Origin of the sequence: Companilactobacillus tucceti DSM 20183, from assembly GCF_001434665.1 — a bacterium.
GTDB classification, from domain to species: Bacteria; Bacillota; Bacilli; order Lactobacillales; family Lactobacillaceae; genus Companilactobacillus; species Companilactobacillus tucceti.
Map to the genome: position 1 here is coordinate 1 of NZ_AZDG01000019.1, position 50,057 is coordinate 50,057.

Sequence of the window (50,057 nt, forward strand, 5' to 3'; positions counted from 1 at the left end):
AAAAGGAAGGACAAATGTCCTTCCTTTTTTTGTCCTTTTTTTGAACTTTACCTATAATTACTTGATAATTATTATATAATGATTAAAAAAGACTATACATATTGAACATAAGGCGTAAAATAATCTTATTAGATATGTTATATTTAATATTCTTTTAATAGAATTAAATGTGTGTGCGTAGGATACTGTTTTATTACCCATATTACATAAAAAAAGATTAAAACTCACATGAGTATTAATTTTTCTTTTATGTAATATGAGACAATATTTATAAAAATATATTTTAGTTTCTACTATAAATAGAGTAACAATAGCGGGGGTGAACATTTTGGATAGTTTTACTGATTTATTTTTATCAAAATCCGAAATTGAAAAAATTCAATTATTTAACAAAATTAGACTTATTAGAACTAGTCAATTAGCAAGTGCAGATTTAATTGGAACATATAGAAATAGACATATAGTGGTAAAAGATATTAATCTTCGAAAAGCCGCTTATCAAATGAATAAGAGTTATGGAAGTGTTTATAACACATTTCTAGGTATACAAGAGGATTTTAAAGAAATCCTTGATAAGGACGATTATTCTGTTGAAGAAATGTTTTCTGTTAGTCGTGACGCATACCATGCTTATTTGACGACTAATTCTGATGGTTATAAGTTTATTGATTCAATTGTTAAAGGAACGGAAGATTCATTTAAGCATTTCTATACTAGTATGAATAGTAGTAAGGCTACAGTTCTGAGACATTTGAAACCTGTTAGAGGTTATCTAAAGCGTTTTGGAGTTAGAATTGCGTATGAACCAATGAGATTTGTTGGTGATGAAGAAGCAATTCGTTTAGCTATTGCTGCGCTATATTGGAATGCAACGCGTGGCTATGTATGGCCTTTTGAAGACTTTGCTCAAGAAACTGCTTTTAAGGTTGTTGATATTGCCCTAGATAAATATCGCATGAAGACTATCAATCATATTACTAAATTATTCTATGCATATGTTGTAATGGCACACTTGTATAGAATAATTGATGGAAACCATATGCAAAATATGGATGCCTTAAATGTTATAAATTATCCTTTCCCTAATATCTTTGAGGGTGCTAGTGCCTTGCTCGAGGGTGATACTGGTAACGATAAAGTTCGTGAATTGAAGAGAGCTATTAAAGAGGATGTTAGTTATGAGGAGCAAATGTTCCAATCAGCTGATTTCTACATTCTGTTAATGTGTGTGCCAACAACATTTGAAGTTTCAAGTGAATATTTACAAACAGTTTCTAAGCAGTTGGTAAGATATAATCCATTATTTGCTAATTTTATTGATGACTTTTTGGATCTTATTCCAATTGATGTTGAGCAAACTGTTTCAGAATTGGCATTGTCACATAAAGAGTTTTTGCGTTACAAGTATAATTTAACGACATGTATTATTGGTGTTTTGGCTCTTGACCATAAGTATATTGAAATGTTGAACTTATTCTCAGGATTTGGCGATGCTATAAGTAAAATTAAAGATGAAAATCTAGAAAGCAAGATAGAATCTACTGTGCAACACTTAATGTTGCGTGATAAATACAGTTCATTAAAGGGGAAGTCTAAGCTTATTTCTGAATCATTGTATTCAATTGCCTATAGATTCTTCTCACTATACAATAAGAACTTGAAGGTTAAAATTTATCTTGAATTAGAATCATTCTTCTTAGTTTATTCTGATCTTTCAGTAACTTTACAATCATTGCCATATGCAAAAATTGTTAGTGATTCAAAAGATGCTGATATTATTGTTACAGCTAATAGTTCAGAAATACCTGAAGATAAAATCAAGAAAGATGCATGTATTTATCGTTGGATGTATAACGGTGTTGACGGTCAAATGGGTGGATTACTCAACTTGATTTATAAAATTTGGAGTGAAGAAAAGGTAGAACAAAACTTCGATCTTTAAGGTGCTGGAGTTGCAACTTGTTAAACAATATATTATGATGGTGAATGTGCGATGAGTCGAGAGCCGCCGTATTTGGACGGCACTTGAGGTAGGATATCATGCACCACTCACCGTATTGTGAGCGATATCTTCAGTAGTTGTGTGAACCAACGTACTGATTGCTCTTATAGAGTACTACCGTTAGCCATGGTGAAAACCATGGCTTTTTTTATGAAAAATTTTAAAAGGGGTGAGAGATATGAGATCACAAAGAAGATGGTTATTGATTTTAAATATGACTTTTAATATGGTGATGGGATTTATATTGCCAGTTAATACGATTTTTATTCATAAGAATCTTCATGAGCCACTTACTACTGCTGGTTTTGCATTAATGATCTATTCTATTTTGATGATGATCGGTAATGCACTAGGTGGGGTTATGTTCGATAGATTTTCAAAAAGATGGACTTTGTATATAGGATACTTTATTTCCGTATTCTCGTTGATCGTCATGTCCTTTCACCATGTATGGCCTTCATATGTTGTATATTTGATCCTTTTGGGATTTGGTATGGGAATTTCGTATACTGCAATCAATGCTTATACAGCACTAGCAGCGGAACAAATGGTTGGTGATAGTCGAATTATCTTTAATAATATGTATCTAGCGGCTAATCTGGGTATTGCTATTGGTTCTACTGCTGTTGGATTTATCTTTAATGCAAGTATCTTTTTGACTTTCTTTATTCCGGTATTAATTTTTATTTTATGTATAATAATTTTGGCATTTAAAGCTAATATTTTTGAAGAAAGAAATACGAAAAAATCAGCATCAGGTAAGTATGTTAGTGATGATGTAGAGGATCCACGTATTAAAATTGGTCTAAGAAGATTCAGATTAAACATTGTTATTTTATGTATTGCTATTTTAATTGTTTGGATCGGATATTCTCAATGGGATAGTAATATGTCTGTTTATATGCTGGACAAGGGATTTACTACACGTGAGTATGGATTAACATTTACAATAAACGCTGGGTCATTATTGATTATTCAGCCAGTTATGAACCGTGTTGTCTCTAAAATATTTAAATTATTGAAAACACAACTATTGTTAGGAATTTCAATTATGGGACTATCATTTTTGATTTTGCCAACAGCCAAAACTTATCTTGCTTTTGTTATTAGTATGTTGGTTGTTACGGTTGGTGAATCAATGGTATTTCCAACTATTCCTGCTCTATTAAGTAAATTCTCAACTAATAAAAATCGTGGAACTTTCCAAAGCTTCTATAGTATGTTTGGTTCACTAGGAAGAGCATTGGGTCCATATGTTGGTAGTTTAGTGGTAACTTGGATGTCATTTGGCCACATGTTTTATGGAATCACTTTGATGTTGCTAGTGGTTGCTGCCACAATGATTGGTATTAAAGAGTTGGAATAATATGATAGTAATTATTTTGATATTGTTATTACTGGTTATTGTAGGTACCATCTTGAATATCTTCTTTTTATACATCCAAAAAAGAGGTTCAAGTACTTTAGGCTCAAATCCTCCTAATGTAAAACGAGATCCGGGTTTAGATCAAAAGACAGCTGAATTTTTAAAAATAAAGAAAACAGAATTAAAAATTGAGTCTAAATTCAATCACAATCAACTTTATGGTTGGTTTACTGAAGCAAAATATCCAACAGAATCAACGGTAATTTTAGTTCATGGTTTTGCAGTGGATCATAATTCTTTAAATATTCATGCTCAATTATTTTATAATTTAGGTTATAATGTCTTGCAGATTGATAATCAGGCTGCTGGAAAAAGTTCCGGCAAGTATATGGGATATGGATTCATTGAAAGTCTAGATCTCATTGATTGGGTCGATAAGATTAAAAGTAAGTATCCTAATGGGAAAATAGTACTCTTTGGAGCTTCAATGGGTGCGGCAACTGTTATGTTGGCAAGTCCAAAGTTGAACGGAAAAGTGTCAGCAATTATTGAAGATTCTGGATACACTAGTACTAAAGATATTCTGTCGTACCATGCGCAAAATATGTATCACATTAAAGGCCGCTTACTTATTAATGGAATATCTTTATTTTCAAGAATCAGAGCAGGATTTTTTTATGGTCAGGCAGACTGTTTAAAGGCTTTGAGTAAGAATAAAATTCCAGTACTGTTTATGCATGGTCAAAATGATTTTACTGTTCCATTTGAAATGGAAGAAAAGTTATACACCTGTGGAAACTTTTTTAGGGAAAAATATGTTAGTCAAGGTGTGCATATTCGTAGCTACTATATCGATTCGATCAATTATCAAAAATCTGTGGAAAAGTTTTTAAAGCATATTCAATAGGAGAATATTATGAAAATAAATATTAAAGAGTTCATGGACAAGATTGAAAATAATGAATTTAAGCAAGATCATTTTGAAATAAGTAAGGATGATCTTTTACAATCTGATTCTTGGGTCTTAGAACAAGCAAAAGCTATTTTAGATAAGGATGAAGAATTGTCTCAGGTAATGATTCATGTTGCTGATGAGGAATTCGATATTGATTTCTATTTGGAAACTGGTGTGATCAATCTACCATTCGATGATGCTAAAAAGGTAACTCACTTTTTTGAAGATGAAGAAATTGTTGATACGAAGATTTATCTTTCAACTAGATGTGATTATTTAAATGCATCAAAATTTCATATCGACTTAATTTCAGAAAATAAGTTGGAAAATGATGAAATGAAGAAAACTTTAGATATAATGAAAGAGAACTATCAAACTAGTCTAGAGAACTTCAATAAGAAGGATGAATCAGAAACCGAGGAAAAGTAATGAATTCAATGTTACTGATATTATTAATGGGACTTTTTGCTGGATGCCTAGGAGCGATTCTTGGTATTGGTGGAGGGATGATCATTACACCAATTTTAACCATTATGATGGGGCTTGATATTAAATATGCCATTGGTGCAAGTATCATTTCTGTTATCGCTACAAGTTCGGGTTCAACAATTGCTTATTTAAAAGATGATATGTTGAACCTTCGTGTGGCAATGTTTTTGGAAATTGCAACGACCGTCGGAGCAATTATGGGGGCTTTGTTAGTGGGGTTATTCTCTAGTTCGTTCCTGTATGTTTTGTTTGGATTTTTCTTGCTGTATTCGACATATAATATGGTTCGTAAGTTGATGGATAAAAAAGGTGAGAATGTTTATGTTGGACATGATCTAATTGTAGATAAATTGAAGTTGTCTAATACTTACTACGATAAATCGGAGCAAAAACAAGTTGATTACTCAATGAAGAATGTTCCTGGTGGATTTATTATGATGTGGGCTGCTGGTCTTGCTAGTGGTTTACTTGGTATTGGTAGTGGTGCTTTTAAAGTTATTGCTATGGATACAATTATGAAGATGCCATTAAAACCATCTAGTGCTACTAGTAATTTAATGATGGGTGTAACTGCTGCAGCTAGTGCAACGGTATACTTTTTCAATGGTTCTATTAGACCAGATATTGCTGGTCCTTTAGCTATTGGTGTCTTAGTTGGTGCCACAATTGGTGCTAGAATTATGCAAGTACTCAAACCAAAAATTATTCGAATGATTTTTATCCCAATTATTTTGTATATGGGTGTTCAAATGGTTCTTAAAGGATTTGGGGTGAACCTATAATGCATGAAGAAATGAGAAAAGTTGAATTAATTATTGGTAAGATCTTACGTATCGGTGTTGTTACTTCAGAAATTGTAATTTTAATTGGAATTGCACTTTATTTCTTAAATGGTAGTGGTTATACAGGTAGTTTTCCGACTAGATTCGGAACTATCATAAGTGGTATTGCTGCTGGAAAATCCTATGCGATTATTATGCTAGGAATATTTCTATTGATTTTGACACCGGTATTACGGGTTGTTGTTTCAATTTATGCTTTTTATAAAGAAAAAGATACGATGTACGTAATTATTACAACAGCTGTATTGATCATTTTGATCATTGCAATGTTATTAGGATATAGAAGTTAAAATGAGTCTATCAAATGTTATTTTTGATAGGCTTTTTTAGTACAATTAGGTGAGTTGGGAGATGATAATATGTTAGCGATTATGATTGGATTGATCATTGGAATTGGATTGCCGATTCAAACTAGTATTAATTCGCGTTTGAAGGTAGCTTTAGGATCACCATTTTTAGCCTCATTAACGTCATTTACTATTGGAACTATTTTACTAGCAGTTATGACGTTATTAATTGAACATAGTTTGTTTTTCCCCATAAAATTATTTACTGAACAACCTGCTTGGTTATGGGTCGGTGGAGTTTTTGGAGTAATCTACCTAACGGCTAATATATTATTATTTCCAAAGCTTGGTAGTGTACAGACGGTTATCATGCCTGTTTTAGGGCAAATAATTATGGGATTATTGATAGATAATTTTGGATTATTTTATTCTTTGAAAAGTCCATTAACTTTTACGAGATTGATTGGAGCATTATTAGTTCTGTTAGGAGTAACGGGTGCTGTTTCAATTAATGATCTTATAAATAGACGTCATCATAAGATGGATAAAGAGGAGTCAGGTCTATTTATTTGGAGATTATTTGGAATTGTTGCAGGGATGTTAAGTGCTTCTCAGGCGGCAATTAATGGTCATTTAGGAGGAGTACTACATTCTACGGTTAAAGCCGCCTTTTTTTCTTTCTTGATAGGAACTATATGCTTATTATTGATAGTTATAATAATTCGTCCAGAATTAAAAATAAGTAAAACTAAAAAGAAAAATCCTTGGTGGATGTGGCTTGGAGGGATTATTGGAGGTCTGTATATATTAGGAAATGTATATTTAGTTCCAATAGTTGGAACAGGTCTATCTGTAGTTATCATCTTGCTAGGATTAATGATCGGTAGTTTAATAATTGATCAGTTTGGAATTTTAGAATCAAAAAGAAATCCAGTCACAGTTGCACAAATACTAAGTCTGTTAGTAATGATCAGTGGTGTAGTTATAATTAGATTATTTTAGGGTATAAAAAAGATCGACATCTATGAAAATAGTGTCGATCTTTTTAAATTATTTATTTTTTAGTTTATTAACTAAAGAATTTCCATCTTTTAGTCCGATATCATAATCAGAATCTTTCATAGCTTCAACTTTACCCATTAAGTAACCATTACCTACTTGTGAGAAGAAATCATGATTACTTGTACCAGTTGAGATACCATTCATAACGATAGGATTGACATCTTCAGCATTACCATCTGGAAATAGTGGACTTTGACCAAGGTTCATTAAGGCTTTATTTGCGTTATATCTTAGGAATACCATAACTTCATCAACCCAACCGACTTTATCATAAAGGGTCTTAGTGTATTGTTCTTCATTATCATAAAGTTGATATAAGAAGTCGTACATCCAATCACGCATTTTATCTTGTTCATCAGAACTTAACTCATTAAAGCCTAATTGGAATTTATATCCAATATAAGTACCGTGAACTGATTCATCACGAATGATCAGCTTGATAATTTCAGCTACGTTAGCTAATTTGTTATTTCCTAAGTAATAAAGTGGTGTATAAAATCCGGAATAGAATAAGAAACTTTCTAGGAAAACACTGGCAACCTTTTTCTCTAGAGCTGTTCCGTTTTGATAGACATCGTTAATGAATTTAGCCTTCTTTTGAAGGTGTTCGTTGTGATCTGTCCATTCGAAAATTTCTTCAATTTCCTCAGCACTATTTAATGTACTAAAAATTGAGGAATAACTTTTAGCATGAACTGATTCCATAAATTGAATATTATTAAAAACAGCAGTTTCAGCTTGAGTATGAACATTTTTAAGCATTGCTTGAATACCATCTTGAGATTGTAGTGTATCAAGTAATGTTAATCCTCCAAAAACATGTCCAACAACGGTCTGTTCTTCTTTACTTAAAGTACGCCAATCATCTAAGTCGTTTGATAAAGGTATACGTGTATCTAACCAGAACTGAGAAGTCAACTTTTCCCAAGTAGCCTTATCAACGACATCTTCAATTTTGTTCCAGTTCATGGCCTTATAGTACGTATCAACCATTTAAAAATTCCTCCTAAATTGAGCAGCTTTCACATTCGTTACTGCCGATTTCATCATTATTCTCTGTAAATGTTCTGACGTAATAGAGTGACTTAATGCCCTTATAATATGCATAATTACGTAAAATACTTAAATCACGCGTTGTTTGTTTAGAATCAGTTTTCCATTCGTAAATACCATCAGGAATCTCTGAACGCATGAATAGTGTCAAACTCATACCTTGATCTACGTGCTCTTGAGCTGATGCGTAAATATCAATAACTTTACGCATATCAGTATCATAGGCAGATTTGTAGAATTTGATCGTATCATTATCTAGTAGTGGAGCTGGGAAATAGAGTTTACCATTCTTCTTCTCTTGTCTTTCCTCAACTAGACGAGTTATAGGTTGTAAGCTGGCACTTGTATTATTTATATAAGAAATTGATCCATTAGGGGCAACTGCTAAACGATAAGCATTATATAATCCATGTTTCATTACGCTATCCTTTAGTTTAGACCATTCTGCTTGCGTAGGAATATCAATTCCTGCAAATAGTTTTTTCACAAGTTCGGATTTTGGCGCAAAACTGGTATTTAGATACTTGTCAAAGTAAGATCCGTTTGCATAATTTGAATTTTCAAAATTATAAAATGTTTCATTACGATCGATAGCAATGTTGTTGCTTTCAACTAAAGTCCAATAGTTTAACAGCATGAAGTAAGTTCCGATAAACTCGATTGATTCAGGTGATCCATATTCAATATGTTGGCTTGCTAAATAAGTGTGCAGTCCCATAGCACCTAAACCAATTGAATGGTTTAATTTATTACCATTTGCAACTGAAGGTACAGCTTGAATATTTGAGACGTCACTGACATAAGTTAAGGCACGAGTCATAGCACGAATTGATTTACCAAAATCTGGAGTTTTCATCATGTTATAGATGTTTGTTGAACCAAGATTACAACTAACATCAGTACCCATTTTTACGTATTCTTGTGCATCATTGATCTCTGAAGGAGTTTGTACTTGTTGAATCTCTGTACAAAGATTACTCATAATAACCTTACCGTCAATTGGATTATCGCGATTAGCAGTATCGATATTCAAAACATATGGATATCCAGATTCTTGTTGTAACTTACTAATTTCGTCTTCAAGTTCACGAGCATTTATCTTGTATTTCTTAATACGAGGATCAGCCACCATGTTGTCATATTCTTTTGTGATATCAATATATGAGAATGGTTTTCCATAAACTCGCTCAACAGAATAAGGACTGAAAAGATACATATCGGCATCTTCTCTAATTAGTTCGTAATATTTATCCGGAACGATAACACCTAAAGAAAGAGTTTTAACACGGATTTTTTCATCAGCATTTTCTTTTTTTGCAGAAAGAAAATCAATGATATCAGGGTGAAATACATTAAGATAAACAGCACCGGCACCTTGTCTTTGGCCCAGTTGATTACTATAACTAAAACTGTCTTCTAACAACTTCATAACTGGTAAAACGCCAGATGAAGAGTTGGCAACACCCTTGATCGGTGAACCTGATTCACGCAAATTAGACAGAGTAATACCAACACCTCCACCAATTCTTGAAAGTTGTAAGGCACTATTTATTGTACGACCGATACTATTCATATCATCAGTTACTTGAAGAAGGAAACAAGATACATATTCGCCACGTCTTTTTCTACCTGCATTTAAAAATGAAGGAGTTGCAGGTTGATAGCGTTGTTCGATCATTTCAATTGCTAGGGTATGAGCTAATTCTTGATCTCCATCAGCATAAAGCAAGGCATTAAAAAGAATTCTCATTTCATAGTTTTCTAAATATAGATCGCCATCATCTGTTTTTAGAATGTATTGATTGTAAAGTTTATAAGCAGCCATGAATGACTTAAATTGGAAATGCTTATCAAGTAATTCTTGGTATAACTTTTCAATGAAATCAAATGAATACTTATTAATAACATCTTCTTCAATAAAGTTATTATCAATTAAATAATCGATATGCTCTTTAAGAGAAGCAAATTTTTTAGTATTTGGTTCAACGTTTTCAGCAAAAAAAGCTTTAATAGCTTCACGATCCTTGTTTAAAGGAATTTTGCCATCTACGGGGATGTTTATTTCATTATTTAATTTAAAGTAAGTTACTTTAGTTACGTCCAGATTGTTTAGTCCCAAGGTTATTCACTACTTTCTTAAAATTTTCTACGTCTTTATTAGTTCCATTAAATTCAAACTCGAAAACAACTGGGACATTTAGTCCAGTAGCTATATCTCTTGCCGTGTGATTATACAAGGTATTAAAGTTTCTATTGCCGCCGCCAGCAACACCGATACAATTGTCATGGTTTGTCTTATATTGAAGAAAATCAATGACAGAATCCATCATATCATCGTCGTAAGCAGGTACTATAAGAATAAATTGCCGACCCATTTCGTGGAACGGATCGGCATCGTTTATTTCATATCCTGTAAAGCCGGTCTTGTCCATAAATCGTCTTGTTTGACCGGTAATTGAATAAAAGGCTATATCTATCATATTATTAGCCTACTAATTCCTTTAGACTGTCTGGACGGAATCCAACAATAGGGTCAGTATTATCTTGCATAACGATCGGCACACTCTTAAAACCTTGTTGTTTTAAAAAGTCTAAATATTTAGGATCTTGGTTGATGTTTCTTTCTTCAAAGTTAACGTTGTGTTCTTTGAGAAATCTCTTTGTCATCTTGCATTGCATGCAGTTATTTTTGCTATATACGATTACATTGTTCATAGTCTGATACCTCTTTTTGATGTTAATGTCATGTTCTAGTATAAAACATTTGTTCTGACTAACACAACATATAGTTCTCGTAAATCTACATAAATACCATATGATGTATGGTGAAACCTAGTACTGTAATATCTTTTAGATAAGCACTCGATTTATTATAATTTACTTGAGTCGTGGTAAAATTACCGTAATGACTATTATAGATTTATTAGTTAAAATTGAAAGTACTAAAAGACAATTAATTTTAGTTGGGAGAAAATTATGAGTTCTTGGAATTTAATTGGAATTATTGCATGGGTTGTTGTCATTGCTTTGTTAGTTTGGGTCGTTTTCAATATTAGAAATCGTCACTTAAAACTTTTAGTAGTAAAAAAAGAAAAAATAACTTGGAAAACAGTGTTGACCGACTTGATTGAAATTATTGTCGTTATTGCAGCTGTGGTAGGGATGTTATATGCATGCCTATTTTCAAATGCTGATTTGAGTAGTAAGAAAGATATCTCAATGTCTTACAAATATGAGCCAATGATCATTCAAACTACTGAAGACGGACAAGGATACTATGTCAAAATAAGTAAAGGTAATTCTCATGGTAATAATGATGTTTACCAATACTGGGTAAATAATTCTACTTACAATGTATCTAGTCGTGATGCGACTATTTCAGATGCGACGTTGCCTTTCAATTTTTCGGGAGTACGTATCAGTTGGCCAGTAGATAAATTTAAGCAGATGGATGATAAGTATCAATCAGCTTATGTTATTACTGCTCAAGCAAAATACAAAAAGAACTTTATCAATGGATTGGGATTGAAAGCTGGACGTCTAGCAACGGAATATCGTGTGTTAAGAGTGCCTGCTCGTTCATTTATTGATGTAAGTCACAGTAAGTAAGAGAGTGCGATAAAAGGCGGTTTGCCACCGGAGCATAGCCTAGAACCACAAATGATTGGAACTATCAATCGTTTGTGGTTCGTAGCTATGTGGAGGTTGCAGCCTTTGGTTGCACGTTTAGTCTATAAAAATTTGGAAAAGAAAAAAGGGGTTGTGACTAATGTCACTGCCCCTTTATTACCTATTACTTGTTATTTGATCTTTTTGATTTTCTTGATGCTAACAACTATTTTATTGTTTAATTCCATCTTATTGGAATTATCTTTGGGATCATTTTCAACAATTTCCATCAAAGCTGAATGTTCGTAAATCTTTTCGACTTTTCCTTTAAATGGATGATCCATATCTTCATCTACTTTACACTCGTAAGTGTCGCCGACTTTTAAATCTTCTATTTTCATGAACAAGATCTCCTAAAATTTTACTTAACAGCATAGTATATTAATATAGTAGAATAGAAATTTCAAATCAAAAGCTAGGATAATGCAATGAATAAGAAAATTATTGTCATAACAGGTGCAAGTGGTACAGGGAAAACCACTATTAGTCATTACTTGAAAGAGAATTATCAAATTCCTAACGTAATTACGCATACTACTAGAATGCCACGTGATGGTGAGAAAAATGGCGTCGATTATTATTTTGAAACTGATAAAAGTTTTTCAGAAAATCATTACTTGGAAAAGGTAGAATATAGTGGTCATAAATATGGATCTTCAGAAGAAGGTCTGGAATCTATGTGGAATAAAGTTGATGTAGCAAGTATTGTTGTCGATACCGCGGGTGCAATAGCATATAAGAAGAAATATGGTAAACAAGCTATTGTTATATTTTTAGAATTAGATCTTCCTAGTTTATCGGAAAGATTGAAAAAAAGAGGAGATAATCCAGATAGAATTATCCAAAGAATAAATAGTGAGGAATTCCATCGAGATCTTAAAATTCCACAAGAATTACAAGGAAAAGCCTACGAAATAGTCAATAAAGACATGAATATTACTAAAATCAAGGTAGATAAGCTAATGAAAGCTCTAAATCTTGAATAAATGACATAAAAGCAAAAAGCCTCAAAACACTGTAGTACCAGTGTTTTGAGGCTTTTTGTATTATTTAAGTAATAAAGTGTAACATTCTTATACAATTGCTGTAACAATTCTGAAATATTCGGAGAGTATTATAGTCATCGTTGAGTGATAAGGAAACATTAATTAAGAAAATTTAAACATTTAAAAAAAACAAAAAAAAACAAACCATTCGGGGGATTTCAATTTTGAATACTAAAATTAAAAAGAGTTTAATTTCATTTACAGCAGCTGCATCATTGGCAGTTACAGGATTAGGTATGACAGGTTTAACAACACATGCCGCAACACAAATCATTACAGAAAACGTTCCATCAGTAGTTACTGCTAACAAGACAGCTATGCTATACAAGACACCTTCTAAAGATGGTGATACAACAGGACGTGCTATTGCTGCTAATACTCCATGGGCTGTAGGTAAAGAAGCTATGGATGACCAAGGTAACATTTGGTACTTCATCGGTACTGACGCATGGGTACAAGCATCAGACGTTACAACAAACACAGAATCACAAGCAACTGACGACTCAGCTACACAAGCTGCTACAACAGAATCAACTTCTGACACAGTTATCAGTACTGCTAAAAAGTATATTGGTACACCATATGTATGGGGTGGTAAGACACCAAGTGGTTTTGACTGCTCAGGTTTCACATCATACATATACAACGAAGCACTAGGTAAGAACATTGGTTCATACACAGTTGCTCAAGAAGGTGCTGGACAACAAGAATCAGTATCAGAAGCTCAAGCCGGAGACCTATTGTTCTGGGGTAGCAAAGGTTCAACATACCACGTAGCTATCTACTTAGGTAACAACCAATACATCGCTGCTCCAAAGCCTGGTGACACAGTTAGTGTTGCTACAATCTCAGGTTACTTCATGCCTTCATTTGCTGTTCACGTAAACTAGGATAAGTAATTTAACGATAAATTCAAAATTAAAGCCCAAGACTGCCATATGGCGGTCTTTTTTTATTGCATTATAATAGGACAAGTTAGGATGTGTAAAGATGAAAGCAGCTTATATAGAACAGACAGGATCATATGAAAAAATTAAAGTTGGAGATTTACCAATTCCTGAAGTTAAATCTTCAGAAGTACTGTTGAAAGTAGATTATGTATCAGTAAACCACATTGATACTTTTGTTCGAGCAGGTGGATTTAAGACAAATATGCAGTATCCATTTGTTATTGGAAGAGATGCAGTTGGAACGATTCAAAAAATCGGCGATGAAGTGACAGAATTTAGGGTCGGAGATCGAGTTTGGACTAATAGCATGGGCTATGATGGAAGATCTGGGATTACCAGTGAATTTGTGGCAGTCCCAACTAATCGTCTATTCAAAGCTCCAGATGTTGATGAAAGACAATTGATAGCATCAGTACATTCATCAGCTACTGCACAAATACTTTTATCAGATATCTTAAAAGTGAAATCTAATAAGAATATTTTGATAGAAGGAGCTGCTGGACATGTTGGCACAAAGTTATTGCAGATAAGCAAATTATTGGGATTAAACGTTACAACTACCAGTAATCAACGAGACTTTGATCGTTTAAAAAAACTTGGCAGTAATGAACTTATTGATTATCATCAAGAAATATCTGGTATAGATGAATTGTTTGATTATATTGTTGATACATCTGGAAAAGTAGATTTAAATGATAATTTAAATTTGTTGAACTTGTATGGTCAAATAGGGATGATAACTGCTCCTAAATCTAATCAGTTTAAGTTTGATGTGCGTGAATTTTATACGAGTAGTAAATCTATAAAGGGTTTTGTTATAAGTCATGCTAGTTTAGAGCAATTACGAGGTGCTGGTAGAGCATTGAATTACGGCTTTGAGAATAATCAATTATTAGATGATTCAATATTAGAATTACCTTTGGAGAAAGCCTCTGAAGCACATAGGATGCTTGAAGAGGGACTTGATCATGGTAAGAGAATTGTTTTGAAGGTAAATTAAAAAGTAAGAGAGCAGGATAATATGTTTTGGGAGTAGTACTATGCCACCTCCAGGAACAAGAAAATTAATCCGCTATGGGACTGACCCGAGCCTCGGTCTTGGGTCTCGATTTTGAGCTTCGCAAAGTGCGCAAAATTCAAAAGTCGTCCTGTGCTGTAAGGCCGGAAATCCACCGACCTAACACCACCTTCACAGTGGCCCAATTTTCTTGTTCCTTCCGGCTAGGTTATTCTTTGTTTTTGTTAAATAATGTAATGACTTGAGTATTAAAGTTTATTTTGGAGATTTCAATCCTTAATTAGAATATAAGTAATGCAAGGCGAGAGTGAATAAATCCTAATGAAATCAGGATTTATTCACTCTCGTTTGCTATCTCATGAAAAAAAATCTTTTGTGATATTGTCATATCTTTTTTAAAAGTTAACTAAGCAATAGTTGGATACATAAGTATAAAAAAATAGATATGTTATTGAAAACGCATACAATAAGAGTTAGTATACTGATATACTAGTATATTACATAAAAGGGGGTTTTTATTTTGAGTGCTGACGTACTATCTCTACTTTGGGTTCTTGTGGGTATTCTTCTACTCGTATTCATGATTGTTAAACTGAAGTTTCATAATATTGTTGCATTGCTAATTTCTGGTCTTTTTATTGCATTTATGGAAGGTATGAAAATAACTAAAGTAGTACCAACTATTCAAAAAGGTTTAGGTGGTATTTTAGGAACTTTAGCCTTAATTGTTATTTTTGGTGCCATAATCGGTAAATTAATGACGGATTCAGGTGCTTCTCAACAGATTGCCGATACTATAGTTTCCAAAATGGGAGTTAAATTATTACCGTTTGCTTTATTAATAATTGGAACGATTTTTGGTATGGCCATGTTTTATGAAGTTGCATTTTTAATAACTGCACCATTAGTTATTAATATTGCAAAGGAAGCTAAAATCCCATATATGCGACTAATAATACCAACAATAGCTGGTGCAACTATGGGGCATAGTATTTTTCCACCACAGCCTGGTCCAATGGCCTTAGTTTCAGCGTTTCATGCAGATATAGCCCAAGTTTATATTTGGGGATTTGTTGTTATAATACCAACAATAATTTGTTCAGGTGTGCTTATACGTAAATTCATTCCTGGACTTGATAATATGCCCCTTGGCAATGTCATGAAGCCCGTTGATAGAAAGCCAAAAGAAGAATTACCATCTTTTGCAATCAGCATTTTAGTACCATTATTACCAGCAATTTTAATGATTATTTCTTCTATCGTTAAACTATTTATCAATCCTGGTTCTACAGTATATAAAATTACTGAATTCATAGGTAGTGCTGAGATAAGTATGCTAATTACTGTTTTGGTAGCCATGGTTGTATTTGGATATAAACAGCATAAATCTGGTACTGAGATTACTCAGCAATTAACTAACGCCATTGAAGGTGTTTCTAATGTATTGCTTGTTATAGCTGCAGGTGGAGTAATGAAAGAGGTAATTATAGATACTGGTGTAGGTAATACTATTGTCGGAATGCTTGGTCACTTACCTGTTTCACCTCTTATTCTTGCATGGATCATTACTGTCGTGATTAGAATTTTAACAGGACAAGGTGCTGTTGCTGCTATAACTGCTGCAGGAATTGTAGCTCCTATGATTGCCGCATTTAATGTAAATCCAGTATTAATGGTTTTAGCATGTGCCTGTGGTAGTAATACTATGACCTTAATGTACGATGGGGGATTCCTATTGTTCCAACAATCATTTGGAATTTCTATGAAAGATACATTTAAGACATGGGGATCACTTGAATTTGTTAATTCATTTGTTGGTCTTTTGATGGTATTGGGATTAAGTCTTGTTATCTAGTCGATCTTATTTATTTTTTTGATTGATATAGTATCTGATATATCAGATACTATTTTTATAAAGTATATTTTTCCTTAAAATCAAAAACTTATATATGTTAAAGCAGTGTAAAATCAAGATTCGTTTTTTAGATTTAAATAATATAAATTTTAGTGGAGATAATTAAATGGTTAAATTAAATGATGATTACTTAACTAATAAAGATGCTTTTTCAAGTGTAGGAATTACTACTCCTGAATTTGATCAAGTTAAGGTAAAACAGGATACAGAAAAGAATCCTCGTTGGGTTCATTTCGGTGGCGGAAATCTATTTAGATGTTTTCATGCTACAATTGCTCAGGATTTATTGAACAAAGGTGAATTAGATAGTGGTGTTGTAGTTGCAGAAACTTATGATGATGAAGTCATTAATAAAATTTATCATCCATATAATGACAGATTTTTGAGTGTCACAATGAAGAGCGATGGTTCACTTGATAAAGAGCTTGTTGCCAGTGTTGGGGAGAGTATTTACTTAAATAGAGATAATTCTGATGATTTTAATAAATTAACTGATATTTTTGAGAATAGATCCTTACAGATGACAACATTTTCTATTACCGAAAAAGGATATAACTTAGTTAATATTAATGGCGACTTAATCGCAGCAGCGGTTAAAGATATTGAAAAAGGGCCTGACTTTGCACAGACAAATATGGGTATTGTTACATACTTATTGTATAAACGTTTCCAAAATGGTGCTTTTCCAATTGCAATGGTAAGTACAGATAACTTTTCACAAAATGGTCAGAAGTTGGAAGACGCTGTTTTGTTGATTGCCAAAGGCTGGGTTAAAAATAAATTAGTTGATTCAAAATTCGTGGATTACTTAACGAATACGAATAAAGTAAGTTTTCCATGGTCAATGATAGATAGAATCACTCCAAATCCTTCAGAATCAGTTAGTTCAAGATTAAATGATGAAGGCTTTGAAGACACTGATATTGTTCATACGACAAAACATACAAATATTGCACCATTTGGTAATACTGAAGAGACACATTATTTAGTAATTGAAGATAGCTTTCCAAATGGACGCCCAGCTCTTGAAAAAGCTGGAGTATTGATGGCAGATAGAAATACTGTTAATGATGCTGATCAAATGAAAGTTACTGCATGCTTAAATCCTCTTCATACTTCATTAGCTATTTTTGGTTGCCTCCTAGATTATAAGAAGATTTCAGATGAAGTTAGTGATGAGGACTTACTTGGATTGATTAAGAATTTAGGTTACGGAGAAGATTTACCAGTTGTTATTGACCCTAAAATTATTAACCCTAAAGAATTTATAGATCAATTAATTAATAAAAGATTACCTAACAAAAATATACCTGATACACCTCAAAGAATTGCTACTGATACATCACAAAAAATTCCAATTAGATACGGTGTCACAATTAAGCATTACGTTGATGCAACTGATAAAGATGTTAAAGATTTGGAATTTATTCCTTTGGTACTTGCTGGATGGTGTAGATATCTAATGGGAATCGATGACAATGGAAATAAATTTGAATTAAGCAACGATCCTTTGTTAGACGACTTACAACCATACGTTAAAGATATTAAATTAGATGACAAAGTTAATGTTTCTGAAGTTTTGAAACCAATTTTGAGCAATCAAAGTATTTTTGCAAATGATTTATATGCTATTGGTTTAGCTGATAAGGTAGAAAATTACTTTAGTAAAATGATTCAAGGCAAAGGTGCTATTAGAAAAACAATTTCAGATACAGTATCAAATAAAGGTAAGAAATTTTAAAAAGAGAAGAGAGTTTAAGTAATTATGGAAATGGGATTCCGTTGGTACGGTGAAAAAGATGATCCAATTAAGTTACAAGATATCCGTCAGATTCCTGGCACAAAGCAAGTTGTGGGTGCCTTATATGACATTCCAGTTGGTGAAGTTTGGCCTAAGAGTGAGATAAAGAGTTTAAAGGATCAAGTAGAATCAGCAGGATTAAAAATTAAAATTATTGAATCAGTTAATATTCATGATGATATTAAAATTGGTTTACCATCTAGAGATAAATATATTGAGAATTATAAAGAGACAATCAAAAATTTAGCAGCATATGGAATTAAAGTTATTTGCTATAACTTTATGCCAATTTTTGATTGGGTTAGAACAGATTTGCATTATAAGTTAGCTGATGGGTCAACTGATTTAGCATTTCAACATAAAATCGTTGAAGGTTCTCCAGATGATATTATTAAATCAGTTCAAAAGAATTCAAATGGATTTATTTTGCCAGGTTGGGAACCAGAAAGATTGGCAGAAGTTAAGAAGTTATTTAAAGCATATGAAAATGTTGATGAGAATAAACTAGCAGAAAATATGGAGTACTTTTTGAAAGCTATTATGCCAACATGTGAGAAGTATGATGTCAAAATGGCAATGCATCCTGATGATCCGCCTCGTCCATTATTTGGACTACCAAGAATTTATAAAAACGTTGAAGATATGCGTAAAATTGAAAATATGTATGATTCTCCATATAATGGTTTCACTATTTGTACGGGTAGTTTAGGAGAAAATCCTAAAAATGATGTTCCGGCAATCATTAGAGAATTCGTTAAAAAGAATAAGGCACCATTTATTCATGTCAGAAATATCAAATTTATGGGTAATGAAGGTGACTTCCACGAATCAGCTCATCTGTCATCAGAAGGCTCATTAGATATGTATGAAATTATGAAAGCATTACATGATACAAACTTTAATGGTGTCGTAAGACCTGACCACGGACGTGATATTTGGGGTGAAGAAGGTCGCCCTGGATATGGATTATATGATAGAGCGTTAGGTATTGCTTACTTAAACGGATTGTGGGAAGCTTTAAATAAAGCTTAGTCATAAAAATTAGATAGCATAGGAAGAGTGATAGATATAATGGATGTAAATAATATGCAAGATAAGGCATACAGAGAAATAAATCATCGTATATTACGCTCTACCTATGCTCCAGGTGATAAGATTTCTGAAAGTTTGCTTGAACAAGATTTAAATCTTGGACGAACACCAGTTAGAGAAGCGTTGATTCGATTGAGGAGGGACGGTTTGATCAATATTGTCCCTCAAAGTGGAACTTATGTTTCCAAGATTAATTTAAGTGAAGCCACAAATGCACGTTTTGTTAGAGAAAGTGTTGAAAGAAAAGTTATGGTCGAAGCTGCTGCAGTAGCTAGTGAATCTGATATTTCATATTTAAATGATATTTTGGATAAACAATTGGCGGCATCAAAGAATAGTGATCATGAGATGTTCTTTGAATTAGATGAAAAATTTCATCAATACTTTTATAAAATGACAAATAAAATGATTGTTTGGAACTGGCTACAAGTAACTAATGATCAATTACTGCGTTTTAGATGGCTAAGATTAAAAGTTGTTCAATTGAATTGGGATAATTTGATTAAGGAACATCAAAAAATTTGCCAAGCGGTTGGTAAGCATGATCCAGAAGAAGCGGAAAGATTGTCTATCAACCATCTTCACTTGATGATTGATGAAGAAAGTGATGTTTTGGAAATTTTCCCTAATTACTTTATTTAAATAAAAGCCTCTGTATTTTTTTAAAAAATACGGAGGCTTTTTTGTAATATAAACTTATCCAGTAATTTCCTTAATCTTAGATTGTATCTTACTTTCGTTATAAGCTAATAAAATCAAAAACATCACAACATACAATCCTAAAGGTATTAAAGCAAAGTTCAAATTAATTGCAGAAATAGTAGAAGCAGACTGTGTTTTATTTGAAACATAGCCGGTTAGTTGCAATGATTCAGCGGTAACTAGTCCACCTAATCCAAGTCCTAAATTAACTCCAAAATCGTCAGTAGATGCTAATACACCTTCTGCTTGAATTCCCATAGCTGTACCATAGCGAATTGTATCAGCAATCATAATTGAAACTAGTCCGATTATGAAACCATTACCAATAGAATTGACAAAAATTCCGAAGAATAAAACCGGCATATTCTCGCTATAAGCTGCGTAAGTAATAATTAGTTGTCCAATAAAAGCAGTACCAATACCTGTTAACATAGTATTCTTTTTACCTAAATGGGCTGAAACAAAGTAGATTGAAACAACTCCGATCAAGGCTGTTAACGTAAAACTGTTAGCGAGTGAAACTAAGCTTTCATTATGAATTACATATTTAAAATAGTAGATGATAGTTTGATTTTTAATTGCTGTTGTCATCCAATATAGGAAAATTACGATTGAAATAACCATCCAAGGTTTATTTTGTTTCAACATTTTCCAAACGGCACTTAGTGGCTGATGATTTATCTCTTCATTAGAAAAGCGTTCACGAACGTGGAAGAAGGTGTTCAAGATCAAAGCTAGAGAGATTGCTCCGAATAAAACAATCGTTAGCAAGAATCCCTTTTGTTGATCACCTTTACCAAATAAGGCTACTAAAGGAATGGTAAAAGTAGCGACAATAATTTGTACAGAACTACCAAAGAATTGTCTAATAACACCTAATAAAGTAGTCTCTTTTTCATTTTCGGTCATTGTTGGCAAAATTGATGTAATTGGCAAGTTAACGGCCGTATAGAAGAATCCTAATCCAAGATAGGTCACATATGCCCAAATCAATTTACCAGTATGAGGTAAGAAATTTGGGGTAACAAAGGTTAAAACTGCAAAGATAACATATGGGAATGAGAACCAAAGAAAGAATGGTCTACTTTTTCCCCACTTAGAATGCGTGTTATCAATCATGACACCGATAATTAAACTTTCAAATACGTCAGCTGCACGTGCTACGACGAATAATACTGCAGCTTCGTTAGGAGTGAGTCCAAAAACATCGGTATAAAAAAACAGCAGATACATGGTCATCATTTGAAATACTAAGTTATCTGCTGCATCACTCAACCCATAGCTGAGTCGTTCAGTAATAGACGTTTGCCATTTATTCATCGGTATCGCCTACTTCTTTGACGTTAGACGACGATATAATTCTTGTCCAACGACATCATTAGTCCACATCCAAGCGATATGTCCTAATGCCTCTGAAATATGTTCTTCTGTTGGCTGATCTTTAGCATCAGGAACAGTCTTCATCATAGGCATGATGCCAAGATGGAAGGCGGCCCAAATTGCCAATCCAAAGATACTACCAGAGCCTTTTCTGATGAAAGGTTTATATTCAGCTAAGACTTCATAAATAATAGCGAAAGAAGTTGAAAATCCGAAGTGAACTAAATAACTTACCCAAGGTAATTTGTGTCCAGAATATGTATAAGTAGCGTGAGTCCATTTGCTAGGAATGCCAAATTGTTGAAGTAGTGTTTGAGGTGGATTAGTTTCATCTCGTTCTTCTGTTCTAGGTGGCAAGACATTTTCCCAACCTAATTTGACGAAACCAGATATTACGCCAGCAAAAGTTCCCGCAATGATTGCTGACTTTAAATTACTCTTTTGTTCCTTTGATAGTTTCATGATTTTCCCCCTTTGAATGATGTTTTCCTTATTATTATAGAACAGACATAATAATATCGCTGTGATTTAGTATTGTATTGTTACAAGAACCTCACAATTTCTTCACAAATTATTATTTGTTTATTCGTAATTTGGAAATTAATTATTCATAATTGAAAGCTATTATTTAAGCATAGTCAAAAGCAAAGAAGAGGTGACCGGATGAAATATTAAACTCTATATCAAGTTTTAATCCCCCTTAAAACAAGATAATGTTTTCTTAAAAACTCACTTATATAAACACAACAAAAATGATTAATCCCCTATAAATTTAATCCCTAAAAAATCCTTATTTATTATTTAATCCCCCAATTAAATAATCCTAATAGGTTATATAAACGAAAATATATCCCCCCTGATATATATTTTCAAAAAAAGCAGGACCTACCCTCTACGGTAGATCCTGCTTTTACTTATAAATTTAATCCCTAATTAAATAATCCCCTGATATAAGAAGATTTACAATTTTAAAATATATCCTCCCTGATGTATAAAAAATTGATTACAAGAATAAAATATAGAAACTTGAGGTGAGTGATAGAGATATGAACAATCTCTAAATAAATTTCTTCATAAATTAAAAGATCCCTTATTTAATCCCCTAATTAAATAATCCCTTATATACAAATAAAATATATTTCCTCCCCAGATATATATTTAAAAAATGAGACTGTGGTGTATTCCACAGTCTCATTTTGCATTTATAGCCTAAACGTGTAACAAAGGGCTGCAACCTCCACATAGCTACGAACCACAAATGATTGATGGTGCCAATCATTCGTGGTCCTAGGCTATGTTCCGGTGGCAGATTGCCCTTTGTCACACTCTTGTCTATTTAAATGTAGCAGCTTTTTTGTCATCACAATACAAGAAATGACCTGGTAATACTTCTTGTAGCTTTTGTCCTTCATGGAAAGAGCTCTTATAATCAAAATCGATTCTTTGACGAGTTTTTTCAACTTCTGGATCAGGAACGGGAATAGCTGACAAGAGACTCTTTGTATATGGATGTAGCGGATGATCGTATATTTCATCGGCATCAGCCAATTCGACGATTTTACCATGGTACATAACGGCGATTCTATCACTGATATATTTAACCATTGAAAGGTCATGGGCAATAAACATATAAGTTAATCCTTGTTCTTTTTGAATATCTTGCATCAAGTTAACAACTTGAGCTTGGATAGATACATCAAGTGCTGAAATAGGTTCATCAGCAATGATAAATTGAGGATCAACGGCTAGAGCTCTAGCAATACCAATACGTTGTCTTTGACCACCAGAGAATTCATAAGGGTAACGTGTCATATGTTCGGGGTTCAAATGAACCATATCTAGCAATTCACGAACACGTTTGTCACGCTCTTCATTACTACTTGTTAATCCATGGACATCAAGTCCTTCAGCAATAATATCCTTAACTTTCATTCTAGGATTTAGTGAAGCATATGGGTCTTGAAAGATCATTTGCATTTCACGACGGAATTTTTTCATTTGTGGGCCATGACTTTTGATTTTACTAATATCTTGACCATTAAATAAAATTTGACCAGCTGTTGGATCATAAAGTCTGATGATACTACGACCAGTAGTACTCTTACCAGAACCAGATTCACCAACTAATCCAAATGTTTCTCCTTTATATATATCAAAGGAAACGTCATCGACAGCTTTTACTTCGTTAGGTTTACCAATATTAAAATATTGTTTTAAATGTTTGACTTGGACAATTGCTTGTTTATCTTCTGCCATTATATATTGTCTCCTAACTTTTTAAATTTGGTGAAACGTTTCTGAATTCCCTTAGGAGGAGTAACTTTTGGTGCATCTGGGTGCAATAGCCACGTTGCAGCATAATGAGTCTTGGAAACTTTAAAGAAAGGAGGTTGCTCTTCCAAATCTATTTGCATGGCGTATTCGTTACGTGGTGCAAAAGCGTCACCTTTAGGAGGATTTAACAAGTTAGGAGGTGTACCTGGGATTGAATTAAGGTGGTCCTCTTCACTTGTATCTAAAGTAGGCATGGAATCTAATAATCCCCAAGTATAGGGATGTTGAGGATCATAGAAGATTTCATCTACTGAACCGTATTCAACAAATTTACCGGCATACATAACGGCTACACGATCAGCAATACCAGCCACGACACCAAGATCATGGGTGATAAAGATGATAGAAGTACCGATTTTTTGTTGTAACTCTTTTAATAAATCGATAATTTGAGCTTGAACAGTAACGTCCAAAGCAGTTGTTGGTTCATCGGCAATAAGAATTTCAGGATAGTCTACGATAGCAATCGCGATAACGATACGTTGTCTTTGACCACCAGAGAATTGATGAGGATAGTCATTCATTCTCTCTTTAGGATTAGGTATACCGACTAAACGTAAAACTTCTTCGGCACGACCAAGTGCTTCTTTTTTGGAAACTTTATTGTGGATCAAAAGTGGTTCAGCAACTTGTTTTCCAATTGTCATTGTTGGATCAAGGGATGTCATAGGATCTTGGAAAATCATTGAAATTTTATTTCCACGGATAGCATCCATTTCTTTTTTGCTTTTTTTAAGTAGATCTTCTCCATGATAGAGGATAGTACCTTTATTTATATCAGCGTTTTTTGCAAGTAACTGCAAGATTGAACGAACAGTGATCGACTTACCAGAACCAGATTCCCCAACGATAGCTAAGGTTTCACCGGCGGAAAGATCGAAATTCACTCCTCGAATAGCTTGGACAGTACCATTGTAGGTAGCAAAGTTAACGTGTAGATCTTTTACTTCTAGAATTTTATCCATTGCTTATTCTTTCTCCTTAGTTATTAGTCTGATGATTGTGGGTCAAAGGCGTCACGTAGACCATCACCTAGTAAGTTAGTAGCAATCATAATAATACTTAAGATAATTGCAGGTGCCCACATTTGATATGGTAAGAATCTAAAGGCTTTTTGTCCATCAGATAATAGTGTACCTAATGATGCATTTGGTGCAGGGATACCAATACCAATGAAACTTAAGAAGGCTTCAAAGAAAATAGCATTTGGAATTGTAAACATTGTTTGAATGATAATTGTTGAAGATAGGTTAGGAATCAAGTGTTTTGTAGCAATTTTAGTTGAAGATTCTCCTAAAGTACGTGCTGCCAAAACATATTCTTGCTCTTTTAATTGGAAGGTTTGAGCACGAATCAGACGAGCCATTGTGACCCAATCAGTAATAGCGATGGCTAAAACAATTGAGATCAATCCTGGCTTTAAAATAATCATCATTAAGATAACAACGATTAGGTTAGGAACTGAAGAAACGATTTCAACGATACGTTGCATAACGTTATCTGTCATTCCGCCTTTCCAACCTGAGACGATACCGTAAGGGATACCGATCAATAAATCTACCAAAGTAGCCAAAACAGCAACTATTAGAGAAAGACGAGTACCATAGATAATTCTTGATAATAAATCACGTCCAAGATAATCAGTACCTAAGATGTAGTAAGTACCTTTTGGAGCATGAACTTGTTGATAAGCATCAACCATCTTGCCACCCATATTTTGGTAACCGTTGAATCCAGGGATATTTAGATTACCTAATTTTGGAGGAAGGTTAGATAGGGTAGCATGTTGAGCATTTGGATTATATGGTGCAATTATTGGGGCAAAGACAGAGATAAGAACAATTAGTGAAAGTAGTGTTAAACAAACAACAGCAACTTTATTTTGAAAAAGACGACGACGGACATCTTGCATGTAAGTTAAAGAAGGTGTGCCGATTTTTTCTTGTTCCTTATTACCCTCATTATTTAAAAATTTAAATTTATCCTTGGGTATTTGAGGAATTTCCATTATTCATTACCTCCGTTTCCTAATCTAATTCTTGGATCAATAAGTACGTATAAAATATCAACAACTAAGAAGACTAAAATCAATAAGAATGAATAGAAGATAGTTAGTCCCATGATAGTTGGGTAGTCATTAGTAGTAATTGATTTAACAAATTGTTCACCGATACCAGGAATCGAGAAAATGTTCTCAACAACCATTGAACCAGTCATAGTTGATACGGCCATAGGTCCAATAATAGTAACAATAGGAATCAATGAATTACGTAAAGCGTGTTTAACAACTACTTGCCATTCTGAATTACCTTTTGATTTAGCGAGTTCAATGTAGTCACTACTTAACACGTCGACCATTTCAGTTCTCATAAATCTGGCGACATTACCCAAAGGTAACGCAGCTAAAGCGATAGTAGGTAGGACGCTTGATTGGAAGTTGTCCCAAAGAGCAACTGGATAGATGTGCCATTTGTAGGCCAAGTAAAATTGTAATAAAACAGCCAAAACAAATGATGGGATTGAAATACCTAGAATTGATACGAATGTTGCCAAAGTATCGACCCAAGTATTTTTTCTAATGGCAGCGATGGCACCAAGTAAGATACCTAAAATAGTACCAAGTATCATTGCTTGAGCACCAATTTGCATTGATGGTGCTAAACGTTGGCCGATTAGTTGTGTAACAGGTTCATTGTTAAATTGGAATGAAGTTCCAAGATTTCCTTGGAAAAGTCCACCTATATAACGAATATATTGAATTAATATTGGTTGATCCAATCCATATTGTGCTTTAACGATTGCTAATTGTTCTGGTGATAGACGATTCTGATTAGAGAATGGAGTACCAGGAAGCATCTTCATTAGAAAGAAAGTGATCGTAGCAATTATGAAGAGGGTCAAAAATAGGTAAAGAATTCTTTTAAGAATATATTTTGCCATATTTAATCTCCCTAACTTTAATTATTTTTTATAAGCAGTAACGAGGTTATAACCGCCATTTGGTGAAATACGATAGTTTCTGACATTAGATTTAGTCAAGTTAGCTTGATTCAATTGATAAAGAACAACAGCACCTTGATCTTCAGTTAAGATCTTAGTTGCTTCAAGCATATCTTGCCATCTAGCATCTTCATCATTAGCATCAGTAGTCTTACTCTTTTTAACTAAAGCATCATAGGCTTTATTAGAGTACTTACCATCATTGATCGAACTGTCAGTTGTGAAGCAATCTAAGAAACTGATTGGATCTGGGAAGTCGGCTGTCCAAGCTGAAACAACCATATCGAAGTCACCGCTGATAGATTTATCCAAACGTGATTTAAATGGGACATTTTGTAAGGAAATCTTTAATCCAGGTAATGTCTTCATCATTTGACCTTGAATAAATTCATTTTGTTTCTTAGCGGCGTCAGTATCATCACCTAAAATAGTAAAGCTGAGATCTTTTTGACCAGTTTCTTTTAGTCCTTCTTTCCAAAGTTTCTTGGCAAGTTTAGGATTGTATTCTGAGTACTTGTTTACTGAATCTAAGGTCTTTTCTTTAGTAAAGTCTGTACCAGTCTTAGGATTATAAGACATCTTTGTAGGAACTAATGTATCTTCAATACCACCAGTTTTACCTAGGATATTGTCAGTTAGTTGTTCACGATCGATCGACATTGAAATTGCTTGTCTGATCTTTTTATTTCTAAAGAATTTATATTTCTTTTGATTTAGTTCCAAGTAGTAGTTACTTGCTGTTTCTGAGATACTGAATGATTTGTAACCTGAAACTTGGCGAGCAGTATCACCACTGATTTGTTGAAGACGGTTAATTCTGTTTGTATCGTAAAGATTCAATCCAGTATTAGCATCTTTAACAACGTAATATTCGACTTTGTTTAATCTAACTTTTTTAGCATTCCAGTATTTATTATTTTTAACTTCAGTCCAGTTATTATCAGAAACATTCCAATTAGTTAATTTAAATGGACCATTGAACACCATACCAGCACTCTTTAAACCATATTGTTTACCGGCTTTTTCTACAGCTGGTTTATATAATGGTAGAAATGGTGAATTTACAACTAAAGCGTTGAAGTATGGAATTGGTGTATCTAAGTCAATTTGAAGTTTGTATTTATTAAGAGCTTTGATCCCCAATGTATTAACTGGTTTTTTACCAGCGCTGATTTTATCAGCATTTTTTATTCCACTATAAATGTAGGCATATTCAGAAGCTGTCTTTGGATCGACAGTTCTACGCCATGCGTAAACGAAATCCTGAGCCGTTACGGGTTTACCGTTGGACCATTTAGTATGTCGTAGTTCAATCGTATAGGTTTTACCGTTATTTGTAGGTTTGACGATTTTTTTAGCAACAGCTGGTTGCAATTTTTTACCATCAAATCGGTATAAACCTTCCATTGTATTGGAAAGATTTTGCGAACCGATAACATCGGTATTCATTGATGAGTCCATAGTTGCGATTACATCACTAGAACTGATAGAAAGAGTTTTTTTATCATCTTTTTCAGTATTAGAACCGCAGCCAGACAAAATCAGCGCTATCGCAAAAATCGGAAATAGTGCTAACAAATACTTTTTAAATTTCATTACTTAACCTCCCTAAAAGCATCACAATAATTAGAGTACACCATAAAACATTAAATACAAGAACTTTTTATTAAAAAACCTCTAATATTTTGTTAAAGGGTAATAAAATATTGCATAAAATGCCTAAAACGTATATTTCTTAGATTTCTAGGTGTTTTACTTCCATAAAAAAGACATGATCCGATTAGATTCGGAATCATGTCTTTTCTTATTCTTTAATGAACTCACTGTATTCGTTGAGTTCATCTGGACTTAGATTTGCTGTAATAGATGATCCTTCATTGAGAAATTCTTTTTTGATGATTTGAGAATTTCTGAGGACTTTTTCAGCAACTTTTTGTTTATCATATGGAATCAGAAGATTTGTCATTTTGAAGTTAGCGTAGAGTTTCTTTTTAATTAAATCTACTAAAGTATCAATTGACTTTTTATCCAAAGCTGAATAGTAGATATTGTCTCCTTCAATTGAAGGGAAGACTTGATCAGGTTTTAAGTCAGCTTTGTTAAATGCATAAATCATAGGCTTATCTTTAACGCCGACTTCTTTGAGAGTTTTCTCAGTTACTTCAAGCATATTTCTCCAATGTTCATCACTAACATCGATAACTTGAACTAATAAGTCAGCATCTTTAGCTTCTTTTAAAGTAGTTTTGAAAGACTCAATCAAATTGTGAGGGAGCTTGCTGACAAAACCAACGGTATCAGATAGTAGGAAACTAGTATTATCCTCTAAATCAATTTTTCTAACGCTAGTATCAAGTGTTGCAAAGAGCATATCTTTTTCAAAAACTTTACGATCATCCGAATCTTCTTTATTAAAGTTTAAAAGACCATTCATAGTTGTAGATTTTCCAGCGTTTGTATAACCAACTAATGAAACTAGTGGCATAGTTGTGTTGGTACGCTTTCTGCTTTGAACATTGATTGTTTTATCAACTGTTTTTAATTGGTCCTTTAAATAGGTAATTCTTTTACGAATTACACGACGATCTAATTCTAGTTTTGTTTCACCAGCACCACGGTTAGCAAGTCCACCAGAAGCTGATTGTTGGTCCAGTGGATTACCTGATGGATGGATTCGTGGTAATTGATATTGTAACTTTGCGATTTCTACTTGTAGTTTAGCTTGTTTGGTATGAGCACGATTAGAGAAGACTTGTAAAATCAACTCTGTTCTATCCATAAAGCTTAATTTTGTTTCTTTTTCTAGATTACGTATTTGAGATGGTGTTAGTTCATCATTTAGAACGATTGTTTTAACATCATCGGCATTGGCTATTTCTTTGATCTCGGTAACTTTACCAGAACCAAAGTAAGTTTTGGCACTGACACTATCAGCTTTTTGTTTGATAGTATCAGCGACTTCCATATTATTAGCTTCGACTAATGAAGCTAATTCTTCCATTGTATATTCAAAGTCAGGCTGTAGATGGCTGACTCCGGCAACAATAACGCGTTCTTTTGTATTATTTAATTCTTTCATAGATCCTCCTGGTGGCACCAAAACCCCAGGGTATTAATGCCGTTTAATTATTTGTTTGAAATATGGGCGTCTCTTAATCTTATTTCTAACCACATGTGCAGTGTCCATCCTTTCGATAGTCTGCTTAAATAATAACATGGATTGATAAAACTCACCATAATAGGAAGAAAGACGACCAGTCTTTTGTTTACAGTCACTTTTCTGTATGATTTTAGACACGGGAAGGGAGAGTTAAATTTGAAAAATTATCGTACTAGAAGAGAATTAAAAAGGGAAGTGAAAGCATTATTGAAAAAGGATTTAGGAAAAGCAATAATGCTGTATTTGATATTGATTTTATCGAGTATAATAAATATTTTTTACTCAAGAACTGAGACTGTACGTACGGCAACCTATGATCCGTCCACTTTATATATGCATTCATTTAAATTGATATCTACCGGTGGAATTATATATTTAATTGTTTTAGTGTTGGTATTATCAGTGTTTTTTAGAAGTTTAGATTGGTTAAGAAATCCAGATTTAGATTTTTCACCATTAAAGAGTAATTTTATGTATTACCGTAATCCTGATTGGTGGCAATTGATAGTTATCTATTTGATCAAAGGATTTTTCACGATTTTATGGCTATTATTGTTAGTTATTCCTGGCTATATTAAGATTTGTTCTTATTCCCAAACATATTTTATTTATAAAGACGTTCAAGCACGAGGTGACGGCGATAAATATACTTTCACCGATTATATTACTAAGAGTCGTCAGTTGATGGATGGCAATAAATGGCGTTATTTTGTTCTACAACTTAGTTATATTGGTTGGTACTTCTTAGGATACATTACCTTTGGAATAGCCTTGATTTGGGTTATACCTTATGTATGTATGACTAATGCTAATTTTTATAAGGATTTAGTTGAGCAAAATCCTGATGTTATTTAGTTGGCCATTTGCCAAATAAAGTTTTAATGTTTTTAGAGGAAACGTGTATGTTAAATAAAGGTAAAGAAGCAATGCACAGTTTATACAATAGTCTGTCTAAATCAAATGATCCTAAGTTGGATAATATTAAAGAAGTACTTCTAAGATCGTATAGTAAATCTAATGATGATAAAGAAGATCCAGCTTTAATGCGAAGAGTTGCACGTTTAGTCTATAAAAATTAAAAAACGGAAAAGAGAGTTGTGACTTATGTCACGGCCCTCTTTTTTTTCGCTAAATTGTCTTCTTACAAATTTGTAAGGAATTGTAAGAAGAATCAAACGACTTTAAACGTCAATTTTCTTAAGATAGATATATCAAATGGAGGAGAGATCAAATGCAAAAAATCGTAGAAGTAAAAAATATCGAAAAAATATATGGTAAAGCTGGAGAAAAACAATATAAAGCTTTATCAGATGTTAATTTTGAAGTTGAACCTGGTGAGTTCGTCGGTATTATGGGGGCATCTGGTTCAGGTAAAACGACTTTATTAAACATTTTATCTACTTTAGATACTCCAACAAGTGGTCAAGTTCATATTGGTGGACAAGACATAACAAAATTAAATACTAATGAAATGGCTGATTTTCGTGCCAATAAAATTGGATTCATTTTCCAAGATTTTAACTTATTAGAGAATTTAACAGCTTATGAAAATATTGCTTTACCTTTAGCTTTACAAAATACTAACGCTAAAAAAATCGATCCAGCAGTTAATAGCATTGCTGAAAAGTTAGGATTAACAGATATCTTAAACCACTATCCAACTGAATTATCAGGTGGTCAAAAACAAAGAGTAGCAGCGGCTCGTGCCTTAGTTCATGATCCTTCAATTATTTTTGGTGATGAACCTACTGGAGCGCTTGACTCTAAGAGTGCTCGTGCTTTGTTAGATACAATGAGCAAAATTAATCATGAAGATAATGTTTCAATTCTTTTAGTTACACATGATCCATTTTCAGCAAGTTACTGTGACCGTATTATCTTTATTAAAGATGGTGAGATCGGACAAGAATTAAAGAAAGCCGATCATTCTCGTGGTGAATTTTATCAAGAAATCTTGGATTCATTAGGAACATTTGCGGAATAAGAAGAAAGGAGGAATAAAAATTGTTAAATAAACTAGCTTTAAGTGGTATCAAACACCGCTTGAGAGACTATAGTGTATTGTTTTCAGGACTTATCATAGCTTCAGCCATTTTTTACATGTTTATGTCACTAGCCACTAATAGTGCCTTTTTAAAATCAAATTCACCTGCGCAAGCTACTAGCTTCATCTACGGATTTGGAGTTGTACTATTAGCAATCATAACGATAGTTTATATAAGTTATGCTAATGGATTTTTACTCAGTATGAGGCAAAAAGAGTACGGAATGTTTATGATGCTTGGGGCCAAGAGTAGTAAAATTTCCAAAATGATTTTTGTTGAAACATTTACAATTGGTGCCATTGCAACTGTATTGGGTAGCGTTATAGGAATCATAGCGACTGGATTTGTTAGTCGATTAGTAATAGATGCACTAGATATGCAAGTTAAACATTTTAATAGTTTCTATTTACCCGCATTACTTAGTACTTTTGCATTTTTTATAGTGATATTTATTATCTCAGCTCTAAAGAATTCGATTTCAATCAGAAGAACTAAAGTTTTGACTTTATTACATAAAGATAGTCAACCTGCTCGTATTAAAAAGAATCCTATTTTAAAAGCATTTCAAGTTATTCTGGGAATTATCTTTTTAGCAATTGGTTATGCAACAATGATACTTATGGGAAGTAATGCAGCTTTGATCTATTTAGGTGTACCAGTTGCTTTGTTTACAATTGTTATTGGTACTTACTTTATGATCAATGCAGTTATCACAGCCGTTATATCAGCTTTAAAGAAGAATAAGAAATTTTCTCAAAAAGGTCTAAATAATTTTACCTTGTCACAATTGAGCTTTAGAATTTCAGATTACACAAAGATTCTTTCAATGGTCGCAATGATGTTTGCCTTAGCATTAGGTGCAATCACTGTTGGATTAGGATTCCAGAATCAAATTTCAACAGTAGTTGAAGGTCAAAACTATTACGACGTTACAGTAAATAATATCAATGATGCTCAACAAAAAAGAATCGATAAACTAGATACTAAAAAAGTGACAACTTATTCATATAAAGCTTCTAAGGGTACTATTTACTACCAAGCAAGTGAGTTTAAGAAGACACCATTTAAGTATCAAAAGTTTAATATGAAATCAATGATCAGTAAGACAACATCAACAACTGATCCTTCCAATGCCGATGTATCATTTGAACTATTGAATGCTAATTTACCAAGGTATAGAACTTCAAGAGTAGCTGTAGTTGATGATGCTAAATTTAATAGCATTGATTCTAAAAAGAGTAGTTTAACTTTAGTTAGAACAAAGTCATTCAACAAAAACTTAGCAGCAATCAAGAAAATAAACCAAGCTGAACAAAAGCGTTATCCGGAACTTAAAGACGCTGGTTTAAGTAAATATGATAGCTACGTTATGGTAAATGGAATTTTCTCAGGTTTAGAGTTCATGGGTCTATTCTTAGGAATCGCCTTTCTAGCAATGTTAGCAAGTTGTCTAATGTTCAAGATCCTATCAGGAGCTAGCAGTGATGTTAAACGCTACAACATGCTTTATAAGATTGGTACAAGAGCAAAGGTTTTACGTTCGACTATCAATAAAGAAATTGCCGTATTATTCGCAGTACCAGCTGGATTAGGTATTGTTCATGTATTAATTGGTCTTCAAATGTTTTCAAAAATCTTATATAAACCATATATGAATATTGAAATACCATTTGGAATATTTATTGTTTTGTATTTAGGTTATTACTTTATTACCCGTTACTTATACAAGAAAATTGTTTTAAAATAGTTCCCTTTGGGGAACTGGGGTCTGCAGGAACTATCCTTCCCACAGACCCCAGCTCCTCAAATGAGGAGCTTCCAATCCCCCGTTTATTAATGTGTGAAATCCTCAACAAATTTCCCGTAAATAAAAGGCCTCTGTTATTTCTAGACTTAGGAATAACAGGGGTTTTTGTGTGCTCTATTTGAGCGTTTTCATATTATTTTCTGTAATGAGTTAGATTTAATAAAATCACTAAATATATTATTAAGTTTATGTTCGGAAATTGCCATATTCTTAAAAATAAATAAAAAGTTTTAAAAAATAAAAAAATCTAAATCTGAGGTTTAATTATTAAACAAATGGTGGTATTACAGTGATTAGGTGATTTATTTGGGCGCTTAATAAACCGAACAAAGTGGGTCACTTAAATGATTTTTGTTGCTAAATGTTTTTTAAAACATTAAAATTTCTTTAATACATTTTTTTCAGTAAGAATTATATAGGGAAAAAGAAGGGAGAAAAGTTTATGTCATCAATGATCGAATTTCGTGACGTGCAAAAATATTACGGAAAGTTTCATGCACTAAAAGACATTAACTTAAAAATTGATAAAGGGGAAACTGTCGTTTTGATAGGCCCCTCAGGTTCTGGTAAGAGTACTTTAGCTAGAACAGTTAATGGTTTGGAGACTATTCAAAAAGGACAGCTTATTGTTAACGGACGTGATATTGCCGATAAAACAACTGATATTAATAGAATCAGAACTGATGTTGGTATGGTGTTCCAGCATTTTAATTTGTATGCAAACAAAGATGTTTTAGAGAATGTTATGTTGGCACCTAGAATTGTTTTGAAGTTAAGTGAAGAAGAAAATAAAAAGACAGCTATGAACTTGTTAGATCAAGTTGGATTGGCTGACAAAGCTCATAATATGCCTTCACAAATATCTGGTGGACAAGCTCAGCGTGTGGCAATTGCTAGATCACTTGCTATGAAACCTCGTTGTATGCTATTTGACGAACCTACAAGTGCCCTTGACCCTGAAATGATCGATGATGTTTTGGGCGTTATTAAGTACGTTACAAGTCAAAGTGATATGACATCACTCATTGTTACTCATGAAATGGGATTCGCAGAAGAAGTTGCCAACCGTGTTATTTTTATGGCCGATGGACAAATTCTTGAAGATGACAAAACTGAAACATTCTTCAAGAACCCTACAAATGAACGTGCTAGTCAGTTCTTAGGTAAGATTATTAAGCATTAAAGAGGGGGAGTAGCAGATATGAAAAAGTTTAAATATGTAACACTTTTGATTACGTCTTTACTCCTTGTTTTGACGTTGGCGGGTTGTGGATCTCAACCTTTGTCATCTCAAAATATTTTAGAAAATGATAAGAAATCTAACACTATTACTTGGGGAGTTAAGGCTGATCAAAAATTGATCGGTTTAATTGATGTTAAAGACGGCCAAGAAAAAGGTTTTGAAATTGACTTGGCTAAGGCTATTACTAAAAAGGTTCTAGGTAAAGATGGTAAGGCAAAGTTTGTAACCGTTACATCACAATCTAGAATTCCTTTATTAAAGAATGGAAATATTGATGCGATTATTGCAACAATGTCTATTTTGCCTGATCGTAAAAAAGTGATCGATTTCTCAGATTCATATTTTGATGCTGGACAATCGATCTTAGTTAAAAAAGGTTCATCAATTAAGAGCGTTAAAGACTTAAACGGTAAGACCGTTACAAGTGCCGTGGGATCTAATTCTGTTGATAATATTCAAAAGATTGCTCCAAAAGCACGAGTACTTCAATTACCAGACTTTGCTCAAGCACTGACAGCTTTGAAGTCTGGACAAGGTGAAGCGATGACGACTGATAATGTCATCTTAGCTGGTCTTGCGGTTGAAAACCCTGGTTATAAATTAGTTGGTGGTACTTTCACTACTGAACCTTATGGTATTGGTATCAATAAGGGACAAGGTGACTTTAAAAAAGCAATTAATAAGGGCCTAAAAGAAGTTATTGAAGATGGTACATATAACAAGCTGATTATGAAGTGGTTTGGAAATGTTCCTGGATTTGACTATAAGGAGGTGCTCAGAAAATGATAAAACTACTTGTAGATAATTGGTCATCATTTATTTCTGGATTTGGATGGACTGTTTTATCCAGTATTGTGGCCTTGTTTTTCAGTTTGATCATTGGTTCCCTCTTTGCAATTTTAGAAGTTATGCCTAGTAAAGTTGCTCGTGTGATCGGGAACGTTTATGTTGAGATTTTTCGTAATATTCCACTACTAGTTATTACTATGTTCTTCTACTTGGTAATTCCTTTATATGTAGTTAAGATCAACGGATTTACAGCAGGTACGATTGGATTAACGATTTATACATCAGCCTTTATCGCTGAAACAGTTCGTTCAGGAATCAATTCAGTTGATATTGGTCAAATGGAAGCTTCACGTGCTCAAGGTATGACTTTCTGGCAAGCTATGCGTTATATCGTTTTACCACAAGCCTTCAAGTTAGTAATTCCTCCACTAGGAAATCAATTTATTAATTTGGTTAAAAATTCGTCAGTTCTAGCCTTTGTTGCTGGATTTGATTTGATGTATCAAGGAAATGCTATTGCTTCAACAACCTTTGAAACAGTAAATACATATATCGTGGTTGGCTTGTTCTACTTGGTTATAACATTACCGATCAGTTATTATATGCAACATCTAGAAAGAAAATTAGCTTAGAGGGGGACGTATTATGCAAAATTGGATAGATGCTTATTCATGGATAAATATACGATTCCTTCTCCAAGGGTTGGGAATCACTATTTTAATTTCCGTTATTTCAGTTGTATTGAGTTTTATCTTTGGATCAATCTTAGGGATTATTAGATATGCTAAAATTCCGTACTTTTCAAGAATTATAGGGTTTATTATCGATGTTGTTCGTAATTTACCTTTACTATTGATTATCTTCTTTACATATTTCGGATTGCCTGCGTTTGGGTTCAAACCAGATACGATTCCAGCCGCGATACTTGCGATGACGTTCTTTGAATCGATGATGATTGCAGAGATCATTCGTTCAGGTATTTTGGCTGTTGATATCGGTCAAATGGAAGCAGCTCGTGCTCAAGGTATGAAATTAGGACAAGCAATGTGGCATGTTATTTTGCCTCAGGCTTATAAAAAGATGATACCAGCATTGGTTAGTCAATTTATCTCATTGATCAAGGATACATCACTTGCAACAATCATCGTTGTGCCAGAATTGATGCAACATGGACAAGTAGTATATGGACAAAATCCTAACTACATTATTCCTGTCTTTGTAATTATGGCTGTAATGTATTTTGTCGTTTGTTATGCTTTGTCACTACTTTCAAAATATATCGATAGTCGAATGGCGTAATTTAAAATTAGAAAATTATTAAAACAATAACTTGACTTGTAATTTAAACACTGTTAGTATTCATATCAATCACATAAACAAATTAAGTGTTTGAACTAAGTAATGCTGTATCTGTGTGTAAGAAAGCCGGTGGTTGATGCGAATCGGTCAGGATATAGTACAGAAATACCAAACATGACTTGGTTATCCAAGCGGTAAAAAAGAGAGCCGTTATCTCTCAAGAGTGGAGCAATAGTTTTTAGACTATTCTCAAATTGGGTGGTACCACGGTAAAAGTCGTCCCTGTTATTTAGATATAACAGGAACGGCTTTTTTTATATTCAGGGGGTATTTAAATGGAAACTTCAGGCGGTAATCCTCGATATTGATTCGACGATTTAAAGCAAAAAATTCGAGGAGATTATAATTATGGAAAATAAAGTAAGTTTTAGAGAATCAATTACGATTCTAATAGTAATGTTAATAGTTTTAGGTACTAGTGTTATCAAGTTTGGTCTTTCACCACAAACTCCAGTCTTGGTAGTTATTGGCTTACTCATTCTTTGGGCAAAAATAAGAAAGAGTAGCTGGGATGATATTCATAACGGAATTATGGATGGTGTTAAAAACGGAATTGTGCCAATTTTTATTTTTATTTTAATTGGTGCTTTGATCGGAACATGGATCGCTGCTGGAATTATTCCTTCAATGATGGTAGCTGGATTCCATATGATTTCGGCTCAATGGTTTGTTCCTTCAGTTTTCTTAGTTTGTGCTTTGATCGGAACTTCTATCGGTAGTGCATTTACAATTATTTCAACTATCGGTATTGCACTATTTGGAATGGGAACAACACTAGGCGTTAATCCAGCATTAGTAGCTGGCGCAATTATTTCAGGTGCTATCTTTGGTGATAAAACTTCACCACTTTCAGATTCAACTAATTTGGCTTCAGCCATTGCTGGATCAGACTTATTCAGCCATATTAAAAACTTGATGTGGACAACAATTCCTGCATTTTTGATTTCATTGATTTTATACGCTGTTATTGGAAAAAGTGGATCAGGTGCTAGTTTAGGAAAAATAAATACTACCTTAAATGTTTTAAACTCTAACTTTACAATTACATGGTGGGCAATCTTACCAATCGTCTTACTATTCATTTGTGCTTTCTTAAAAGTTCCTGCAATTGCTACATTGATCTTAAATATTACCGTTACCATTGGTATGATCTTTATCGAAAATCCTTCAACACCAATCAAGTCAGTTGCTGGATTTATTGAATCAGGATTTGTTTCAAAGACTGGTAATGCTAGTGTTGATGCTTTACTTACTCGTGGTGGTATAAGTTCTATGATGGGAACTGTTTCATTGATTTTCCTTACATTATCATTAGGTGGTTTATTGATGAAATTTGATATTATTCAAACAGCCATGCAACCACTTGCTAAACGTCTAAAGACATCAGGTCCATTAGTTACAGCTACAATTCTGTCAGGTATCGGTGTTAATATTTTCGTTGGTGAACAATACTTATCAGTTATTCTTCCTGGTAAAGCTTTCAAGGAAACATTTAATAAGCGTGGTCTTGATAATTTGGCTCTCAGTCGTGTACTTGAAGATGGTGGTACAGTTATTAATTACTTGATTCCTTGGGGTGTTGCAGGTGCCTTCGCTGCCAATACGCTTGGAGTATCAACCTTAGAATTTCTACCATTCTGTTTCTTCAGTTTACTCTCACCAGTTCTTTCTATTATTAGTGGATTTACTGGAATTGGATTGAAACGTTTATCTAGTTCAAAAAAGTCAGTTAAAAACTCTAAAGCAGTGACTGCATAAAATTTGGCAAAACGTCAATTAAATAGATATAAAATGATTTAAAATTCAATATATTTAATTTTATTAACTATAAAAAGCGTAATAACGACTATATTAATCAAATAGTTGTTATTACGCTTTTTGGGTTATTTTGAAATTAAAAGATGAACTGTTATCCTTAAAATTATCTATATATAGGGAGAATTATTGAATGAAAAAAGTTAAGGTCGCCATCTGGGGAATTAATGTCATTTTAGTTGGTATAGTTTTGTTTTTAGCGTTAGGTAAAGGAAATACAGACGAACCTAAATATACTACCTATACAGTAAAAGCTCAGAGTACAAACTATTTTACAGGTGTTGTGCAAGCTGATGAAAAAAATGCAGTAAGTGCTGATCCAAAGTCTTCTGATGAAGTTTTGGCTTCAACACAAGTCAACAATGGACAAAAGGTTATTAAGGGTCAGACACTTTTTACTTTTTATGAGGATATGACTAGTGAAATAAATAGTGTGAATTTAGAAATCAGTCAAATTAATTTAGCTATTCAAGAAGTAAATAAGAATACAACTAAAACTACTGATGACAAAATGGAATTAGCCAAAGATCAACAAAGTCTAGCTGAAGCTCAAGATAAGTTAAACAAATTGAATAAACAACAAAATCGCGTTGTTACAGCTCCAATTTCAGGGACTTACTATAAGGATAGCGAAGGTCATAGTTATATTTATGGTAATCCGATTATTCTTGGTAATGTTAATGAATTTAGTTTGGATAAAATCAAGATCGGTAAAAGTGTGACTGTTGTAAAAAATAATGGTAAAGAAATTGCTGGTACATATTCACAAAAAGATGCTATTCCATATAATAATGCAGCTGTCTCTTATTATCATTTCCAAGTAAGTACAGATGAAAAATTGCCATATGGTATGCATGTCCAAATAAAAAATAAATCGTTAGGATACAAAATCCCTGCAAGTGCGGTTAAAGATGAAGACACAGTATATCTATTAAAGAATAATAAGAAACATAAAGTGATTTTGAACTTAACTAAGCATGGAAATGCTTACTACACTAAAGAAGATATCAAGGCCGGCGACAAGCTAGTCTTGTTTTAGGTGGTGATCATATGCTTAAAGTAACCAATATTGGTAAAAGATATGGTAAATTCATTGCCTTAGAAAATATAAATCTCGAAGTTGCAGACGGAGAATTTTTGGCAATTATGGGTCCGTCTGGTTCTGGAAAATCGACTTTAATTAATATCTTAGGTTTATTAGACCAAAAATATACTGGGGAGTATTTATTAAAAGATAAGTCTTATAAAGAAACTAATGATAATTATTTATCAAAAATTCGTGGCGATCAATTGGGCTTTGTTTTTCAAAATTTTAAATTATTAACTACTTATAGTGTTTATGAAAATATAGAAGTTCCTTTAATTTATAGCAAACAAAAACAAACTAATAAACATGCATTAGTAGAAGATGTGATAAAAAAAGTTGGTTTAGAAGGAAAAGAAAAGAATCTCCCATCAGAACTATCAGGTGGTCAACAACAACGAGTAGCCATCGCTAGAGCTATTGTTAATCGCCCTAACTTAATTATTGCTGATGAGCCAACAGGTGCCCTAGACTCAAAAACAAGTACCGAAATCATGAATATATTTACCGAACTTAATAAAACTGGAACCACGATCATAATGGTTACTCATGATAGTGAGGTTGCGGACTATGCGATGAGAACAGTTTATATACATGATGGACATCTATATGATGACGAAAAGAGTGTGAAAAAATAATGATAGATAAAATTATGATGGCACTCAAATCAATTGATAAAAATAAGAACCGTAATTTCTTAACAATGTTAGGCATCATTATTGGAATTGCTAGTGTTATATGTATTTTGGCCATTGGGGATGGATTTACTCATGTCGCTACTAAGGGGATGCAAAATCATAACACTAAAAATAAAGTTACTCTGGAATTTACCGCTTCGTCTGATGAGGATACTAAAAGTGGATTCACTAGAAATGATTTAGCAGTTTTAGAAGGAATAAAAGGTGTCGATCACGTTAAGTTAACAAGTAGTAATCCGGAAGCTAGCGTTACAGTTCAACACAAGACTAAAAAAACGTCTGCGACTTTAAACAAATCACCAAAAAAATTGAAACTTTATAAGGGATTTGGGACAAAAGTAGATGCTGGCGATACAGGAAATATTTTTATATCTAAAGATTTAGCCGATCGAGCTTTTAAAGGTAAGGCGTTAAATAAGAGTCTAGTTATTAATGACAATGTTTTTGTTGTCAGAGGAATTTATAAAATCGGTGACTTTGAATATCGTCCAGATATATACGTTTCTAAAACTATATTCAAGCAATTATTTGCAAGTCAGATATCACAAGATGAGGCCAAAATATCTGTAAATCCATCAGCCAGTAAAAAAGCTGTGGGTAAGAGTGCGGTCAATGAAATGAAGAAGTTCGGTGAAGATGCCAAACTTGGTAAATATTCAATTTCTCATCCTGATCAAATTAGTAAGAGTTTTACTAAGACTTTAAATAATATTACTTATTTTGTTGCATTTGTGGCAGGAATATCATTATTGATCGCTGGTATCGGCGTTATGAACGTTATGTATATTACTGTTTCAGAACGTAGAAAAGAGATTGGTATCAGGCGTGCCTTTGGTGCAACTGCTGGTGATATAAGAAATCAATTTCTTATTGAAAGTATTGTTCTTTGTTTAATAGGTGGATTGATAGGAATACTTTTGGGTTATGGAGTAGTATCGATCATCAACAGCTTTTTGCCATTTAAAGCGATGGTAACAACATATGCAATTATTATGTCACTGTCAGTTTCTACAGGAGTTGGATTAGTCTTTGGATTTATTCCTGCCAATAAAGCTGCTAAATCTCCACTTGTAGGACTGCTTAAAGAAGAATAGGGGACTTTATGAAAAAAATATATGATTTAGATAAAGTAAGTTTAGTTGGAATTTTCTTAATGTATTTCTTTTTAGAAATCATCATGTTGTTTCTTGGTGATAAAAATATGGTAGGTGCGCCAGCAGCTGCCATGAAATTCAAATTTTTTATTTTTGCCATTAAAGCAATATTATCCTTTGCCGTTTTTTATGGTATTTTCTATCTTTTATTGAAAAATACTAAGGCTGATATGAGAGTTGTTTTTGTAAACATCATTGTTGGACTTGTTGTAACTTCAATTTTGAGTTCGTTAGTGTTTGCCTTTATAAGTAAAGACGCCAATATTTTGTATAGAATAATTACAGGAGCAATAGGATTTGGTTTGATGATGTGGTTGAATTGGAAAAACTTAAAAATCGATCAAACAAATAAAATTAAAATTACAGTTTGGAACGTCATCTGGTTTGTATTAAGTATCGTGTAGATAATAAAATTTCATACTGACAAATAATGGCAGGGCTATCTTAGTCCTGCTATTATTTTGGTATGAAGAGAATATTTTGGATAGTGTTGCCGATGTTAATGCTGGTCGGTTGTCATCATAATAAACAACAATCTGTAATATCAAAAAATAAACAGCGATGGAATCAAGAGACCAAAAAAGCTGAGGTCAAAAAAAGCCCCAGCTTTGGAATGATGGATTATAGCAATGAACCATTGACTTGGCATAAATTTAAAAAACAAAATGATTCGATCATCTTAGGAACTGTTATTGATTATAAGAAGAATAAAAATCAGACAATGTTTCCTACTACTTCGGTACAAGTAAAAGTAGATAAAGTATTGGCTGGTAAAAAATTTAGTAAATATATAACAACTGTTTTTCCTTCAGGTTTTGGGTATGAGGATAAAATTGAAACAAATATTGAAGGAAATAATGCGGATGGGATATCACATAAGGAATATTTATATCAGAAAAAATCTTTCCCACTGCCTAAAATTGGTAGTAAATTTGTTACAGGGATAGTAAAAGATCAAGGAAAGTATCAAGTGAGTGCGCCTTTATTTAATTTTTGGACTTTTAATAAAGGTCAATTGAAATTGAATAATTTAGATATTAGGAATATTGAAAATGATGAAAAAGTTGATCAATTACGTGATTTAACTGAGTTTTTGAATTGCAAACTAAACAGTAGCCATAATAAATAAATCATGCTATTCTTTTCGCAAAAAGGGGATAGGGTCATGATGTACAGTTCAACCATTGTAGTAGTTCTTCTTTTGGCATTAGTTTGGTATGTATTTTCCAAGAATGATGGTAAATCATTTAAATTTAATAAGAATAGAGCACCTATTATTATTGGTATTGTTGTAGCTGTGCTATTTATATTTACAGTCATACCAGCACTTCACATGTTCCCGTTCACTCAAGGTTATTGTTTTAGATAATTTGAAAATTAGCTTTGAAAGTGGTTACCTTACTGGCACAAGCGACTACCTTGACGTTTCAGAAAATAAAAATAAAATAGGTGTATTTGCTAAACATTCTAACTTAAGTGACCTACAATAGAAGTTGTAAATAAAGAAAGGAAGCTTTAAGAATGGCTGTATCAGTAGATAAAACAAGTTTATTAGATATGAGAATGAATGAAGTTTTTGATTGGAGTGACTCAACACTACCAGTTAGAGATGCTATCTGGGATCACTTTATGGAAGCATCAAATCATAACACTGATAAGACAGCGGTGGAAGCTAAGAAGTATGAAGATATGAGCGAAGCCGACTTGAAACCAGCAGTTGAAAAGCTACTTAAGTAAAATAGGATTTAGGATAATAAAAAAAGCAGATCAGGCGACCTGCTTTTTTGTTGTCTAATTATTCATTAATTGATTTAATAACTCTTTTGCTGATTCTTGTAAACTATCTTTTGACTTATCATAGCCAAGATGAGTATAGATCTCACCAACATAAACGTTGTCTTTGTAAAGTTTGTTGAAAACTTTATCGATAACTGGGCGAGTTTTTTCTTCTTCTTGCACTGGTCCAAATGGATTAGCAAAGAATGTAGTACTCATTCCGACTTCATCAGTTGTTCCAAGAGCTTTTCTCTTACCAGCGATGAAAGTTGCTTTAGCTTCATCTTCATTAGGGAATTGATGCAATCCTATTTCAGAATCGTAGTTATTAGCATATACCCACATGTCAATATGATGATGTTCCACCACGCGTTTGTATGTATTAGCTGGTAGAATAACACGAGCATTTTTTAGCTCAGGGTTTAAGTAGATACCACGGTCCATGTTGTTGAAGGCTACAGAGCTGCTTAAGTCATCTAGACGAACGAAAGCACCAGTTTCAGTACCTTGTGCGTAAACATTACCTTCATCATCAAATGCAAAACTACCCATATCATCAAAGATAGTTTCAATATTTAGAATTTTATCATCAGCAATTTCTTGTAAGGCTTCGATTGATTCAGATTTTCCGGCACCAGAGTCACCGAAGAAAACAACTGACTTAGTCTTACCATTTGAGAAGCTGATTCTAACCATTGAACCATGAATTGGAAGGCGATTTTCATAAATCATATGAAGATTATGAAGTGTTAAGCACATCTTTTTCATGTAACCAAAGTAAGTAGTTTTGTCATTATAAGGAACTTCACCGACCCAAAGGTCATTTTCTTCATCATGATAATAGTGACAAACGTCGCCTTCAGTTTTATCTAAACCAAAGAGTAAGATCTCATCAGGCTTTTTACCCTCAATGCTTGCTGTGTCAGCAACTTCAAACAAGTTGGCTAGAGCAATACCACTAACAAAATAGTCACGATGGAAGTAAATATAGGCTAAACTTTCTCCGATTTTAGCAGGGAAACAGAACCAATCTTTTTGATCACCGTCAAATTTAGCAATTGGATTGTCTTTAACAGCATCGAAGACACCTTCACGTTTATTACTCTTAGTGTGCATCATCATTGGAGGACGTAACATAAGAGTATCTAGGAATCTGATATTTTGAAGTGCTTCATATCCCTTAGGTGTAGGCCAAGAAATAGATTGTGTTAGCACACAAGCATTAGTACCAGCATTTACTTGACGATATGCTCGGTTAGAAAATCCTTGTAATTTCTCTTCAATTGCACGATATAGTTGGAGGACGATTTCGTTAAATCGGTTATCAATATCCATAAAATCGTTAGTTACGATTTCACTATTATGTTTATTGATCAGAGAAACTCTAAAGTATGAACGATAGAACGAGTACAAATCTTCAATACTTTTTAGTATCAAACTTCGGTCGTATTTTTCGTATCCAGATTTATTATCTACTAAGATAGCTTTCAAAGTATTTGTGTATGTCTTGGCATCTAATTTCTCAAAGTCATTAGTTGATGTTTTTTTGCTTTCTTTGAGATAAAGCTCTACTAATTTGGCAAAGCTTTCTGAGTTGATCAGTTGAAAAATATCGCGAACGTATTCTTCGTTATAGTTGATTACAGCTACTGAACGATCAGGATTAATATAAAATCCTTCGGTTTCAACAGCGCTTGATGGTTTCAACATATATAAAATTTCCCCTTTCAATTTAAAGACTTAAACTACATTCTAAAACATTTTACTGAAAACTTATACACTAAGTTAAATGAAAATGAGATTTTTTTAATAAATAATTTAAATGAAAACGTTTTTTCTAATAATTGTGGTAAGCGGATAACATTAGCTACCACTGGTGTATCACTTCATTTTAACAAGTGCAGCATTATTTCTAATGTTAAGTATAAAAAAACAAAAAAATCTTTTTTGATTAAAATAATTACAATACAATTATAATAATTCCGACAAATTAAACATAGTTAATTGCCTAGCACTTATTGTAAAATTAATTAAGGAGGGCAATTTAATATGGTAGAGATAAGCATTACTAACGTTATTTGGAGCTTTAATAGTAAAACAAAAGAATTGTTAGTTCTTTTATTGAAAAGAGCAGAAGATAAAATGTGGGGCCTGCCCACAACTTATTTACGTGAAGATGAAAATGCTGAAGAAGCTTCATTGCGCTTAGTACGAGAGAAAATTGGGGTTGATCTTCCATTGGTCAATACTGAGCAGTTAGCTACATTTACAGATATTCATCGTAGTAAAAAGAGAGAACTTGCTTTGACTTATATGATTTATTTACCAGATATGCCTAAATTGACTCCTGGATATGGCGCAGATGATGCGCAGTGGTTTAGTGTAGCGTCTGGTCATGATAATTACTTATTGAAGTATAAAAAATTGCAGTTTGAAACTTTAAGAGAAAATGTTGATAGGAATAAATTTTACGCTCATTCTGAGAAATACCGTAAGAACAGTGGATTGTTTTCTGATCACAGTTTGATTTTACGAACGGCTTTCAGTAGATTGAAGAACCGTCTTGACTATTCGCCAACAATATTACGAATTTTAGGACCAACATTTACACTAAAACAAGCTAGAATGGTCTATTCTATACTGTTACGTATTTCAATTTCAGAAATCGATAACTCAAATTTCCGTAAGACGCATCGCCGGCTGTTTCAAGAGGTAGGAACAGAAAACATAAAAGGGGCCGGCAGGCCAGGGAAAGTTTATCAATTAAAATAGTGAACTTGACATGACTTTTATTGTCATGTTATTCTTTTGAAGTTTTAAAAGTAAAATGTACCTAAATTACTTTTTTTATAAAAAATATAAACACGGAGATGTAATATGCAAAATGTTTTAACTAAAAGTAACAAATTATTATTTGTTATTGGTACTGCATGGCTCTTTGATGCCATGGATGTGGCACTATTATCATTTATTATGCCAATTGTTCAAAGTGAGTGGAAACTTGCTCCAGCACAAATTGGATACCTTAGTGCTGTAACATCCTTAGGTATGATCTTTGGGTCATTAGGATGTGGCTATTTAGCCGACAAGTTTGGTCGTAAGCACGTTATGATCGGGACTTTGATATTATTTTCAACAGGAAATCTTTTACTAGCTTTTACCCAAGATGTAAATACATTTATGTTAGTTAGATTTCTTACTGGAGTTGGACTAGGTGGAGAATTGCCAGTTGCTGCTACAATGTTGGCTGATTCATTTACAGGTAAAACTCAAGCTAGAATGTTAGTTTTAGCAGATAGCTTCTGGGCTATTGGTTGGATTCTTGCATCACTATTATCATTTTTAATAATGCCATTTTTCGGTTGGAGAATTACCGTTATAGCTACATTTTTTGTTTCTTTGTATGCTTTTGTTATGAGAAGACATTTACCAGATGAATATGAAAAAACAGAGCGAGAGAAAATCAATATTTTTAATTCGCTAAAGGAAATTTGGTCAGGACAATATCTACGTGCCACTAGTGTTTTAACAGTTTTATGGTTTGTAGTTATGTTCTCATACTATGGAATGTTTCTATGGTTACCAAGTGTTTTGGTATTAAAAGGATTTACAATATTTCACGGATTCGCTTATACATTACTAATGAGTTTGGCACAGTTACCGGGATATTACTTGGCAGCATGGCTAATGGGGAAAATTAGTCGTAAGAGAATCTTGATTATTTATCTTTTAGGTACAATTATCAGTGCATTTATTTTTGGAACTGCTAATAGTGAAATTGCTATATTTATTGGTGGTGCATTATTATCATTCTTTAACTTAGGTGCTTGGGGAACACTGATCGCATTCACACCAAGTCATTATGAAGCACAAATTCGTGGTGTCGGGGTTGGATTTACTCAATCAATCGGAAGAATTGGAGCAACTCTTGGTCCTTTCTTGATCGGTGCATTACTAGGTATGGGATTGAGCATTTCAATGGTATTCATGATGTTTGTCGCTGTTTTAGCAGTTGGTATTTTAGTTCTATTATTTGGAATAAGCGATGTTACTGCTGAATAAAGAGTGTTACAAAAGGCGGTCTGCCACCGGAACATGTTTAGAGTTATAAAGATTCAGAAATGCAAAAAGACGGAAACTTATATGGTTTCCGTCTTTTTTGTGCTTTATTTTAAACGAGTTCCAAGAGGCAAACCTCTTTGCACTCTCTTTAGATAATCATTTGGTTATAACTTGTAACTAAATTTTTACCATTATCGCGTTCAAGCATTGTTAAACTTGAGTTTCTTGGACTGTCTGTTACATCAAATTGTCCATCGCTATAACGGTCAGTGATTGATCTAATTGTTGTTCCGTGTGAAACAAGTAGTATCTTATCTCCATCTTTAGCTACTTTATCAATTGCATCAAATCCACGATTGATTCTTGACCAATATTCTTCAGCGTTTTCGGCGTCGTGGAATGGATCTGCTTCTTTCATGAAGTCTTTTGTAGCATTAAGATCGTATTTTTCAATAATATCGCTGAAACCTTTGGCACCATGTGGTTGTCCTACCATAAACCAAGCTTCAGGTGAATTCATTCCCTCAAAGTAACCATAAAATTGTTCTCTGAATTCCATCAACTTTGTTGGCTTTAATTTGTCTTTATTCATATTTTCATCAACGATTAATTTACATGTATCAATTGCACGTCTAGCATCTGATGAAAAAGCGGCACTGAAATCAACATCTTTTAAAGCAACGGCAGCTTTTTTGGCAATTTCTACTCCATTCGGTGCTAAGGGTGTATCTGACCAGCCTTGCATTTTGTTATAACGGTTGAACCAAGTACGACCGTGACGAATTAAATAAATTTGGTATTTTGCCATTTTGTTCCTCCTAAAGGTTTATCATCTTAATGATACTACATGTCTATCAATTACCGTCAAATTAAAAAGATTTGTTCTAATGAGCCTAATTTTTGGGAATTATTTGTCTACTTGTGTAAAGTAAAAAGTAGTGGGAGGTATTTGATATGAAAGTAGTTGTTATTGGAGCGAATGGTAAGCAAGGTTCGATGATTGTTGAGGAAGCATTTAGACGTGGCTTAGATGTTACATCGATCGTTCGAAGTGAGAAAAAATCCCCAACTGAAAAATTTTTGATCAGGGATGTTTATGATTTGACGCATGATGATGTTAAGGATTTTGATGTTTTAGTAGATGCCTTAGGATTCTTTGGTGATAAGGTAAAAGAATTTGTCCCTTCTACGAAACATTTGATTGATATACTGGAGAATACTAATACCAGATTGATGGTTGTAGGTGGTGCAGGGTCATTGTATGTGAATAAAGAACATACAAAGAGAAGATTTGAGCAAGATGATTTTCCTGATTTTGTAAAGCCACTTAGTGAGGAAATGGGAAAGGCATTGGATATCTTACGTAAAAGTGATATCGATTGGACTTATATTAGTCCAGCTGATGATTTTGATTTTGAATCGGCCAAAACGGGTAGTTATGTTCTAGCTGGAGAAGAAATGACATTTGATGAAAATGGCAAGAGTAAAATAAGTTACGCTGATTACGCTATAGCTATGGTTGATGAGATTGTGAATGCTAAGCATAAAAGAGAGCGTATCAGTGTTAGATGGTAGGTGTTTAAATGAGTAAAATATTTTTAGGTTATACAAGTCTTTCGGGACGTAATGAGATAGTTGCTAAACATTTGGCAAGTTATTTAGAGGAAAAGGGCGTTGAGGTAGTATTAGACCAATTGGTCGATGCAGATGCCTTTGATCTACCTGAGTATGACGCCGTTATAATAGAAACATATACATATAATGATGGCGAGATACCTGAAGAAGCGCAGGATTTCTTTGAAGATTTACAAGATGTAGATCTAGCTAAAACAAAATTTGCTGTACTAGGTGTCAGTTCTAAATCGCATATTCATTTTGGTAGAGCAGTAGATTACTTTACTATGGAAATGAATTCTAGCAATGGTGATCAAGTCGCTGATTCAGTTAAGATCAATGAATATCCAGATGATGATGACTATGCTCGTGTACATCAATTGGCAGACTATGTTTTGAAGAGTTTGAACTAAAAAAGTAGACAATCCCGTTCGGATGGTACTGCAACTATTTTTTGAGACAATAAAATAAAAGCACTTCTATTATTG

General features: G+C 33.3%; 50 protein-coding genes. 35 read left to right on the forward strand and 15 right to left on the reverse strand.

Annotation, left to right across the window (positions count from 1 at the left end):
• The first annotated feature begins 319 nt into the window (after positions 1-319).
• The 7 genes from FC72_RS08280 (at position 320) to FC72_RS08310 (ending at position 6,943) form a co-directional block, all read left to right on the forward strand.
• The gene (locus tag FC72_RS08280; RefSeq protein WP_235805167.1) at positions 320-1,942 is read left to right on the forward strand and encodes a helix-turn-helix domain-containing protein; all 1,623 of its coding nucleotides are present in this window, start codon (positions 320-322) and stop codon (positions 1,940-1,942) included.
• A gap of 238 nt (positions 1,943-2,180) precedes the next feature.
• Positions 2,181-3,368: an MFS transporter gene (locus FC72_RS08285; RefSeq protein WP_057766676.1), complete on the forward strand. Its 1,188-nt coding sequence runs from the start codon at positions 2,181-2,183 to the stop codon at positions 3,366-3,368.
• Position 3,369: 1 nt separating this feature from the next.
• Positions 3,370-4,275, forward strand: a complete 906-nt coding sequence (locus FC72_RS08290) for an alpha/beta hydrolase (protein ID WP_057766678.1) — start codon at positions 3,370-3,372, stop codon at positions 4,273-4,275.
• Between the two features lie 9 nt (positions 4,276-4,284).
• A complete protein-coding gene (locus tag FC72_RS08295; protein ID WP_057766681.1) occupies positions 4,285-4,752 on the forward strand; it encodes a hypothetical protein in 468 nt (155 codons plus the stop codon).
• Positions 4,752-5,594 (forward strand): sulfite exporter TauE/SafE family protein, encoded by an 843-nt coding sequence (locus FC72_RS08300; protein WP_057766683.1) that lies wholly within the window; start codon positions 4,752-4,754, stop codon positions 5,592-5,594. Before FC72_RS08295 ends, FC72_RS08300 begins: the two co-directional genes overlap by 1 nt.
• On the forward strand, positions 5,594-5,944 hold the full coding sequence (locus FC72_RS08305) for a DUF1634 domain-containing protein (RefSeq protein ID WP_057766685.1): 351 nt from the start codon (positions 5,594-5,596) through the stop codon (positions 5,942-5,944). The genes FC72_RS08300 and FC72_RS08305 overlap by 1 nt, the downstream gene beginning before the upstream one ends.
• 69 nt (positions 5,945-6,013) lie before the next feature.
• Positions 6,014-6,943, forward strand: coding sequence for a DMT family transporter (locus FC72_RS08310; RefSeq protein ID WP_057766688.1), 930 nt, complete (start codon positions 6,014-6,016; stop codon positions 6,941-6,943).
• A 48-nt stretch (positions 6,944-6,991) separates the two neighbouring features.
• Here FC72_RS08310 and nrdF read toward each other — a convergent pair whose 3' ends face one another.
• Genes nrdF through nrdH form a run of 4 tightly spaced genes read right to left on the reverse strand, consistent with a single transcriptional unit; the run spans position 6,992 to position 10,771 of the window.
• Positions 6,992-7,996 (reverse strand): class 1b ribonucleoside-diphosphate reductase subunit beta, encoded by a 1,005-nt coding sequence (gene nrdF, locus FC72_RS08315; protein ID WP_057766690.1) that lies wholly within the window; start codon positions 7,994-7,996, stop codon positions 6,992-6,994.
• A 13-nt stretch (positions 7,997-8,009) separates the two neighbouring features.
• Positions 8,010-10,175: a class 1b ribonucleoside-diphosphate reductase subunit alpha gene (gene nrdE, locus FC72_RS08320; protein WP_057766692.1), complete on the reverse strand. Its 2,166-nt coding sequence runs from the start codon at positions 10,173-10,175 to the stop codon at positions 8,010-8,012.
• Complete coding sequence (gene nrdI / locus FC72_RS08325) at positions 10,147-10,536, reverse strand: class Ib ribonucleoside-diphosphate reductase assembly flavoprotein NrdI (protein ID WP_201781806.1); 390 nt, start codon at positions 10,534-10,536, stop codon at positions 10,147-10,149. The genes nrdE and nrdI overlap by 29 nt, the downstream gene beginning before the upstream one ends.
• Positions 10,537-10,540: 4 nt before the next feature.
• Positions 10,541-10,771 carry a glutaredoxin-like protein NrdH gene (gene nrdH / locus FC72_RS08330; RefSeq protein ID WP_057766694.1) on the reverse strand — a complete coding sequence of 77 codons (231 nt, stop codon included), beginning with the start codon at positions 10,769-10,771 and terminating at the stop codon, positions 10,541-10,543.
• A gap of 261 nt (positions 10,772-11,032) precedes the next feature.
• On the opposite strand from nrdH, the gene FC72_RS08335 reads away from it, so the two are divergent.
• Positions 11,033-11,665: an LVIS_2131 family protein gene (locus FC72_RS08335; RefSeq protein ID WP_057766696.1), complete on the forward strand. Its 633-nt coding sequence runs from the start codon at positions 11,033-11,035 to the stop codon at positions 11,663-11,665.
• 191 nt (positions 11,666-11,856) lie between these two features.
• On the opposite strand, the gene FC72_RS08340 is transcribed toward FC72_RS08335, so the two are convergent.
• Positions 11,857-12,066, reverse strand: coding sequence for a hypothetical protein (locus FC72_RS08340; RefSeq protein WP_057766698.1), 210 nt, complete (start codon positions 12,064-12,066; stop codon positions 11,857-11,859).
• A gap of 87 nt (positions 12,067-12,153) precedes the next feature.
• On the opposite strand from FC72_RS08340, the gene FC72_RS08345 reads away from it, so the two are divergent.
• The 7 genes from FC72_RS08345 (at position 12,154) to FC72_RS08375 (ending at position 20,189) form a co-directional block, all read left to right on the forward strand.
• Positions 12,154-12,711 (forward strand): guanylate kinase, encoded by a 558-nt coding sequence (locus FC72_RS08345; protein ID WP_057766701.1) that lies wholly within the window; start codon positions 12,154-12,156, stop codon positions 12,709-12,711.
• A gap of 224 nt (positions 12,712-12,935) precedes the next feature.
• Positions 12,936-13,661 carry a C40 family peptidase gene (locus FC72_RS08350; RefSeq protein ID WP_057766703.1) on the forward strand — a complete coding sequence of 242 codons (726 nt, stop codon included), beginning with the start codon at positions 12,936-12,938 and terminating at the stop codon, positions 13,659-13,661.
• Positions 13,662-13,761: 100 nt separating this feature from the next.
• On the forward strand, positions 13,762-14,721 hold the full coding sequence (locus FC72_RS08355) for a quinone oxidoreductase family protein (protein WP_057766705.1): 960 nt from the start codon (positions 13,762-13,764) through the stop codon (positions 14,719-14,721).
• Positions 14,722-15,259: 538 nt separating this feature from the next.
• A complete protein-coding gene (locus FC72_RS08360; protein ID WP_083480789.1) occupies positions 15,260-16,594 on the forward strand; it encodes a gluconate:H+ symporter in 1,335 nt (444 codons plus the stop codon).
• 166 nt (positions 16,595-16,760) lie between these two features.
• Positions 16,761-18,395 carry a mannitol dehydrogenase family protein gene (locus tag FC72_RS08365; RefSeq protein WP_057766708.1) on the forward strand — a complete coding sequence of 545 codons (1,635 nt, stop codon included), beginning with the start codon at positions 16,761-16,763 and terminating at the stop codon, positions 18,393-18,395.
• A gap of 24 nt (positions 18,396-18,419) precedes the next feature.
• Positions 18,420-19,487: a mannonate dehydratase gene (gene uxuA, locus FC72_RS08370; RefSeq protein WP_057766710.1), complete on the forward strand. Its 1,068-nt coding sequence runs from the start codon at positions 18,420-18,422 to the stop codon at positions 19,485-19,487.
• Positions 19,488-19,541: 54 nt separating this feature from the next.
• Positions 19,542-20,189: a GntR family transcriptional regulator gene (locus FC72_RS08375; RefSeq protein ID WP_235805168.1), complete on the forward strand. Its 648-nt coding sequence runs from the start codon at positions 19,542-19,544 to the stop codon at positions 20,187-20,189.
• A 54-nt stretch (positions 20,190-20,243) separates the two neighbouring features.
• Here the strand turns inward: FC72_RS08375 and FC72_RS08380 are convergent, their stop codons facing one another.
• The 8 genes from FC72_RS08380 to hflX form a co-directional block, all read right to left on the reverse strand.
• On the reverse strand, positions 20,244-21,569 hold the full coding sequence (locus FC72_RS08380) for an MFS transporter (protein ID WP_057766712.1): 1,326 nt from the start codon (positions 21,567-21,569) through the stop codon (positions 20,244-20,246).
• 9 nt (positions 21,570-21,578) lie between these two features.
• On the reverse strand, positions 21,579-22,091 hold the full coding sequence (locus FC72_RS08385) for a DUF1440 domain-containing protein (RefSeq protein ID WP_057766713.1): 513 nt from the start codon (positions 22,089-22,091) through the stop codon (positions 21,579-21,581).
• 870 nt (positions 22,092-22,961) lie between these two features.
• The gene (locus FC72_RS08390) at positions 22,962-23,885 is read right to left on the reverse strand and encodes an ABC transporter ATP-binding protein (RefSeq protein WP_057766715.1); all 924 of its coding nucleotides are present in this window, start codon (positions 23,883-23,885) and stop codon (positions 22,962-22,964) included.
• Positions 23,885-24,928 carry an ABC transporter ATP-binding protein gene (locus tag FC72_RS08395; RefSeq protein ID WP_057766717.1) on the reverse strand — a complete coding sequence of 348 codons (1,044 nt, stop codon included), beginning with the start codon at positions 24,926-24,928 and terminating at the stop codon, positions 23,885-23,887. The genes FC72_RS08390 and FC72_RS08395 overlap by 1 nt, the downstream gene beginning before the upstream one ends.
• 23 nt (positions 24,929-24,951) lie before the next feature.
• A complete protein-coding gene (locus FC72_RS08400) occupies positions 24,952-25,971 on the reverse strand; it encodes an ABC transporter permease (RefSeq protein WP_057766719.1) in 1,020 nt (339 codons plus the stop codon).
• Positions 25,971-26,903 carry an oligopeptide ABC transporter permease gene (gene opp3b, locus FC72_RS08405; protein WP_057766721.1) on the reverse strand — a complete coding sequence of 311 codons (933 nt, stop codon included), beginning with the start codon at positions 26,901-26,903 and terminating at the stop codon, positions 25,971-25,973. Before opp3b ends, FC72_RS08400 begins: the two co-directional genes overlap by 1 nt.
• A 21-nt stretch (positions 26,904-26,924) precedes the next feature.
• Positions 26,925-28,559 (reverse strand): peptide ABC transporter substrate-binding protein, encoded by a 1,635-nt coding sequence (locus FC72_RS08410; protein ID WP_057766723.1) that lies wholly within the window; start codon positions 28,557-28,559, stop codon positions 26,925-26,927.
• Between the two features lie 208 nt (positions 28,560-28,767).
• Positions 28,768-30,042, reverse strand: coding sequence for a GTPase HflX (gene hflX / locus FC72_RS08415; protein ID WP_057766725.1), 1,275 nt, complete (start codon positions 30,040-30,042; stop codon positions 28,768-28,770).
• A gap of 237 nt (positions 30,043-30,279) precedes the next feature.
• Here hflX and FC72_RS08420 point away from each other — a divergent pair, with 237 nt between their 5' ends.
• The 16 genes from FC72_RS08420 (at position 30,280) to FC72_RS08490 (ending at position 43,854) form a co-directional block, all read left to right on the forward strand.
• The gene (locus tag FC72_RS08420; RefSeq protein WP_057766727.1) at positions 30,280-30,978 is read left to right on the forward strand and encodes a DUF975 family protein; all 699 of its coding nucleotides are present in this window, start codon (positions 30,280-30,282) and stop codon (positions 30,976-30,978) included.
• Between the two features lie 47 nt (positions 30,979-31,025).
• Positions 31,026-31,202: a hypothetical protein gene (locus FC72_RS10825; protein ID WP_157051142.1), complete on the forward strand. Its 177-nt coding sequence runs from the start codon at positions 31,026-31,028 to the stop codon at positions 31,200-31,202.
• A 152-nt stretch (positions 31,203-31,354) separates the two neighbouring features.
• The gene (locus tag FC72_RS08425) at positions 31,355-32,107 is read left to right on the forward strand and encodes an ABC transporter ATP-binding protein (RefSeq protein WP_057766729.1); all 753 of its coding nucleotides are present in this window, start codon (positions 31,355-31,357) and stop codon (positions 32,105-32,107) included.
• A gap of 20 nt (positions 32,108-32,127) precedes the next feature.
• Entirely contained in the window at positions 32,128-33,915 is a 1,788-nt protein-coding gene (locus tag FC72_RS08430; protein ID WP_057766731.1) for an FtsX-like permease family protein, read from the forward strand.
• A 511-nt stretch (positions 33,916-34,426) separates the two neighbouring features.
• Positions 34,427-35,158, forward strand: a complete 732-nt coding sequence (locus FC72_RS08435) for an amino acid ABC transporter ATP-binding protein (protein WP_164477901.1) — start codon at positions 34,427-34,429, stop codon at positions 35,156-35,158.
• An 18-nt stretch (positions 35,159-35,176) separates the two neighbouring features.
• Positions 35,177-36,004: a glutamate ABC transporter substrate-binding protein gene (locus FC72_RS08440; protein ID WP_057766735.1), complete on the forward strand. Its 828-nt coding sequence runs from the start codon at positions 35,177-35,179 to the stop codon at positions 36,002-36,004.
• A complete protein-coding gene (locus FC72_RS08445) occupies positions 36,001-36,639 on the forward strand; it encodes an amino acid ABC transporter permease (protein ID WP_057766738.1) in 639 nt (212 codons plus the stop codon). The genes FC72_RS08440 and FC72_RS08445 overlap by 4 nt, the downstream gene beginning before the upstream one ends.
• A 13-nt stretch (positions 36,640-36,652) precedes the next feature.
• Entirely contained in the window at positions 36,653-37,306 is a 654-nt protein-coding gene (locus tag FC72_RS08450; RefSeq protein WP_057766740.1) for an amino acid ABC transporter permease, read from the forward strand.
• A gap of 408 nt (positions 37,307-37,714) precedes the next feature.
• Positions 37,715-39,124: a Na+/H+ antiporter NhaC gene (gene nhaC / locus FC72_RS08455; protein ID WP_057766741.1), complete on the forward strand. Its 1,410-nt coding sequence runs from the start codon at positions 37,715-37,717 to the stop codon at positions 39,122-39,124.
• Between the two features lie 190 nt (positions 39,125-39,314).
• Positions 39,315-40,220, forward strand: coding sequence for an efflux RND transporter periplasmic adaptor subunit (locus FC72_RS08460; protein WP_057766743.1), 906 nt, complete (start codon positions 39,315-39,317; stop codon positions 40,218-40,220).
• Between the two features lie 11 nt (positions 40,221-40,231).
• Positions 40,232-40,903: an ABC transporter ATP-binding protein gene (locus FC72_RS08465; RefSeq protein ID WP_057766745.1), complete on the forward strand. Its 672-nt coding sequence runs from the start codon at positions 40,232-40,234 to the stop codon at positions 40,901-40,903.
• Complete coding sequence (locus FC72_RS08470; RefSeq protein WP_057766746.1) at positions 40,903-42,057, forward strand: ABC transporter permease; 1,155 nt, start codon at positions 40,903-40,905, stop codon at positions 42,055-42,057. The genes FC72_RS08465 and FC72_RS08470 overlap by 1 nt, the downstream gene beginning before the upstream one ends.
• Positions 42,058-42,065: 8 nt before the next feature.
• Positions 42,066-42,521, forward strand: coding sequence for a hypothetical protein (locus tag FC72_RS08475; protein WP_057766748.1), 456 nt, complete (start codon positions 42,066-42,068; stop codon positions 42,519-42,521).
• 92 nt (positions 42,522-42,613) lie between these two features.
• Positions 42,614-43,246 carry a hypothetical protein gene (locus FC72_RS08480; RefSeq protein WP_162253528.1) on the forward strand — a complete coding sequence of 211 codons (633 nt, stop codon included), beginning with the start codon at positions 42,614-42,616 and terminating at the stop codon, positions 43,244-43,246.
• A 36-nt stretch (positions 43,247-43,282) separates the two neighbouring features.
• A complete protein-coding gene (locus FC72_RS08485) occupies positions 43,283-43,486 on the forward strand; it encodes a hypothetical protein (RefSeq protein WP_057766752.1) in 204 nt (67 codons plus the stop codon).
• Positions 43,487-43,638: 152 nt separating this feature from the next.
• Entirely contained in the window at positions 43,639-43,854 is a 216-nt protein-coding gene (locus FC72_RS08490) for a P8 family protein (RefSeq protein ID WP_057766754.1), read from the forward strand.
• 54 nt (positions 43,855-43,908) lie between these two features.
• On the opposite strand, the gene FC72_RS08495 is transcribed toward FC72_RS08490, so the two are convergent.
• Entirely contained in the window at positions 43,909-45,603 is a 1,695-nt protein-coding gene (locus tag FC72_RS08495; RefSeq protein ID WP_057766756.1) for a hypothetical protein, read from the reverse strand.
• Positions 45,604-45,942: 339 nt separating this feature from the next.
• Here FC72_RS08495 and FC72_RS08500 point away from each other — a divergent pair, with 339 nt between their 5' ends.
• Together FC72_RS08500 and FC72_RS08505 are read left to right on the forward strand one after the other, a co-directional pair.
• Complete coding sequence (locus FC72_RS08500) at positions 45,943-46,665, forward strand: NrtR DNA-binding winged helix domain-containing protein (RefSeq protein WP_057766758.1); 723 nt, start codon at positions 45,943-45,945, stop codon at positions 46,663-46,665.
• 105 nt (positions 46,666-46,770) lie between these two features.
• The gene (locus FC72_RS08505) at positions 46,771-47,955 is read left to right on the forward strand and encodes an MFS transporter (RefSeq protein WP_057766759.1); all 1,185 of its coding nucleotides are present in this window, start codon (positions 46,771-46,773) and stop codon (positions 47,953-47,955) included.
• A gap of 148 nt (positions 47,956-48,103) precedes the next feature.
• Here FC72_RS08505 and FC72_RS08510 read toward each other — a convergent pair whose 3' ends face one another.
• The gene (locus FC72_RS08510; RefSeq protein WP_057766761.1) at positions 48,104-48,763 is read right to left on the reverse strand and encodes a histidine phosphatase family protein; all 660 of its coding nucleotides are present in this window, start codon (positions 48,761-48,763) and stop codon (positions 48,104-48,106) included.
• 146 nt (positions 48,764-48,909) lie between these two features.
• Here FC72_RS08510 and FC72_RS08515 point away from each other — a divergent pair, with 146 nt between their 5' ends.
• Both FC72_RS08515 and FC72_RS08520 read left to right on the forward strand, forming a co-directional pair.
• A complete protein-coding gene (locus FC72_RS08515; RefSeq protein WP_057766763.1) occupies positions 48,910-49,530 on the forward strand; it encodes an NAD(P)-dependent oxidoreductase in 621 nt (206 codons plus the stop codon).
• 8 nt (positions 49,531-49,538) lie between these two features.
• Positions 49,539-49,982, forward strand: coding sequence for a flavodoxin domain-containing protein (locus tag FC72_RS08520; protein WP_057766765.1), 444 nt, complete (start codon positions 49,539-49,541; stop codon positions 49,980-49,982).
• The last annotated feature ends 75 nt before the right edge of the window (positions 49,983-50,057 follow it).

Bases quoted from the DNA above. Each gene is read 5' to 3' on its own strand.
- FC72_RS08520 (WP_057766765.1), top strand. From the start codon at position 49,539: ATGAGTAAAATATTTTTAGGTTATACAAGTCTTTCGGGACGTAATGAG.
- FC72_RS08480 (WP_162253528.1), top strand. From the start codon at position 42,614: ATGTTAATGCTGGTCGGTTGTCATCATAATAAACAACAATCTGTAATA.
- FC72_RS08365 (WP_057766708.1), top strand. From the start codon at position 16,761: ATGGTTAAATTAAATGATGATTACTTAACTAATAAAGATGCTTTTTCA.
- FC72_RS08435 (WP_164477901.1), top strand. From the start codon at position 34,427: ATGATCGAATTTCGTGACGTGCAAAAATATTACGGAAAGTTTCATGCA.
- FC72_RS08375 (WP_235805168.1), top strand. From the start codon at position 19,542: ATGCAAGATAAGGCATACAGAGAAATAAATCATCGTATATTACGCTCT.
- FC72_RS08395 (WP_057766717.1), bottom strand. From the start codon at position 24,928: ATGGATAAAATTCTAGAAGTAAAAGATCTACACGTTAACTTTGCTACC.
- FC72_RS08385 (WP_057766713.1), bottom strand. From the start codon at position 22,091: ATGAAACTATCAAAGGAACAAAAGAGTAATTTAAAGTCAGCAATCATT.
- nhaC (WP_057766741.1), top strand. From the start codon at position 37,715: ATGGAAAATAAAGTAAGTTTTAGAGAATCAATTACGATTCTAATAGTA.
- nrdI (WP_201781806.1), bottom strand. From the start codon at position 10,536: ATGATAGATATAGCCTTTTATTCAATTACCGGTCAAACAAGACGATTT.
- FC72_RS08510 (WP_057766761.1), bottom strand. From the start codon at position 48,763: ATGGCAAAATACCAAATTTATTTAATTCGTCACGGTCGTACTTGGTTC.
- FC72_RS08505 (WP_057766759.1), top strand. From the start codon at position 46,771: ATGCAAAATGTTTTAACTAAAAGTAACAAATTATTATTTGTTATTGGT.
- FC72_RS08470 (WP_057766746.1), top strand. From the start codon at position 40,903: ATGATAGATAAAATTATGATGGCACTCAAATCAATTGATAAAAATAAG.
- FC72_RS08465 (WP_057766745.1), top strand. From the start codon at position 40,232: ATGCTTAAAGTAACCAATATTGGTAAAAGATATGGTAAATTCATTGCC.
- FC72_RS10825 (WP_157051142.1), top strand. From the start codon at position 31,026: ATGTTAAATAAAGGTAAAGAAGCAATGCACAGTTTATACAATAGTCTG.
- FC72_RS08340 (WP_057766698.1), bottom strand. From the start codon at position 12,066: ATGAAAATAGAAGATTTAAAAGTCGGCGACACTTACGAGTGTAAAGTA.
- FC72_RS08295 (WP_057766681.1), top strand. From the start codon at position 4,285: ATGAAAATAAATATTAAAGAGTTCATGGACAAGATTGAAAATAATGAA.
- FC72_RS08475 (WP_057766748.1), top strand. From the start codon at position 42,066: ATGAAAAAAATATATGATTTAGATAAAGTAAGTTTAGTTGGAATTTTC.
- uxuA (WP_057766710.1), top strand. From the start codon at position 18,420: ATGGAAATGGGATTCCGTTGGTACGGTGAAAAAGATGATCCAATTAAG.
- FC72_RS08515 (WP_057766763.1), top strand. From the start codon at position 48,910: ATGAAAGTAGTTGTTATTGGAGCGAATGGTAAGCAAGGTTCGATGATT.
- hflX (WP_057766725.1), bottom strand. From the start codon at position 30,042: ATGAAAGAATTAAATAATACAAAAGAACGCGTTATTGTTGCCGGAGTC.
- FC72_RS08390 (WP_057766715.1), bottom strand. From the start codon at position 23,885: ATGGCAGAAGATAAACAAGCAATTGTCCAAGTCAAACATTTAAAACAA.
- FC72_RS08460 (WP_057766743.1), top strand. From the start codon at position 39,315: ATGAAAAAAGTTAAGGTCGCCATCTGGGGAATTAATGTCATTTTAGTT.
- FC72_RS08450 (WP_057766740.1), top strand. From the start codon at position 36,653: ATGCAAAATTGGATAGATGCTTATTCATGGATAAATATACGATTCCTT.
- FC72_RS08485 (WP_057766752.1), top strand. From the start codon at position 43,283: ATGATGTACAGTTCAACCATTGTAGTAGTTCTTCTTTTGGCATTAGTT.
- FC72_RS08500 (WP_057766758.1), top strand. From the start codon at position 45,943: ATGGTAGAGATAAGCATTACTAACGTTATTTGGAGCTTTAATAGTAAA.
- FC72_RS08345 (WP_057766701.1), top strand. From the start codon at position 12,154: ATGAATAAGAAAATTATTGTCATAACAGGTGCAAGTGGTACAGGGAAA.
- nrdF (WP_057766690.1), bottom strand. From the start codon at position 7,996: ATGGTTGATACGTACTATAAGGCCATGAACTGGAACAAAATTGAAGAT.
- FC72_RS08310 (WP_057766688.1), top strand. From the start codon at position 6,014: ATGTTAGCGATTATGATTGGATTGATCATTGGAATTGGATTGCCGATT.
- FC72_RS08355 (WP_057766705.1), top strand. From the start codon at position 13,762: ATGAAAGCAGCTTATATAGAACAGACAGGATCATATGAAAAAATTAAA.
- FC72_RS08490 (WP_057766754.1), top strand. From the start codon at position 43,639: ATGGCTGTATCAGTAGATAAAACAAGTTTATTAGATATGAGAATGAAT.
- FC72_RS08300 (WP_057766683.1), top strand. From the start codon at position 4,752: ATGAATTCAATGTTACTGATATTATTAATGGGACTTTTTGCTGGATGC.
- FC72_RS08305 (WP_057766685.1), top strand. From the start codon at position 5,594: ATGCATGAAGAAATGAGAAAAGTTGAATTAATTATTGGTAAGATCTTA.
- FC72_RS08445 (WP_057766738.1), top strand. From the start codon at position 36,001: ATGATAAAACTACTTGTAGATAATTGGTCATCATTTATTTCTGGATTT.
- FC72_RS08335 (WP_057766696.1), top strand. From the start codon at position 11,033: ATGAGTTCTTGGAATTTAATTGGAATTATTGCATGGGTTGTTGTCATT.
- FC72_RS08425 (WP_057766729.1), top strand. From the start codon at position 31,355: ATGCAAAAAATCGTAGAAGTAAAAAATATCGAAAAAATATATGGTAAA.
- nrdH (WP_057766694.1), bottom strand. From the start codon at position 10,771: ATGAACAATGTAATCGTATATAGCAAAAATAACTGCATGCAATGCAAG.
- FC72_RS08285 (WP_057766676.1), top strand. From the start codon at position 2,181: ATGAGATCACAAAGAAGATGGTTATTGATTTTAAATATGACTTTTAAT.
- FC72_RS08400 (WP_057766719.1), bottom strand. From the start codon at position 25,971: ATGGAAATTCCTCAAATACCCAAGGATAAATTTAAATTTTTAAATAAT.
- FC72_RS08290 (WP_057766678.1), top strand. From the start codon at position 3,370: ATGATAGTAATTATTTTGATATTGTTATTACTGGTTATTGTAGGTACC.
- opp3b (WP_057766721.1), bottom strand. From the start codon at position 26,903: ATGGCAAAATATATTCTTAAAAGAATTCTTTACCTATTTTTGACCCTC.
- FC72_RS08495 (WP_057766756.1), bottom strand. From the start codon at position 45,603: ATGTTGAAACCATCAAGCGCTGTTGAAACCGAAGGATTTTATATTAAT.
- FC72_RS08440 (WP_057766735.1), top strand. From the start codon at position 35,177: ATGAAAAAGTTTAAATATGTAACACTTTTGATTACGTCTTTACTCCTT.
- FC72_RS08380 (WP_057766712.1), bottom strand. From the start codon at position 21,569: ATGAATAAATGGCAAACGTCTATTACTGAACGACTCAGCTATGGGTTG.
- FC72_RS08410 (WP_057766723.1), bottom strand. From the start codon at position 28,559: ATGAAATTTAAAAAGTATTTGTTAGCACTATTTCCGATTTTTGCGATA.